The 46329-nt window shown below is 51.7% G+C and carries 43 protein-coding genes, 1 tRNA gene and 4 pseudogenes (1 of these 48 cut by a window edge); 10 read left to right on the top strand and 38 right to left on the bottom strand.

The features are described from left to right. The 3 genes from EH228_RS16500 to EH228_RS16490 form a co-directional block, all read left to right on the top strand. A partial coding sequence (locus EH228_RS16500) for an IS3 family transposase (protein WP_152322692.1) occupies positions 1 to 255 on the top strand: 255 nt, incomplete at its 5' end. A gap of 99 nt (positions 256 to 354) precedes the next feature. After that, positions 355 to 951 carry an ATP-dependent Clp protease proteolytic subunit gene (locus tag EH228_RS16495; protein WP_240116312.1) on the top strand — a complete coding sequence of 199 codons (597 nt, stop codon included), beginning with the start codon at positions 355 to 357 and terminating at the stop codon, positions 949 to 951. A gap of 242 nt (positions 952 to 1193) precedes the next feature. Beyond that, entirely contained in the window at positions 1194 to 1769 is a 576-nt protein-coding gene (locus EH228_RS16490; RefSeq protein ID WP_152322691.1) for an RBBP9/YdeN family alpha/beta hydrolase, read from the top strand. A 216-nt stretch (positions 1770 to 1985) separates the two neighbouring features. Here the strand turns inward: EH228_RS16490 and EH228_RS16480 are convergent, their stop codons facing one another. The 3 genes from EH228_RS16480 to EH228_RS16470 form a co-directional block, all read right to left on the bottom strand. Continuing rightward, positions 1986 to 2603 carry a TetR/AcrR family transcriptional regulator gene (locus tag EH228_RS16480; RefSeq protein ID WP_152322689.1) on the bottom strand — a complete coding sequence of 206 codons (618 nt, stop codon included), beginning with the start codon at positions 2601 to 2603 and terminating at the stop codon, positions 1986 to 1988. A 208-nt stretch (positions 2604 to 2811) separates the two neighbouring features. Further along, on the bottom strand, positions 2812 to 4002 hold the full coding sequence (gene uxuA / locus EH228_RS16475) for a mannonate dehydratase (protein WP_152322688.1): 1191 nt from the start codon (positions 4000 to 4002) through the stop codon (positions 2812 to 2814). Positions 4003 to 4494: 492 nt separating this feature from the next. Further along, on the bottom strand, positions 4495 to 4683 hold the full coding sequence (locus tag EH228_RS16470; protein WP_152322687.1) for a hypothetical protein: 189 nt from the start codon (positions 4681 to 4683) through the stop codon (positions 4495 to 4497). A gap of 221 nt (positions 4684 to 4904) precedes the next feature. On the opposite strand from EH228_RS16470, the gene EH228_RS16465 reads away from it, so the two are divergent. After that, entirely contained in the window at positions 4905 to 5672 is a 768-nt protein-coding gene (locus EH228_RS16465; protein WP_152322686.1) for a hypothetical protein, read from the top strand. 137 nt (positions 5673 to 5809) lie between these two features. Next, entirely contained in the window at positions 5810 to 6445 is a 636-nt protein-coding gene (locus EH228_RS16460; RefSeq protein ID WP_152322685.1) for a TetR/AcrR family transcriptional regulator, read from the top strand. 76 nt (positions 6446 to 6521) lie between these two features. Here EH228_RS16460 and EH228_RS16455 read toward each other — a convergent pair whose 3' ends face one another. The 5 genes from EH228_RS16455 to EH228_RS16435 all read right to left on the bottom strand — a co-directional run bounded on the left by EH228_RS16455 (position 6522) and on the right by EH228_RS16435 (position 12523). Next, a complete protein-coding gene (locus EH228_RS16455) occupies positions 6522 to 6959 on the bottom strand; it encodes a lysozyme (RefSeq protein WP_152322684.1) in 438 nt (145 codons plus the stop codon). Then, positions 6943 to 7278: a phage holin, lambda family gene (locus tag EH228_RS16450; RefSeq protein WP_152322683.1), complete on the bottom strand. Its 336-nt coding sequence runs from the start codon at positions 7276 to 7278 to the stop codon at positions 6943 to 6945. Before EH228_RS16450 ends, EH228_RS16455 begins: the two co-directional genes overlap by 17 nt. An 83-nt stretch (positions 7279 to 7361) precedes the next feature. Further along, a complete protein-coding gene (locus EH228_RS16445) occupies positions 7362 to 8756 on the bottom strand; it encodes a lytic polysaccharide monooxygenase (RefSeq protein ID WP_193323367.1) in 1395 nt (464 codons plus the stop codon). Between the two features lie 27 nt (positions 8757 to 8783). Next, the gene (locus EH228_RS16440; protein ID WP_152322682.1) at positions 8784 to 9968 is read right to left on the bottom strand and encodes a glycosyl hydrolase family 18 protein; all 1185 of its coding nucleotides are present in this window, start codon (positions 9966 to 9968) and stop codon (positions 8784 to 8786) included. A gap of 662 nt (positions 9969 to 10630) precedes the next feature. Next, positions 10631 to 12523, bottom strand: coding sequence for a hypothetical protein (locus tag EH228_RS16435; protein WP_152322681.1), 1893 nt, complete (start codon positions 12521 to 12523; stop codon positions 10631 to 10633). Positions 12524 to 12865: 342 nt separating this feature from the next. Here EH228_RS16435 and EH228_RS16430 point away from each other — a divergent pair, with 342 nt between their 5' ends. Further along, entirely contained in the window at positions 12866 to 13747 is an 882-nt protein-coding gene (locus tag EH228_RS16430; RefSeq protein WP_193323366.1) for a LysR family transcriptional regulator, read from the top strand. A 672-nt stretch (positions 13748 to 14419) separates the two neighbouring features. Here the strand turns inward: EH228_RS16430 and EH228_RS16425 are convergent. From EH228_RS16425 to EH228_RS16340, 18 genes are all read right to left on the bottom strand, one after another. Continuing rightward, complete coding sequence (locus EH228_RS16425) at positions 14420 to 14743, bottom strand: hypothetical protein (protein ID WP_152322679.1); 324 nt, start codon at positions 14741 to 14743, stop codon at positions 14420 to 14422. 25 nt (positions 14744 to 14768) lie between these two features. Further along, positions 14769 to 15275, bottom strand: a complete 507-nt coding sequence (locus tag EH228_RS16420; RefSeq protein WP_152322678.1) for an Lrp/AsnC family transcriptional regulator — start codon at positions 15273 to 15275, stop codon at positions 14769 to 14771. Between the two features lie 141 nt (positions 15276 to 15416). Then, positions 15417 to 16733 (bottom strand): 4-aminobutyrate--2-oxoglutarate transaminase, encoded by a 1317-nt coding sequence (gabT, locus tag EH228_RS16415; RefSeq protein ID WP_152322677.1) that lies wholly within the window; start codon positions 16731 to 16733, stop codon positions 15417 to 15419. A gap of 38 nt (positions 16734 to 16771) precedes the next feature. Further along, positions 16772 to 17698 carry a 2-hydroxyacid dehydrogenase gene (locus tag EH228_RS16410; protein ID WP_152322676.1) on the bottom strand — a complete coding sequence of 309 codons (927 nt, stop codon included), beginning with the start codon at positions 17696 to 17698 and terminating at the stop codon, positions 16772 to 16774. Next, on the bottom strand, positions 17698 to 18540 hold the full coding sequence (locus EH228_RS16405; RefSeq protein ID WP_240116311.1) for a GNAT family N-acetyltransferase: 843 nt from the start codon (positions 18538 to 18540) through the stop codon (positions 17698 to 17700). The genes EH228_RS16410 and EH228_RS16405 overlap by 1 nt, the downstream gene beginning before the upstream one ends. A gap of 32 nt (positions 18541 to 18572) precedes the next feature. Next, entirely contained in the window at positions 18573 to 20237 is a 1665-nt protein-coding gene (locus EH228_RS16400) for an ABC transporter ATP-binding protein (RefSeq protein ID WP_152322675.1), read from the bottom strand. After that, positions 20234 to 21085, bottom strand: a complete 852-nt coding sequence (locus EH228_RS16395; RefSeq protein WP_152322674.1) for an ABC transporter permease — start codon at positions 21083 to 21085, stop codon at positions 20234 to 20236. The genes EH228_RS16400 and EH228_RS16395 overlap by 4 nt, the downstream gene beginning before the upstream one ends. Beyond that, the gene (locus EH228_RS16390) at positions 21085 to 22038 is read right to left on the bottom strand and encodes an ABC transporter permease (protein ID WP_152322673.1); all 954 of its coding nucleotides are present in this window, start codon (positions 22036 to 22038) and stop codon (positions 21085 to 21087) included. Before EH228_RS16390 ends, EH228_RS16395 begins: the two co-directional genes overlap by 1 nt. A 15-nt stretch (positions 22039 to 22053) precedes the next feature. After that, positions 22054 to 23655, bottom strand: a complete 1602-nt coding sequence (locus EH228_RS16385; RefSeq protein ID WP_152322672.1) for an ABC transporter substrate-binding protein — start codon at positions 23653 to 23655, stop codon at positions 22054 to 22056. A 31-nt stretch (positions 23656 to 23686) separates the two neighbouring features. Further along, positions 23687 to 24964: an NAD(P)/FAD-dependent oxidoreductase gene (locus EH228_RS16380; RefSeq protein WP_152322671.1), complete on the bottom strand. Its 1278-nt coding sequence runs from the start codon at positions 24962 to 24964 to the stop codon at positions 23687 to 23689. A 20-nt stretch (positions 24965 to 24984) separates the two neighbouring features. Then, on the bottom strand, positions 24985 to 25653 hold the full coding sequence (locus EH228_RS16375; RefSeq protein ID WP_152322670.1) for a haloacid dehalogenase type II: 669 nt from the start codon (positions 25651 to 25653) through the stop codon (positions 24985 to 24987). Positions 25654 to 25689: 36 nt separating this feature from the next. Beyond that, complete coding sequence (locus tag EH228_RS16370; protein WP_152322669.1) at positions 25690 to 27159, bottom strand: aldehyde dehydrogenase family protein; 1470 nt, start codon at positions 27157 to 27159, stop codon at positions 25690 to 25692. Between the two features lie 395 nt (positions 27160 to 27554). After that, complete coding sequence (locus EH228_RS16365; RefSeq protein ID WP_152322668.1) at positions 27555 to 29015, bottom strand: NAD-dependent succinate-semialdehyde dehydrogenase; 1461 nt, start codon at positions 29013 to 29015, stop codon at positions 27555 to 27557. A gap of 346 nt (positions 29016 to 29361) precedes the next feature. Beyond that, the gene (gene cbl / locus EH228_RS16360; protein ID WP_152322667.1) at positions 29362 to 30318 is read right to left on the bottom strand and encodes an HTH-type transcriptional regulator Cbl; all 957 of its coding nucleotides are present in this window, start codon (positions 30316 to 30318) and stop codon (positions 29362 to 29364) included. 140 nt (positions 30319 to 30458) lie between these two features. Then, a complete protein-coding gene (gene nac, locus EH228_RS16355; RefSeq protein ID WP_152322666.1) occupies positions 30459 to 31376 on the bottom strand; it encodes a nitrogen assimilation transcriptional regulator NAC in 918 nt (305 codons plus the stop codon). Positions 31377 to 31769: 393 nt separating this feature from the next. Next, positions 31770 to 32801: an ABC transporter permease gene (locus tag EH228_RS16350; RefSeq protein WP_152322665.1), complete on the bottom strand. Its 1032-nt coding sequence runs from the start codon at positions 32799 to 32801 to the stop codon at positions 31770 to 31772. Further along, the gene (locus tag EH228_RS16345; protein ID WP_152322664.1) at positions 32798 to 34303 is read right to left on the bottom strand and encodes a sugar ABC transporter ATP-binding protein; all 1506 of its coding nucleotides are present in this window, start codon (positions 34301 to 34303) and stop codon (positions 32798 to 32800) included. The genes EH228_RS16350 and EH228_RS16345 overlap by 4 nt, the downstream gene beginning before the upstream one ends. Positions 34304 to 34325: 22 nt before the next feature. Next, a complete protein-coding gene (locus EH228_RS16340; RefSeq protein WP_152322663.1) occupies positions 34326 to 35249 on the bottom strand; it encodes a sugar ABC transporter substrate-binding protein in 924 nt (307 codons plus the stop codon). A 508-nt stretch (positions 35250 to 35757) separates the two neighbouring features. Between EH228_RS16340 and EH228_RS16335 the strand changes: the two genes are divergently transcribed. The 3 genes and pseudogenes from EH228_RS16335 to EH228_RS16325 all read left to right on the top strand — a co-directional run bounded on the left by EH228_RS16335 (position 35758) and on the right by EH228_RS16325 (position 37391). Next, a tRNA-Asn gene (locus EH228_RS16335) sits at positions 35758 to 35833 on the top strand. Positions 35834 to 36042: 209 nt separating this feature from the next. Next, positions 36043 to 36504: pseudogene (locus tag EH228_RS16330) on the top strand (IS3 family transposase); the annotation flags it as partial. Between the two features lie 155 nt (positions 36505 to 36659). After that, entirely contained in the window at positions 36660 to 37391 is a 732-nt protein-coding gene (locus tag EH228_RS16325) for a helix-turn-helix transcriptional regulator (protein ID WP_152322662.1), read from the top strand. A gap of 231 nt (positions 37392 to 37622) precedes the next feature. On the opposite strand, the pseudogene EH228_RS20585 reads toward EH228_RS16325, so the two are convergent. From EH228_RS20585 to EH228_RS16295, 6 genes and pseudogenes are all read right to left on the bottom strand, one after another. Continuing rightward, positions 37623 to 37772: pseudogene (locus tag EH228_RS20585) on the bottom strand (transposase); the annotation flags it as partial. A gap of 24 nt (positions 37773 to 37796) precedes the next feature. After that, complete coding sequence (locus tag EH228_RS20880; RefSeq protein ID WP_152322660.1) at positions 37797 to 38078, bottom strand: beta-ketoacyl synthase N-terminal-like domain-containing protein; 282 nt, start codon at positions 38076 to 38078, stop codon at positions 37797 to 37799. A gap of 66 nt (positions 38079 to 38144) precedes the next feature. Beyond that, positions 38145 to 38642 (bottom strand): EVE domain-containing protein, encoded by a 498-nt coding sequence (locus EH228_RS16310; protein ID WP_152322659.1) that lies wholly within the window; start codon positions 38640 to 38642, stop codon positions 38145 to 38147. A 58-nt stretch (positions 38643 to 38700) separates the two neighbouring features. After that, positions 38701 to 39138, bottom strand: coding sequence for an SRPBCC family protein (locus EH228_RS16305; RefSeq protein ID WP_152322658.1), 438 nt, complete (start codon positions 39136 to 39138; stop codon positions 38701 to 38703). Continuing rightward, positions 39122 to 39355, bottom strand: coding sequence for a hypothetical protein (locus EH228_RS16300; protein WP_152322657.1), 234 nt, complete (start codon positions 39353 to 39355; stop codon positions 39122 to 39124). The genes EH228_RS16305 and EH228_RS16300 overlap by 17 nt, the downstream gene beginning before the upstream one ends. 486 nt (positions 39356 to 39841) lie before the next feature. Next, positions 39842 to 39949: pseudogene (locus tag EH228_RS16295) on the bottom strand (transposase); the annotation flags it as partial. A gap of 56 nt (positions 39950 to 40005) precedes the next feature. On the opposite strand from EH228_RS16295, the pseudogene EH228_RS16290 reads away from it, so the two are divergent. Then, positions 40006 to 40347 (top strand): annotated as a pseudogene (locus EH228_RS16290) (SDR family NAD(P)-dependent oxidoreductase); the annotation flags it as partial. On the opposite strand, the gene EH228_RS16285 reads toward EH228_RS16290, so the two are convergent. From EH228_RS16285 to fecA, 6 genes are all read right to left on the bottom strand, one after another. Continuing rightward, positions 40313 to 40561, bottom strand: coding sequence for a hypothetical protein (locus tag EH228_RS16285; RefSeq protein WP_193323365.1), 249 nt, complete (start codon positions 40559 to 40561; stop codon positions 40313 to 40315). The pseudogene EH228_RS16290 and the gene EH228_RS16285 sit on opposite strands and share 35 nt — an antisense overlap. Next, positions 40546 to 41313, bottom strand: a complete 768-nt coding sequence (gene fecE, locus EH228_RS16280; protein WP_152322713.1) for a Fe(3+) dicitrate ABC transporter ATP-binding protein FecE — start codon at positions 41311 to 41313, stop codon at positions 40546 to 40548. Before fecE ends, EH228_RS16285 begins: the two co-directional genes overlap by 16 nt. A 2-nt stretch (positions 41314 to 41315) precedes the next feature. Further along, positions 41316 to 42278, bottom strand: coding sequence for a Fe(3+) dicitrate ABC transporter permease subunit FecD (fecD, locus tag EH228_RS16275; protein ID WP_152322654.1), 963 nt, complete (start codon positions 42276 to 42278; stop codon positions 41316 to 41318). Further along, positions 42275 to 43279 carry an iron-dicitrate ABC transporter permease FecC gene (fecC, locus tag EH228_RS16270; RefSeq protein WP_152322712.1) on the bottom strand — a complete coding sequence of 335 codons (1005 nt, stop codon included), beginning with the start codon at positions 43277 to 43279 and terminating at the stop codon, positions 42275 to 42277. The genes fecD and fecC overlap by 4 nt, the downstream gene beginning before the upstream one ends. Further along, the gene (locus EH228_RS16265) at positions 43279 to 44184 is read right to left on the bottom strand and encodes a Fe(3+) dicitrate ABC transporter substrate-binding protein FecB (protein ID WP_152322653.1); all 906 of its coding nucleotides are present in this window, start codon (positions 44182 to 44184) and stop codon (positions 43279 to 43281) included. Before EH228_RS16265 ends, fecC begins: the two co-directional genes overlap by 1 nt. Positions 44185 to 44251: 67 nt before the next feature. Then, positions 44252 to 46329, bottom strand: the 3' portion of a protein-coding gene (gene fecA / locus EH228_RS16260) for a TonB-dependent Fe(3+) dicitrate receptor FecA (protein ID WP_152322652.1). The gene runs 283 nt beyond the window's last position; 2078 of the gene's 2361 nt are visible here — the last part of the coding sequence; its start codon lies beyond the right edge, outside the window; it ends in the stop codon at positions 44252 to 44254.

Genomic DNA, 46329 nt, shown 5'->3' with positions numbered 1-46329 from the left:
CCTATCTTTTATTTTAAGATACATCTACTGTCTGGTGTTTCTCGGGGCCGCCCCACGGTTGCAGAAAGCTTTTTCCAGTTACTGAAACGCGAGCGGATAAAGAAAAAGATCTACGGAACGCGGGAAGAAGCCCGCAGCGATATTTTTGATTACATCGAAATGTTTTATAACAGTAGGCGTCGGCATGGTTCTAGCGATCAGATGTCACCGACAGAATATGAAAACCAGTATTATCAACGGCTCGGAAGTGTCTAGATTATCCGTGGCGATTCACGGTATCTTTAAAATTTACTTTTATTCGACAACCCGCTAGTTTATCTGAACAATGTAATCTCAAATGACAAGGATCCCGTTATGGATATGGCAGAAAACGAAGAGAAAAACGACACTCAGTCGCCACTGAGTGAAAAATATCAGGAACATCTGATCAAATCGCGAAAGATCTTCATTACTGGCGAAATCAATCAAAAAATGGCGGAACTAAAAGTTCTGCAACTGCATGCCCTTGCTCACATCAGTGATGACCCGATTTACGTTTTTATCAGCTCGCCCGGCGGACATGTTGAATCAGGAGACATGATTTATGATGCGATCCGCTTCATAAAACCTAAAGTTTATGTCATCGGTTCTGGTTGGGTTGCCAGCGCGGGGGCATTAATTTTCGTTGCCGCAGATAAAGAAAACCGCTACACCCTGCCTAATACCCGTTTCTTATTACATCAACCATCCGGCGGATATCAGGGACCTGCAACAAATGTAAAAATTTACATGGAAGAAATTCTGACCATGCGTGAACGCCTGAATAAAATCTTCGCTAATGCCACTGGGCAGACGATTGAGAAGATCCGCCAGGATACTGAGCGAGATTTCTGGTTATCGTCACAACAAGCCGTTGAATATGGTCTGGTTAGCAAAGTTATCGTGACAGAAGACGAACTGCCACGTAAATAACACCGGTCAGAATATCCAGGTTAATAACTTCGCATATTGCCGCTTCACTTTACCGAGGTCTGATGGCCAGGAAACGCTGAAACGGCATATATACATTGATCTCCCCATGTGAGTCGTTGACATCCACCTGAAAACCCCCCACACGGATAAATAATTCGCGCCCGTTAAGTACCATCGGTTTTATACTGTCAGATACATTCCCCCAGTACAGCGATAACTAAAAAGTCACCAGGAGAGATTAAATGTCATCAACACGTTTGGTCATCGTTCATGGATTTATGGCAGCACCGACTCACCACTGGTTTCAGTGGCTTAAAAACGAGGCAGAAACCGCCGGTATGCAGGTTTTGATCCCTCCAATGCCGGACTCTGATGCTCCTGACCTCAACAAGTGGCTGAATGCGCTGGAAAACACCGTCGGTCAGAGTGATGAAAATACCTGGTTCATCGGTCACAGTCTGGGATGTATCACCATTCTGCGCTATCTGACAGAAAAGAGTGCCACGTGCAAAGCGGCTGGCATGATTATGGTTTCAGGCTTCAGCGAGCCGGTCGAGGGACTTGCCCTGCTCCATCCTTTCACCCAGGTTGAAATTGCAGCGGAACGCATCATCAACGGGGTCAGGCACAGAGCCGTACTCGCCTCTTTACATGATGACATTGTACCGCCGGAGTATTCTCTACGTCTGAGCCAGCAACTGGATGCTGATTTTTATGCAGTGCCGCATGCGGGACATTTTCTTGGCCGTGATGGCTTCCATGAACTGCCCCGTGTCCTGGCGCTACTGAATGATTTTACTGAGCGTCAGCAACAGTAAACCGGAACGCTGTAGCACGTGCATCGTCACGTTAATGGCCATAAGTCGGTGAACGAGGCAATAACCGTCAATTCATCGGCATGAAAACATCGTTTATAAAACCGGCCATTGGCACTCCAGCCACAGGTGACCTTATCGTCCCCAGCCGCAAGAACCACCATCCATGTCTGCCGTTTCTTGCGGCGAACAACAGTCCCTGTGCTGAACCTGCCCGACTTATTCATGCAACTCATCGCTGTTGCTGACCAGCACCGTACTGATGATGAATTCGACGGCCTTATTGAGCATCTCCCGGTCCGGCTGGATCTTGCCGTAGACCCGCATTCCTTCCAGCATCATGAACAGGCATTCAGCCATCACTTCCGCGTCCCTGTCCTGACGAAATACCCCGCTTTTCTGACCGTGACTCAGAACCGAACTCAGCCAGCCAATGATGTCGCGGAATTTATACTCGACCAGCGCCATAACCTCAGCGTCACCGGGCAACATTTCGCTCGCGGCCGCGATAGAAAAGCACCCTTTTTCACCTGCGGCGCCGGTTGACAAAGTGACACCAAACTCCAGCGTTTCTCTCAGCGCGTTTTCTGGTGCAAGTTCAGCCGCACGCCGACTGCGACGGGCAAATCCCTGGTCCATATAATGTTTAAGCGCTGCCAGAAAAATCGCTTTTTTATCGGGATACAGTTTGTAAATACTGGCGCTGGCCAGTCCTGTCTGCTGCATCAGATCTGCCAGTGAGGTTGCGCGATAACCTTTCTGCCAGAAACAGTGCATCGCTGCATTAAGAAACTCATCAGGTTCAAATTCTCTGGGTCTGCCAGGGCCTCGTTTCATCTGAAGATACTCGCCGTTTACGGTGAATTAATTGTAGATCATATATTCTACAATTAAAAGCCGCCACCACAGCATGGCGTGTTTGAACTGTTCTACTCGTATTATTGCTCGCCAGGTTAAGCGAGCACCGATGGCATATTACGGCCGCGCGATCATCCCCCGTCGATGAGCGGCGACCGCCTGGCAGGGATGCGGTGGAAAGGTCATATCAGGCGCCCGTCGCAAAAAACGCCCGCTGAACCGCCAGTTCCACACCACGGATTTCAGCCAGCCCTTTCAGTCGACCAATCGCTGAGTAGCCTGGATTGGTTTTCTTTTGCAGGTCATCCAGCATCTGATGTCCATGATCCGGACGCATGGGAATAAGATGTTGCTCACCCGCTTGTTTACGGCGTTGTTCTTCCGCCGCTATCGCCTTGATTACGGCATACATATCGACATCGCCGGCGAGATGTTCCGCCTCATGGAAACTGTTCGGGTTAGCCTCACGCTGCGTGGACCGCAAGTGGATAAAATAAATGCGCGAACCAAAGCGTTTAATCATGCCTGGCAAATCATTATCCGCCCGCACACCATACGAGCCCGTACACAGGGTAAAACCGTTGGCCGGACTGTTGACGGTATCGATCATCCACTGCAGATCATCGGCGGTGGAAACTATGCGCGGCAAACCCAGGAGCGGACGCGGCGGATCGTCCGGATGGACCGCCATACGTAAACCCACCGACTCAGCCACCGGGATAACCCGTTTCAGGAAATAAGCAAAGTTTTCCCGCAGACGCGCATTATCAATGCCATGATAGCGTTCAAGCTGTGCGCGGAATTGTTCAAGAGTATATCCCTCCTCCGCGCCAGGCAGCCCGGCAATAATATTGCGGGTCAGGCGTACTTTGTCCGCTTCGCTCATCGCCGCGAAACAGGCATCAGCCTGCGCCAGTTCTTGCTGGCTGTAATCAGCATCAGCACCAGAACGTTGCAGGATATGGCGATCAAAAGCCGCAAATTCGATCTGATCGAAACGCAGTGCTTTCGCACCATTCGGCAGCGGCCAGGCCAGGTCGGTGCGGGTCCAGTCCAGCACGGGCATAAAGTTGTAGCAGACCGTGCGGATACCGCATTCAGCCAGGTTACGCAATGTCTGACAATAGTGGCTTATCCAACGATCCACCTGCCCACTGTGGGTTTTGATTTCTTCGTGGATTGGTACACTTTCTACTACTGACCATGCCAACCCAGCCTGTTCCACTGTGGTTTTTCTTTGCAATATCTCAGCCACACTCCACACTTCCCCATTAGGAATATGATGCAGTGCGGTGACAATGCCGGTTGCGCCAGCCTGCCGCGCATCCGCCAACGTGACAACGTCACTCTCTCCATACCAGCGCCAGGTTTGTTGCATGTTTCTACCTCCAGAGGTCTTGTAAAGTGAAACCGCCTGCCGCTAATGATATTGGGTTAACCCGTTAGCTGAGGGCGAGCTCATTCAGACACCTGCACTAAAATCCCCCATGAATCGCCTGATATCAACGCTCAAAATGCCAAATTGGTTAACCAAATCACAAATACGTCACTGTCCGGCTACCGGTCATGACAAACCGCTTCCCAGGTCAGAGATGGAGAGAACTATATCGAATACAAGGGGATTTATACCCGAATCTGGAGGATGAATATGCCGGCGGTTAACGTATGGCGGCTATTCAGCAAGATAAGTCGGGGTGGCTAAACAGAGCAGTACGGCGTGAAGTTAATGCGTTTCAGACTACGCGTCAGTCACGGGAAACGGTGTTGTCGGACTGTCACCCAGGCGGGGTATCAACCGTATTGAGTGTGAACAGCACGGCAAGTGCACAGCTCATTCCAGTAGCTGTAGCGAATACTGTGGGGATGGCGATTATTTTTCATAATAGTCACGGGAATACAGATAGCTCATTTCAAAACCATAAAGCTGGCTGACCGGTAACAGGGATGCGGCAACCCGCGTAACATCCATCGGTTCGTCCAACGACACCGCCTGAAAAAAACGCCTTTGCAACGCCATCAACAGCTGTTTAGTACCTGCCCGCAGGTTAAAATGTTGCATGTCAGTGTTCTCCTCTCTCAATGATCTGGCACTGATTTAACCGCAGCTGACACGCAGAAGGAAATATCAACTTATGCAAACTTTATCCACTGCTGTGCTAAAGCGGGCTGAGCATTCTGCTGAAAATGCGCTGTTGGCAGATTTCTTCGCTGTAACTTATGCCATACTGAATCATTCTGCCCACGGGCATCGGCCCGTTTTCCTCTCCCGATGATGAGAGAATGCCAATGCGCAACTTCCTCACTCCCGCTGCTGCTTATCTTAACCGCCGCAATGATCTGCTGGCCGAGCGCTCGGTGGTGCAATCGCCAGCGGTCATTAAAACAATTAATAAAGCGTTGCTGGCCAGTGAAATCGCCATAGCGACCTTTTACGATCTGGAGTCACTGCGCACGCTGCAACAGCGAAAGGCCCGGTTGATTGACGGGCATGATGAGCAACGCCAGCAGGAACTCCAACGTTTCGAGCTGCTCAGCCATACCCTTTCGCTATCGGATGCGACTGACGAAACAGCATTTATCGACTATCAACAGTCTTTTAACCGGTTGGCCGCAAGCTATCCGTGGCAACACGCCAATATAGAGTTGGTACAAAACGAACTGTTTACCACCACCTTGAATTTGTGGCTGGAGACGCTGGAAATGCTGTTCTCCGTCAACAACAGACGATATTTGCTGGCTCGCATTGAAAAAATTCTGACCTTCTCGATTGGTAAAATACCGCTACTGGGCGAAGCTCAGGATGTCTGGCAGGCGCTGGTGTCAGTCATGGTTTTCTGTCGGCAGCGTACAAACAACGACGAGGCATATTTTACCTCGCTGGAAAGTTATAGCGAAACGGCTGATCTGTGCAGCCGGGGAATTTTGCTGTTCTGCTTCACGACAGAAGCGCTATTGCGCGGCCAACCCATACCGAATGAAACCCGGCTGAATGAGAAAATTAAAAGCCATTACAACCGTGTGATTGATGGCACTCACCCGTATTTCTAACCCCCTCCTATCGTTTATCCCCCGTTAAAACCTGCCGTAGAAAGCACCGCCCTTCCCCGACCCCAGCGTTTATATGGTAATATTAACAACCTTGTTACCTAAACGACCCACAGCGACTCTGGATTGACTGACCCACTATGTCTGTTACCGCCAAAAGAAAAAATGACCCTGAAGGGTTGAAAAAACGCATTCTCGCTGGCGCCCTTGTCACCTTTGCCGAATTCGGCCTGCAAGGCGCCCGCATGGAGCAGATAGCCGAACACGCCCAAACCACCAAACGCATGGTGGTGTACCATTTCAGCAATAAAGAAAACCTTTATATGGCCGTACTGGAACAGGTTTATCACGCTATCCGCCAACATGAGAGCGGGCTGAATCTCGATGAGATGTCGCCGACCGAAGCCATGGCTCGTCTGGCCGAAGCCAGCTTTGATTACCATATTTCCCACCCCGACTTTATACGTCTGGTGTGCAGCGAGAATCTGATGCGAGGGCGTTATATCAGTCAGTCTTCAAGGATTAAAGCACTGAATCAGAGTGCACTTGAAGTGCTGGACCGCGTCCTGCTACGAGGCAAAGCCAGCGGCGAGTTCGATAAACAGGCCAATACCGTCGATGTACACCGCCTGATCAGCAGTATCTGCACCCACAACGTGGCCAATCGTTATACCTTTCACACACTGTTTGGTGGTGATGAAACGGAACAACAGAGCATCGCCCGTAACCGTCGCCTGGTGGTGGATGCGACACTACGTTATCTGCGGCCGGTCTGACCGTTCCCCCCCGATAAACCGTTAACATTCTTATACTGCGTCTTGCCGTTGCTTCTCTCGCCGTCATTGCCGCCATTCAGGACAGAAACAACTGGCGCTCTCTTTCCCGGCGAGGCAACAAAATATCGGGGTTATTGCCAGCACGTTTCCACATCAGGAACGCCTCTGCCGCTCCCTGATAATCACCCGCATTCAGTTTTTTCTTCACTGTCGAGCGGGCAAAAGCGCCTGCCCCTATATTAAAAATCAGGCTACAAAGCGCATCATATTGATTTTGCGTCAGGGAGACAGTGACATTTTTTTTAATTGCCCGCTCGGCTGTAGCCAGATCCTGTAATAACAGTTGTGTGGATTGTTCGACGGTGATCACCGTATTTTTGGCTATAGGCAATCCATTGACATAGCCAGTATGACCGACGCCAATGGTTGGGATCCCGACCGAATCAAGATAAGCAATAAGTCTTTCACCCTCTTCCCGCTTTATAAAACGGATGCCATTATCGCTGATTTTCATGGTTTCCAGCTCCAAGTCGTTGGGTTAATTTGCTGTCGATTAATTCACGTATTTTTGCCACACCGACAAAACCAATAATCCCACCCATCAGATTCACCGCGGTATCAGGCAACCCCAGGTATTCCAGAGAACCTGAAATAGCCAGGGTAAATATTCCGCAAATAAACGGCTCAGAAACGATTTTCCAAATCGGCTTGCCATCATAAATACCTAAAAAAAAGGCGATGAGCATCGATGACAATGCAGAAAATAACGTAGGTAAATACGCCAGGATCCATGCTGAGCAATGTTCCAGAATGCTGTCTATTGTGGATATCATTGACGGCCTCTGTCAGATTTAGCCGAAGACAAAATGGCCAGTTCCTTCTGGCCAGGGGGGTATCAGTTATTACCGCGACTATTTCAGGCGATTTCGCGCCACAGGGATTCAGCCACACCGGGTGCCCACTCAGGCACATGCGCCGTGTGAACCTGTAAGCAAATCCAGTTTTTACCCTGATAGCTGACTTTTTCGCCAGTGGAATAGTAGGTGCCCAGCGTCCATTGCGGATACTGACCGCCATCGTCGTTATCGTCACCCGCGCCGTTGTCGTCACTGGCAAGCGTGGTCACCGCCAGCACGTTACCTGGCACAGAAAGTTGTTGTTGCGTATCGAAGGCGGCGACGAAATAGCGGTACGCCGTTTCGGCCTGCAAACCGCTATCGTCATACGTCAGTTGTGAAACGGCAGTACGGGCAATTTCATTACCATCACGGTAAACAATGTAACCCGCCAGGGTACCGCTGCTGGTCGATGGCCCCCACATCAGTTTCACCGTATCGGCCGTGACGCCCATACTGTGCAGATGGGTGGGCGCCGTTGGCGGTGTTTCAGGTGTCACCGTGCTACTGGTCGTCACCGAGACCGGCTGACTCAGGGCCGACTCCACACCCGCCGCATTCACCGAACTGACGGCGTAACTGTAAACGGTATTTTCTGCCAGACCGCTATCCGTAAAGGTCAGTGCGGCACTCTGGGAAATCAGGCCGCCATCACGATACAAACGATAAGAGGACGCGGCGATAGCCGGGGCGTTCCATGTCAGGGTGATGCTGTTAACGGTGACCTCGCTGGCGCGCAGCCCCGCAGGCGCAACCGGTACGACCGGTTCATCCGGGTTTTCGCTGCCGACAAAATCCAGGTCAATCACGTGATAAAATGCGTTGCCCGTATCGGCCACTTCCCAGACAGCTAATAACACATGGTAACCAGAACGCTGCGGCAGCATAACCTCATGCTCAGTAGGCTGCGGCGGCCTTAGCGCATCACCATTGCTCCAGAATGGTTGTTCGGTCAATTCAACTTTATAGAATGGTTGATCTTCGAACTGCGCCCGACTCAGCGGTAAATTAGGATCCCAGTCTTCGCGGGTAATAAAGTAATTCCAGCGACGAGTAAGATGAATAGCGGAATAATACCAACTGATTTTTAACAGTTCAGCGGACTTCACGCTGTGTTTTTGCCAGTGGGTGCCCGCCTCATCAAGAAATTCACCATTTCCCTGATTAGCGCTGGCAATTTTTCCATCCGGTGGCGGCGCGGCATTAGTGGTATCCGTCGGTGCGATGGCATCAGACAACCCACCGACCCATGCAGGGAAAAACTTACCGCTTTCGCGCTGGTTAAGCATTCCGGTATCAATTTTACCTTCCTGCCAGGCAATATAAGCACGTGACGCTGGTGAAAAGACATGACCGTGCCGCAGTAATGAATCGGTCTTGCGGGTACTAATAATTTCTGAAGAGAGTTCAGACATAATATTAACTCCTGCTATGGCTTTATTTTATAGAATTTGTTGCCACAAAGAGGTGGCAATATCAGGTGTCCAGTAAATATTTGAATCATGCGGCATCACACACAGCCAACCATGAGAATTCCAACTTACCCGATCGTTATCGTGATAGCGGACACCTGTGGTCCATAATGGATATTCTGGTTCTGGTTCTGGTTCTGGTTCTGGTTCTGGTTCTGGTTCTGGTTCTGGTTCTGGTTCTGGCACCGTGCCCTCTCCGGCAAGATAACCATAGCGGTTAATAAATTCCCAGGCATAAGCTTCTCCGCGATTGTTATAGCCTGCATCCCAGTTCACCGACCATGTCATCAAACCGAGAATATCTAATCCCGCTGCGTCCAATCGCGCCAGTGCGTTATAGACGTCCTGCGGATCGATAACGTAACCGGTCGCCGCCGCATCATTATTGGTCGGCAATCCAATAATGAATTTGTTGTGTGGGATTTTGATAAAACCACGCGTACCGGTGACCAGACTTTCTGTCAGGTAATAAAGAAAATCTTCTTTCTGATCATCATTATTTTGCGCGAGCCAGCCAATGCCTTCGACATAAACGCCGTCTCCCCCCTGATTATAAAATTGCGGCGCAATATAATCATAATAACCTTCCAGACCATCAATATAGGCACCATATTCCCGTCCCTGCGTCAGATAGGGGAATTCTGGCGCCATACTGATAGTGAAATTTTTCCCTACAGGCCGATAATGGTCCTTAACCATTTTTAACGCAGCAGGAAGCACTATTTGATTATCCGCTGCAGTAATTGCGGTTTGTTCAAGATCAATATCCAGACCATCAAAACCATACTGGTCGGTCAGGGCAATAATGCGGTTTGCCAGTGCAATCTCATCGCCGCGGTTCAGTTCAATATGGGCATCAGCACCACCAAGGGAAATCAGGACTTTCCGTCCCTGAGCATGAACCAGATCGATTTGATGACGAAATTCCTCCTCAGTTCCTTTATAAGGTTTGAAGTCAGGAATGGGATCGTTATTGTCTAATACCTTCATAAAGGCAACAGCAATAACGTTATACTGGACGGGAATTTCAGATAACGCCATTTCGGTGAATCGTCCAAGCCTGTAGCCCTGACCAGGCTCCGGCGCCCAATTGTGCCAGAACCCCAGCACGATTTTATTCCCACTTTGTTGCCGTAAGCTATTTTCGCTTAACATAATCACTCCTTTTATTATACAGTTTTTTTCTATGAATAATAAATTCATAAAGGTCAGAATTATTTTCAAAAGAAAATAACACTCTCTATTTAAAACATCAGTGCTATATACCCGTCGCTGGTCAAGTTACAGATGCATTAATCGTGTTAAATTATCTGCATCACTTCCCGTACGATTCAGTCTGACACGCGGTGCCTGTTGAATGAGTGACACGCCATTTAACAGAATCCGGTATTTTTACCCCACGACATGAATCACATCAGGTATATTGGATTCACTTTACCCTTAACAGACAAAGACTCAACCATAATAATTACCAGTTCAAAATCAATTATTAGTAACACATTAAATTTAATAGCAACATAAAAGTTAAATTGAATTATTAAATTCACCATCAGGGTGCTGACACAAAAAAACATCAATAATGGCGAGGATGATAAAAATAAGACGAGGGAAAATAATTTATTTCTATTTTTCAGCAATGAAATAAAAAACCGATTTTTTAGATCGGTTTTTTAATCAATGGGGAATAAAAATAGTTGTCTCTGCATAATCTATGTGGAATGAAGGCAACCCAGCCCGCCGACAATAATATAGATAAACCATGACCAGGGTAAACAAAGACAACCTATTGACAGGCAAGGTGATGCATGAGCCGTCTGTCAGCTATCGAGAGGTTTCAACTCAATACCATAAGCTCGCCCATTCACCATTACCCGCAGACTTTGTGAGGATGTCCCCAATGTCGAGTTGCTAACCAACGGTCCACGCAACAACAGATCATTATTGTTGTTGTAGCCCAAACCGACATTTTCCCGCCCCATCCAGTGCTGGAAGTAAGCTGTTTCTTCTTCCGCATCCAGTGCTGCGGCTTCATCCGTGCTCAACATGATATTTTTTCTTTCGAGACGAAAATGGATCCCCGCCGTAAAACGGTCATAAGAGTTGCTGGTATATACCGCCATACTGTACCCGGTATATTTAGCGATTTTCACATAAACACTGACAATGTTGTTACCCAACGTCTTCACGGCCACCCGCACAACGGGTATCGCTCCCTCACCAGACCAACAGGCGGAAAAAGTACCGTTAATATTTTGGATATTGATCGTCGCTTCCCCTTCCGGCGACCTGGCATCATAATTTGTTTGGGTCCCTATCATCGTCAAATATTGGGCCGTACCGAAGATTTTCACCTGCAGCGAGGTACTCCATACTGGAACTTCCGCATCTACAAGGTGAAACCAGGTCTCCTGGTTGCGGCGGTTATCCATGCGATCCGGCGAAGACAGGTAATCATAACTCAGCGAACCATCAATCCGGACACCATGGTTTTCAAGCCACAACCGCCCCATTTCGTATATTGACAGCCAGCGATCCCCCTCATCGCTCAGATCCAGCCCTTCACCGGCCTGGATGTTGAGCTGGGTAGAAACAATACGCGTGTGATGACATTTAAGCGGATTAGTATTGGTTTCCAGATTGAGCGCATCAAAAATCCACTGGCCATTCGACAAATTACCGGGATACTCCGTGTGCTCAATCCAGCCGTTACGGATCAGGGACTGTCCTGCCCGTTGCAGGTCGATCATATCCTCTTTGCTGCCAGACTGGATGTTGAAGTTAGACAACTCGATTGCCGTAATGTGATCCCAGGTCCCCCATACCTGGTTTGACCAGGTGGCATAAATCACCGTCGCGGCGCAGTTGCTGGCGTACCACTGATCAATTTTACAATCCAGGGTATCCAGCATATCGAGTGAACGCCCGCCCATATTCTCGAAATTCATCCCGGTGACACGAACGAACTGTCCTCCGGGACAAGTGTTTTTAAAGAATCCTTTGTTCTTAGTATTATCCTGACCATCAACATACAGCCCTGCGATCGACACCCGGCGAGCCTTTACAGTGAACATCACCTCGCCATCTTTCTGATCGGAAATGAGCGTGGTACTGGGGTAATAACCGAAATTAACATGCGGTCCTACCAGGCGAAAACGATTAACTTCGTTTGCTGAAATATCGAACTTTGAGATGAAGAATTTACCGGCAGGAAAACGAATACCAATATTGCGAAAGGGTTGATTGCCGGTAGTACTGTCCGTTTGCTGTGACCAGTTCCACATCCGCGTCACTGCTTCCAGACAATCGGTTTGACCATCAGCGATGGCGCCAAACTCGGCAATGGTTAAGTCAGCATGATTAGTAAGATAGCGTTTCCAACGCGCGCCATCTGGCGTGACAATAATAACGCCCTGATCGTCAGGCGATGTTTTATCTTCATAATCGTAGAAGAAGATGCCGCCACCGGATCGCGATCCTGAGTAGTATTCCAGAACCACGGCAATTTCACCGGAGGCATTAGGTTCATAATTTCTTAATTCCTCGATGGTAGCAATAGTGATGAAATTCTCACGTTCACTGCTGCTGCCTTTAGTTAATTCAATAATCACTTTAGCAAAATCAATGCTATTACCATTATCATCAACAACATTCAGATCACCTGACGCTGATGAAAATGCATTCGCTTTCGCTTTGGTATTGTTGCTATTCATTTGATACCTCACTTTGATGGACATTAAAAATTAGCTTCACAGAAAATATTCTGGGGATTACATAACAGTTATTGTTTGAAAAAATAATTAAAATCTATTTTATTTATTGCCTCAAATATTTTGAGGTTCCCTGGTGTTTCCACCATCTGGAAAGCGTAATAACAGTGAGGCACCTTCACAAGATCAAAAATTAGAAGTTGAAAAGCAAAAATTGCTATCTTGATGATTAAAACCATCAATCCGCATGAAGCTTAAGACTTATCCACTCCTGAGTCGGCCATTATGTGTTATGTTTTTCATGAGTAAAATTGCTTTATGACTTACAAATCATCAGGAGGCTCTATGTTTATTTCATCGAATCTGAAATGCTTTATAGTATTAGCCAGGGAAAAATCTCTAAAAAAAGCGTCTGAGATCCTTTTTGTTACCTCCTCTCCAATTTCACGCCGCATAAAAATACTCGAAGATGAACTGGGGTATAAATTATTTTCCAGGAAAGATCATGATTTTACCTTGACTAAAAAAGGGCATGAACTGTATGAGGAAATTATGCCTTATTACACACGAATATCCGAAATGGAAGTCATTTACTCAAAAAAGAGGTCAGGTTTAAATGTCAAAAGAAGTGTTATGATTGGCATGGAAAATTTGAATCCATTCCTGTTTAATAAAATTATCAATAAAAAAAGAAAAACGGCCTGTGTCTCATGGTGTTCGAGCGATGCCAGTCAGTCTCTGGAATCATTATTGGCGAGTGAAATGCAAGCGGTGATCACCTACCGAAATATTGACCATCCAGGTATTGCGAAAATGAATTTTTCCAGTGAATCTGTCTGCTACTTATTGTCCGAGGAAATTGAAAATTATCAGTTGAGTGATATGAAGAACCTGCCAATCATCATTCCCAAAAATGCACTGCATGATGACTATATTAAAATTGCACATACCAGAATATTGACAGTGTGCCCTATGGCCCAGGTTATTATTGTGGATGACATTAGTAACTATCTTTTCCTGATAAGAAGTGGCGAAGCTGTCGGGATAATGACTGAATCAATGGCCTTATTCTATAAAAACAAACATACCATGCCAACTGAGTTAAACTACAGCGTTGACCATTCTTTCCCTGCATTTAAAACCTATATTTATTATCTAAAAGAATGTGAAAATGTCATTAAAGAGAAACTCGAAGATATGCTCCCAGATGAAGTGGATGAAAAATAGACAGAAGAGGATCAATATGCAAATTTTGTGATAAATGTAAACCATGCATAAACATGATACTAAAAAGCACCACTATTTTATCTAAAAGTAAGGACTTTTCGTCGTGCCATCAATTCGATTTAGGCCCAACATTTACTCATTACAATTAATTTAAAATGCTTCTCAGGAACCATTTCTGTCCCTGGCTCGCTATCAATTGGATAAAAAATGATCACTTTCTCTACGTTATTTTATGAAAATAAAAAAATATTTTATTTTTAAACGGAACTATTAAATATTTACTTCATGATACAAAGGTTATCCAGGTCACAAAAAATCAATTAATAACCGGTTCTCATTGACAACAAATGTTAAGCAGAATTGATATAAATTACCGAAGTAAGAGGAGACTTTCCGGTGTAATGAATAAACTAAAGTTATTAACAATGAATCCAAAATTGGAATAAACAACAAGCCAGTGCCATACCAACGATGCTTGTTGAGCGGTTATTGCCGCAAATAAAACGTCCTGCACTAAGACAGGACGTGATGAGGGAGAGTTGACACCCGGCTATTGATTTATCCTGGATAGTCGGTGCTCAGTGAAATCTCTTTCTTGCTTTCAATTTGCAACAACGCAGCATGCCAACCCCCCCCCATGACCCGACGCTAAATGTCTGCCTGGGCGATAGATCACTGGCCTTTCTGTGGTTGTCTCACCCGTTCCATCAGCCGCTGCGGGCTTGCCACCGTCGGCCAACCCGCGCAGCGATAAACCTCGTGAGCGTCATCCGTATTAAGCAACCAGCGCCTGACAGTCGCCAATTCACGATGTCGCGTAATACTGGCCAAAAAAGGTAACGAGCGTAACATCGTCTCCCTGCTCTGTCCCGGCGCCCAGTCACTCTCCACGGAACACTGATAGGATCCTGTCGATATCCAGCAACGCGCGACACGACTCACCCTATCATCGTCACGCACCCAGTGCGCGGAACCGATAATGAAGATGGCATGCAAAATAAACACCTGACCAATGAGGGGATCAGTACTCAACCTGTGGATGACGAGAAATCAGCGAACGCAAGGGCACGCTACTTTTGATAACAGGTGACTTAATTACGATATAACTGAAATACTTATCAATACCAACTTTAGCATCCAGCAACCCTTCAATCACTTCCTGATAATGCTCAATACTGCGGGTGATAAAGCGTAACAGGTAGTCATAGCCACCGGTAATCAGGTGGCATTCCATCAGTTCCTCCACCTCACGGATCGCGCCCTCAAAGCGGATAAAATCTTCACGGCGGTGTCCAGCCAGCGTCACCTCGGTGAACACACTCACTGAGTCAGTGATTTTAGTCAGGTTGATATGCGCCTCGTAACCGGTGATAAAACCGGCCGCTTCCAGACGCTTGACCCGTTGCAGGCAAGGGCTGGGGGAGAGTCCCACGGCATCGGCCAGATTGACATTGCTGATGCGGCCATCTTTCTGCAGCTGGACCAGAATGTTAATGTCGATACGGTCCAGTTTCATTAAGCCGTTCATAATCCCCCTCATTGTTATCAAATTGCCAGCGGATAGCGATGGTATAGCACGCTTTTCGCCAGTGACGCCAGCGTTTTGCTGTGCCTTACCACCGCCATGTATCATCAACAAAAGCATTAATATCAATGAGAAAGAAAATTATCAGCCAAGCCGCCCCGTCGCGCGAGCCAGTGCGATATCAAAAATATGCAGCGCTTCTTCCAGTTGCGAGTCGCTGGTGACCAGTGGCGCGAGGAAACGCACCGTGTTGCGTTGAACGCCACACTTGATCAACAGCAGCCCTTCCTGACAGGCACAGTCGAGTATTTTCTGCGTCAATCCGGCATCCGGCTGTCGGCTTTCCGCGTCGATAATTTCCACCGCCTGCATCAGGCCAATACCGCGAACGTCGCCAATGCAGGCGTATTTTTTAGCCAGTTGCAACAGCCGGTCATGCAATTGCTCGCCAAGCTGGTTGGCACGTTGCAGCAGTTGTCCCTGTTCCAACACATCCAGCACGGCCAGCGACGCGGCACAGGCCAGCGCGTTACCGCCGTAGGTACCGCCCAGGCCGCCAGGCAAAGGCGATTGCATGATCTCCGCTTTACCGACCACCCCGGAGATCGGCAAACCGCCCCCCAGACTTTTCGCTACCGTCACCAGATCCGGTACGATGCCGCTATGCTGGAAAGCGAACATTTTGCCGGTGCGGCCAAAGCCGGTCTGCACTTCATCACAGATAAGTACAATACCGTGGCGTTGAGTTATCTCTCGCAACGCCTGCATAAAACTCGCCGAGGCAGGCAGGAACCCGCCATCTCCCTGCACTGGTTCGATGATTATCGCCGCCACGCGATCCGGCATAATCTGCACCGAAAACAGCGTATCCAGCGCGTGCAAACAGTCCTGTTCCGTGATGTGGCGAAACGCATTCGGAAACGGCAGACGATAAATTTCACCGGGAAACGGTCCAAAATTTTGCTTGTACGGCTGGCTCATGCCGGTCAGGGTGCATCCCAGCAGAGTGCGGCCATGGAACGCGCCGTCGAAAGCAATAATACCGGGGCGATTAGTATAAGAACGGGCGATTTTCACCGCATTTTCGACCGCTTCCGCGCCGCTGGTGAAAAACACGCTCTTGAATTTTTCCCCGGCGCCCACCAACGCGTTCAACCGTTTTGCCAGAGCGATGTAGCCCGGATAGGCGGCGACCTGAAAGCAGGGATGCGACACCTGTTGCAACTGTTGCGTCACCGCGGCAACCACCGCCGGATGGTTGTGCCCAACATTCAGCACCCCGATACCCGCGACAAAGTCCAGATAGCGATTGCCTTCCACATCCCACACTTCCGCGCCTTTCCCCTTCTCGATAACCAGCGGATGCGCGGTCACCACGCCATGCGGCACATGCTCCTCACGGGCATCCAGCCATATTGCGTTATCAGAAAATGCCTGCTGCTCTGCCAGTAAATTGTGCATCTCTCTTCCTCATCGATATGACATGAATAATGACCCACTCAATATCCGCGCTGCCGGTCGACCAGACCTTGCATCGGCTCACCGTTTTCAAAGCGACGGATATTATCCAGCAGCGCCCGCACCGCGCTTTCCGGCTGGGTCTGACTGGCAATGTGCGGCGTCAGCCAGATGGCTGGATGCCGCCAGAAAGGGTGCCCTTCCGGCAACGGTTCCGGTTGTGTAACGTCGATAACCGCCGCGCTCAACTGTTGCTGATTTAACGCTTCCAGCAGATGCTGGTGATTGAGCTGCCTGCCGCGACCAACCTGCACCAACGCCGCGCCTGGCGGTAACTGTGCAAACAGAGAAGCATTGAGAATACCTTCAGTGGCATCAGTCAACGGCAACAGACAGATAAGGATGTCGGTGCGGGCAAGAAAAGCGTTCAACTGCGCTTCGCCAACGTAACTTTGCACACCAGGCAGATTTTTAGCCGTCCGGCTCCAACCCGCGCAGTCATAGCCGAACTGCACCAGCGGTTGTAATACCGCCTCCCCCAACGTCCCCACCCCCATCACTCCGACACGGCACTGAGCGGCGGGTTTAGCGGGCTGTTCCAGCCACTGTTGCTGGCGTTGCTGCTGCAGATAACGCGGCATGCCTCGGTGCAACCCCAACACCGCGAAAGTGACATACTCCACCATGCCCTGGGTCAGTCCGGGTTCAATCATCCGTACCACCGGCAGCTCAGGCGGCAGACTGGCGTAATCAAACTGATCGGCCCCGGCCCCCACCGAAAACAACACTTTCAGGTTGGGAAACCACTGCATGATATTTTCCGGCGGCTGCCACGCGACTAAGTAGTCCACGTCCAGCGGGTTACCGATATCCGGCCACTGACGAAAATTGATCTCCGGCGCCAGCTCCGCCAGCAACCTGGCCCAAAGCTCGCCACGCGACGCGGTGGATTTGTAGACGATATTCATCAGGCCATCGCCTGGGTCATTAACCCGAATGCCAGCATACCGTCAGGCTGCCAGGGCACTCCCCGCATCATGGTAGTGGGCGCATCAACCTCATGCATACCCAACGTATTTAGCCAGTCGCCGAGGCCAGTGTGGCTGTCGCTATCAATTCGCACAAACTGCCCACTCAAGCCACAGAGCAATGCGCTGGCCAGCACTTTGGCCTGCGACAACTCCGCAGCGATAATCGGCCCAATCACCCAGCCATGACCGAAACGGCGCTGACAGGCGAACCCTGTTATCTGCCCCTGTTTCTCCAACAGCAGGAAACGTTCCGCACTGTCAAACAGATTGTCGATCAACGCGGGTCGGTACTGCCCATGAGCCTGCCTGTCCAGCGCAATCAAGGTGTCGCGATCGGCACGACAGGCCGGACGCAAGGTTTCTCCAGTGGATGGCGCTATCGCCGCCACTGGGGTCAGTGCGCGACTCTGATGCTGCTCAATCTGACCGATGGCGACAAACCCCAGCTTCTCATACAACCCTTTGCCCATTTCCGTGGCATGCAGACGCACATTGCATCCTGCCAGTTTTGTCAGCGCGGCCTGCATCAGTTGCCTGCCTACGCCTTTCCCCTGTGCTTCATCGGCGACAATCACCAGGCCAACAGAGGCATATGCCTCCCCCCAACGCCAGTACAGCGTGGTGCCGACGGGGTGACCATCCAACTCCGCTACCAGTCCTTCCCCCAGCGACAGCGCCTGCTGCCAGTCGGCACGACGATGTGGCCACTGCAGATGCTGGGTCAGGCTGACCGCCCAATCAAGATGTTGTTCATTCATAGTGAAAATCTGCACGCTCACCCTCTTCTCCTTTACCGATCCCCGGTAGCCCGTCACAGCGCAATATCGTTAGCTTCATGTTCATCCAGCCAGCCTTGCCGCAATTCCGGCACCGCCCGTTTCAGCCGCTCGTAATAGAGTTCAGTCGACGGCTTATCGTAGTCAGCACGGACCACCTGCGTCACCATCCGCCCTTTTTTCACTACGATAATTTCATCGCAAACCGAACGCACGGCGTGCAGATCGTGACTGATAAATATCACTGACAAGCCCAGCTCGCGGCGCAGATCAGTGATCAAATCCAATACGGCGGCAGCCACCACCGAATCCAGTGCCGAGGTCACTTCATCGCAGAGGATCAAATCGGGTTCTGCCGCCAGCGCCCGCGCCAGGTTCACGCGTTGTTTTTGCCCACCAGACAATGCCCAGGGATGGCGGTTCAATACGCTACGTGGCAACTGCACCAGCTCCAGTAGTTCAGCCAGCCGCTGCTCCTGTGCCGCACCGCGCAGACGATGAAAGCGCTGCAACGGACGGCTGAGAATAGTCGCAATAGTATGCGCCGGGTTAAGGGCGGTATCGGCTGACTGGAAGACATATTGAATACGCCGCAGCTCGTCTTCCGCACGTTGGCGCATGTCGCCATCAATATAGTGGCCGCTGAACAGAATATGCCCACTGGACGGCACATTCAGCCCGGCAATCACATGCGCCAGGGTCGTTTTCCCTGAGCCAGACTCGCCGATAATGCCGATAGCCTGACCGCGAAACAGTTTGAAGTTGATATCATGCAGGATCGGGATTTTCGGCTGTCCCTGCCTGTCCAGCGGGCCGTATCCGGCGAAAATATCGCGGACTTCCAGTAAAGGCTGTTGGCGGTCATCAGGCATTTTCCATGGCGTGGGCCGGGGTTGCAGTTTCGCCGCGTCCAACAGCAGATGGCTGTATTCCGCCTGCGGTGCCCGCAGCAGTTGTTCCGTGGTGCCATATTCGACCATCGCCCCTTTTCGCAGCACCAGAATACGGTCAGCCATCTGCGCCACCACCGCCAGATCGTGGCTGACATAAACCGCCGTCATCCCGCGCTGCCGCACCACCTGGCGGAAGACCTTCAGCACTTCGACCTGGGTTGTCACATCCAGCGCGGTAGTCGGTTCATCAAGGATCACCACCTCCGGATCGCCGATCAACGCCATCGCGGTCATCAGTCGTTGCAACTGACCGCCGGAGACCTGGTGCGGATAACGTTTACCGATACTTTCCGGCTCCGGCAATGCCAGTTGGTGAAACAACTGACGTGCTTTTTCCTCGGCTTCGGCCCGGCTCATCACGCCATGGATAACGACCGGCTCCACCACCTGGTCGATAATCTTCATCGCCGGATTGAATGAGGCGGCGGCGCTCTGGGCGATGTAGGCCACTTTGTTGCCCCGGAACTGGCGCAACTGTTTTGCGCTCAGCGCCGTCACATCAGTCCCGGCGACGTGAATATTCCCGGCAGTAATATGGCAGCCATGGCGGGCATAGCCCATCAGCGCCAGCGCAATGGTGGTTTTACCCGACCCGGACTCACCAATCAGCGCCAGAACTTCACCTTTTTGCACATTAAAACGAATATCGCTCACCAGTGGGATCTCATGACCATCTTCACCATGAGCAACCACGCGCAGATTTTCCACCGCCACTACCGGGCGGGCGCTGTGCGGCGTAATGTTCATGCCACCCCCTTCGCCGGGCTGAGCGGTCGCATGGCTTGCAAGCTGTCGATAAACAGATTCGCGCCGATAGTCAGGCTGGCGATCGCCAGCGCGGGCATCAGTACGGCCGGAGACCCATCAAACAACCCTTGCAGATTTTCACGCACCAACGTGCCCCAATCGGCATAAGGCGGCTGCACCCCCAAACCGAGAAAACTCAGCCCACTGAGTAACAGCACAATATAGACGAAACGCAGGCCGAAATCGGTCAGCATCGGATGCAACATATTCGGCAGAATGTCATGAAAAGCAAGGTAGAAACGGCTTTCGCCCCGTAGCCGGGAAGCGCGGACATAATCCATTGAACGCAGGTTGGAAGCCATCGCCCAGGCTATGCGGTAAGCGCCGGGCCAGTAGGTAAACGTCGCGGTCAGCACCAGCATCGGCAACGAAGAACCAAACACCGCCACGATCATCAGCGCGAGGATTTTGCCAGGTAACACCAGCATCGCGTCATTGATCCGGCCGAGCAGTTCCTCCAGCCAGCGTCCGGCGACGGCCGACAGCAGCGCCAGCAGGGTTCCGGTCAGGCTGGCGAGCAGCGCAGCGCCGAGCGCCAGACCAATCGAATAACGTGCGCCATACAGGATGCGGCTGAACATGTCCCGTCCGAGATAGTCGGTCCCAAACCAGTAGGTTTTGCTGACCCCTCCCATCATCGGGCCGCTGCCGATATCCTCCAGATTATGCGGCGCGAGCGCGCTGCCGAACAGCGCAAGAAAAATCCACAGCAGGGTTATCAGCAGACCCGCTTTACCGCTGCGGGTCAGCGACAGAAAGAAGCGCCAGGGTAGCGTCAATGCGTTCATCAGCCCCTCCACTTAGGATTGAATGCGATGGTGAGGATATCCGCCGCCAGCAGCAGGATCAGATAGCACCCGGCGAACAGCATCACGCAGAGCTGCACCACCGGCAGGTCGCGGTTGCTGACCGCATCGACCAATTGGCTCGCCAGGCCGGGATAGCTGAAAATACTTTCAATGATGATAACCCCGCCAAACAGGTAAGAGAGGCTGAGGGAAATCGCGTTGGCGATCGGACCGACCGCGTTTGGCAACGCGTGTCGTAACATCGCCCGCAACGGCGAAACGCCTTTCAACAGGGTCATTTCCAGGTAAGGGCTGTCCATCTGGTTAATCAGCGCCGACCGGGTCATCCGCGCCATCTGCGCCACCAACACGCAACAGAGCGTCAATACCGGCAGCGCGTAGGTTTTCAGATAGCTGCCGATATCCCCCGTCGGCGTCCCCAGCGACATCGCCGGCACCCAATGCAACTTAACCGCAAAAATAATCACCGCGAGAGTGGCCACCAGAAACTCTGGCACCGCCACCACTGCCATGGTGCCGATCATCAGACCACGATCAAACAGAGAACCGCGTTTCATCGCCGCCGTCAGACCAATCACCAGCGCCAGGGGGACTGACACCAGCGTGGTGACCGCCGCCAGCTCAAAGGTCGCCGGCATCCGTTGCGCCACCAGTTGCGATACCGGCAAATGACTGGCGAACGAGATGCCGAAATTACCGTGCAACATGCCGCCCAGCCAGGCGAAGTAACGCATCAGCAGTGGCTGGTCCAACCCCAGTTGCTGGCGCAGCGCGGCGACCGTTTCCGGTGTGGCGCTTTGTCCCAGGATCATCTGCGCCGCATCACCCGGCAGCAGGCTGGTGACAAAAAACACCACCGCCGAAATAATCAACAAGGTCAGGATGCCAGCGCCGCAGCGCCGGGCAATCAGTAACAGCAGATAGCGGTTCATTGCCGTTCTCCTTAATCAGGAAGCCAGCCAGGCAAACTCATGAAAACGGTAACCCATCATCATGCCTGACGGCCAGGCTTCCACCCCTTTGACTTTATTGCTGTAACCGTCCAGTGAGCTGATGAATGTCGGGATAATGGTGCCGCAGTGGTCATAAATTAATTGCTGTATATCACCATACATCTGCTTGCGTTTGGCTTGATCGCCCTCACCCCGCGCCGCGATGACCAGTTGATCGAACTGTGGATTTTTCCAGCCTGATTCATTGTTTGGCGCATCGGAGAGATAAAACTGAGACAACAACAGATCGAGCGTTGGACGTGGATTGATCGAACCGTAACCAACCGGATCTTTGGTCCAGTGCGTTGACCAGTAGCCGTCATACGGTACGCGGCGAACCTGAAAATTCATCCCGGCAGAACGGCCAAGCTGCTGGAGGAGCTGCCCTCCTTCCACCGCGCCTTCAATATTCTGGGTGGTGATAATTTCCACACTCGCCCCCGTCATGCCCGCTTTTTTAAAATGATATTTGGCTTTTTCTACATCCAGCGGACGCTGCGGAATTTCCTTGTTGTACAGCGGATGCCACGGTGGCACCGGCGTATCGTTGGCCACCTGACCGAAGCCCTGCATCACCGTTTTCACCATGATTTCACGCGGTTGCAGGTATTTCATCCCCAGCACGAAATCTTCATTGCTGCCTGGTTTCATGTCGGTGCGGACAATCAGGTTGGTGTACATGCCGGACTTGCTCTCCAGCACGCCAAACTGACCGGACTGGCGCAAGCGCTTGACATCGCTGGGCGTCAGCGTCGCCACTATATGCAGGTCGCCAGACATCAGCGCATTGACGCGCGCAGCCTGATCGGTGACTCCCAACAGCTCGACTTGATCCAGATGCGGCAGGCCGGATTTCCAGTAATGCGGATTTTTGATGCCGACAGTGCTGACGCCAGGGGTAAAGCTCTGGCAGATATACGGCCCGGTGCCATTCGCCTTACTGAAATCTTTGGTTCCTTCCTGCAGGATCAGAAACGGGCTGGTGGCCAGAACAACCGGCAGATCGAAATTTGCCTGCGTCAGCACCAGTTTTACTTCTGTCGGACTCACGGCGGTGATGCGACTAAACTGCCTGGCCTGTGAGATAGCGGTGGAAGCCACCGCCGGATCTTTATGGCGACTCAACGACCAGACCACATCCTGCGCCGTCAGGGTTTTACCATCGTGGAAAGTAACGCCGGGACGTAGCTTGATAAGCCAGCTAATGCCATCGCTGCTTTCGATCGATTCCGCCAGCGCAGGTTGTGCCGTCAGGTTTTTATCCAGTTCAGTCAGGCCGCTGTAGAACATGAACTGGCGGGTATAGTCGCTGCTGTTATTCCCTTTGGCCGGGTCAAGCGTGTCGGTGGCGGAAGCGTTGGCCATCGCCGCGCGCAGCTTACCGCCTTTAACCGGTGTTTCAGCGGCAAAGCTGAAAGCGGGGGAAATCAGACCGGTGCTGATCATCGCGCCCGCCGACAGCAGCTTCATCATGCCGCGCCGGGAAATAGCCACCTCGTTGATAGCCTGGGTTAAAGATGGGGTAACACGGTTAAATTCTTTGCGAAATTTACTCATCTGCACACCCTCAAAGTCGCACGTTAATTACTCAGGAGAGCCGATCCTTAGCCTTGTAATACAACCCGGCAATCGGCAAAAACCACGGTTTGCCAAAATAGCCAGGAACCGCAGGCCAGCTTGCGCGCTGCCAGGGATTTTCATTGCTTTTCTCGGCCAGCAGATTAGCCATCACCCGTCCCATCCAGACCGACATCTGGGTACCGTGGCCGCTGTAACCCAGCGAGTAGAAAACACCGTCATGTTCTCCGGCGTGCGGCAGGCGATCGGCCGTCATGTCCACCAGTCCGCCCCAGCAATAGTCGATTTTTGCGGTAGCCAGCGTCGGGAACATTTTGCTCAACCCGGCTTGCAGTATTTTTCCGCTGCGTGCGTCGGAGGTCGGATTGCTGACGGCAAAGCGGGCGCGACCACCGAACACCAGCCGATGATCAGCGGTAGTACGAAAGTAATTGCCGATATTCAGGGAGGTGACGCAGGTGCGGTTGTTGGGTATCAACGTCTTGAGTTGCGCTTCCGGCAACGGTTCAGTCACCACGATAAAACTGCCAATCGGGATGATACGCCGCTGGAACCAGTCAAACGGGCCGATATTGGAGCAACCGGTCGCCATCAGCACTTTTTCGGCCAGAATTTCGCCTTTGCCCGTCCCCACGCGATGCTGATAGCCCTTTATCCGCGTCAGGCTGGTGACTGGCGTGTGCTCAAAGATCTTCGCGCCACTGCGGGCCGCCGCCTGCGCCAGGCCAATGCCGAATTTACCCATGTGCATCTGGCCGCCACGCCGTTGGATCAAGCCACCGTGAAAAGCGGCGGAATCCACCTCACGGCGTATCTCATCCGCCCCGAGTAGCTCCACATCACGGTCGACATGGTTGCGCAGTGCCTCCCAGGTCGTCCGTAGTCCGGCAAAGTGCGACGGTTTACTGGCTAGTTTAATTTTGCCGCAACGCAAAAAATCACAGTCGATCTGCTCATCAATAACCAGGCTTTGCACATAGTCCACCGCGTCCGCAAAGGCACGATAGTAACGACAAGCCTGTTCCCGTCCCTGGCTGGCGATCAACGCGGCGAAATTCTGCGCCACCCCAGTATTACAATGCCCACCGTTACGGGCCGAGGCCTGGCTCATCACGCCTGCCGCCTCCAATACCACCACGTTCAGCCCGCTACGAGCCAATGTTAAAGCCGCCGAGATGCCGGTAAACCCACCGCCGATCACCACCACATCCGCGCTGGAGGGCAGATCGCCCTGCGCGGCATGGCTAAACGCTGGCGCCGTGGCCTGCCAGAAAGATTCCAGTTTCATCGCCCTGCTCCTGTGCCGGATTACAGACCTACTACCGCCGGAAGGCCGCCAATGTCTTTCACTTCGGTATAGCCGTAGTAATCCAGACCCGGGCCATGACCGCGATTGACGAAAACTTTGTGCTTGATACCAAGATCGTGCGCAGTCATCAGGTCATAGCGCAAACTGCTGGAGACATGCAGGATCTCTTCCGGCCCGCAGTCGAGCTTGCTGAGCATGACTTCAAAGCCCTTCATTTGCGGCTTGTAAGCGCCGACTTCTTCCGCGGTGATTGTCATATAAATCGGCGCGCCCAGCCGTGGCACATGATGTTTGATCAGCGCGTCAGTCGAGTTAGTCAGCAGCACCAGTGGGAAGGCTTTCGCCACAGTTGCCAGCCCGGCGGGGACATCCGGATGCGGCCCCCAGGTGGCGCAGGCAGCCATAATGGCCGCACAGTCCTGCTCGGTACATTCCACCCGCCATTTGTTGCAGGTACGGTACAGCGCATCCCCCACCACCTGCGGATAAAGTTTGAAAGCGCCCAACACTTCATCCATGCGGTAGCGAGAGAAATCTTCGGTAAACGCCGCCATCTGCTGCGGACTGATGCGATCAGCGAACTGGCTGGCTGCAGCGCCCGCCATATCGAAGTTGATCAGGGTGCCGTAACAGTCGAAGGTAATGTACTTCGGTTTAAACACAGCCATAACGCATCCTCTTCAAATTCAGTCGTGGGTGAAGGGTCAAAAATCGATCAGCACGCTTTTGTAGCGTCGACAGGCTTCAAAAGCCTGTCGGCCTAAATCTTTGCCAATGCCGGAACCATGAAAGCCGCCGGTAGGAATAATAAAGTCGCCCGAGCGGCCATAACGGTTGATCCACACCGTTCCTGCGGCAATTCCCCGCATGGCGCGTAATGCCCGGTCAAGATTTTTGGTATGTACTCCGGCGCACAGGCCGTAGGTAGGATGGCTGGCCAACGCCAGGCCCTGTTCTTCTTCATCGAAGATTTGTATGGTCAGTACCGGGCCAAAAATCTCCTCCTGTAGCGCCGGACTGTCTGGCGAGACGTTCGCAATCAACGTCGGCTGCCAGAAATAACCGTCGCCGGTATCGGCAAAACGTTGGCCCCCGACCAGGATTTCCCCGCCCTGCAAGCTGGCGGCATCCACTATCTGTTGAATTTTTTCTGCCTGACGGCGATCAATCACTGGCGCGTAGCGGCTGTTTTCATCCCAGGTCAGGCCTGGCCGAAAATCCTGACACCGCGTAATCAGTTGGCTGATCAGCGCATCAGCGATACCACGCTGCACAATCAGTCGCGTTCCAGCAACACAAGCCTGCCCGCCATTCGCGGTAAAACCGCGCAGGATACGTTCGGCCACGTCCGTCACCTCGCCCGCATCATCAAACACCAGCTGCGGGCTTTTGCCCCCCAGTTCCAGCGTGACCGGTTTCATACCATGGTAAGCGGCATCACTCATGATGCGCGCGCCAGTCAGCGTCGAGCCGGTAAAAGAGACTTTGCGTACCAACGGATGCGCCACCAGCGCACTGCCGCTGACCGCCCCGCTCCCTTGCACAATATTGAGGATGCCCGCGGGAAGCCCGGCTTCCACCGCCAGTTCCGCCAGGCGGATCGTGGAATAAGGCGTGAGTTCAGAAGGTTTCAGCACCACCGCATTACCGGCCGCCAGCGCCGGGCCGCATTTCCAGGAAGCCATCGATAACGGGAAATTCCACGGAGTAATAGCGCCGATCACGCCATACGGTTCCGGCACTAACATGCCGAGGCTGGCATCACGGGTGGGAAAGACATCACCGCTATATTTGTCAGCACATTCAGCGTAAAAACGGATTGCCGCGGCGGTAAACGGAATTTCATGGTGAACCACGTCAAAAATCGGTCGGGTGGATCCCAGCGCCTCCAGCAACGGAAGCTGACTGTCCGCTTCAATCAAGGTGGCCCAGCGCTGTAACACGGCGCCGCGCTGACGGGGAGAACAACTGGCCCAGCCACTGTCTTTTAGCGCGCGGTCAGCGACACATACCGCGTCATCCACCACCCCGGCGCTGGCTTCTGTCAGCTCACCCGCTACCCGCCCATCAGAGGGGCGTTTGACGGCAAAGCGGTTACCAGGACACTGGCGCCGTTGTCCGGCAATATAGTGTCCATCCGGCAGTGATACTTTATCTGGATCGAAACTTAACATGGTTAAAGCCTTATATTGATCACACCCGGAAAATTAAGTCACCCGATCATCTATTTAGCCTGCTAAGTCATCATTCCCGGCCATTTTTCCTGGAGAATGATTTCGCTGTTATTCATTTAATGCAGAAAACATGCCAGTCAGTGAAAAAATAAAAATGCGTAAAAACGGCGTGAAAAAAATTTTATGCCGTAATCAGCGACTAAATTTCACGGATAAGCCGAATGCATAAGCCAATGATTTACAACATTTAAAAATTGCACCACGGCAGGGCGAATAGTTATTTTTTTGCACCATCCACACCGACAGCGGGTTATTCCATCGGGGGGATAAAATAAAAAAACGCCTGATGCACTTAATGCAAACAGGCGTTTTAAGATGACGTTATGGCTTTATTTTTAGTTCAGACTACCGAAATGAAACGTCTTAATCTCAAGATATTCTTCTATACCTAAATGCGATCCCTCACGGCCTAAACCCGACATCTTAATACCACCGAAAGGTGCCACATCCAGTGAAATGGCGCCGGTATTATAACCCACCATACCAAACTCCAACGCCTCGCCAACTCGCCATGCCCGCCGGAGATCTTCAGTGAAGAAGTAGGCTCCCAGGCCATACGGCGTGTCATTGGCCAGTGCTATCGCCTCTTCTTCCGTATCAAAAATAAACAACGGCGCCACTGGACCGAAGGTTTCTTCATGAGCGATGCGCATGGCCGACGTCACATTGCCCAGCACCGTCGGGAGGACAAACGTTCCCTCCCCATGGTGACGGCCACCGGTCAGAACCCTCGCGCCATGACTGACCGCATCATCAATATGCGCATTCACCTTATTCACCGCCGCCGCATTGATCAACGGGCCAATAGTGCTGCCCGGTGTAAAACCATCCCCCACCTTGAGCTGCGCGACGGCAGCCAGCAGTTTTTCAACAAAGCGAGGATAGATGCCGCGCTGCACGAGGATACGGTTGGCACAGACGCAGGTCTGTCCGGCATTACGAAATTTACTGACCATCACCCCATTAAGCGCGATATCCAGGCTGGCATCGTCAAAAATGATCAGTGGCGCGTTGCCGCCCAATTCCAGACTGAGACGTTTGATGCTGTCCGCGCTCTGTTTCATCAGCAACTGGCCGACACGGGTGGAACCGGTGAAAGAAATTTTCCGCACCGTACGACTGCTGGTCAGCGCTTCACCGATACCCTGCGGCAATCCGGTCAGAATTTGCAGCACTCCCGGAGGGAACCCCGCCCGCTCCGCCAGCACCATCAACGCCAGCGCGGAGAATGGCGTCAACTCGGAAGGTTTTACAATGATTGGGCAACCGGCGGCCAACGCTGGCGCGACTTTGCGGGTGATCATCGCGATGGGGAAGTTCCATGGCGTGATGGCCGCCGCGACGCCGACAGGCTGTTTCATCACCAGAATACGGCGATCATGGCTCGGTGCCGGAAGCATTTCGCCATGAATACGCCGGGCTTCTTCGGCAAACCATTTTACGAAGCTGGCGCCATAGAGCACTTCGCCTTTGGCTTCAGCCAGAGGTTTGCCTTGCTCTGCGGTCATAATAATGGCGAGGTCATCGGCGTTATCGAGGATCAACTGGTGCCATTTTTCGAGCAACTGAGCGCGTTCAATATTCGGCGTTTTACCCCAGCTCTGCCGGACAGCGTCCGCACAGGCGATCGCCTGATGGGTTTCTTGCGCGCCCAGGGCAGGGATCGTCGCCAGAACTTCACCGCTGGCTGGGTTGATGACCGGGAGGGTTTCGCCGTTAGCGGCCGCCTGCCAACTACCATTAAAACAGGCCTGTTGCCTAAACAGTTGCGGGTCATTTAAGCGTTGGGTGAGCATAGTGTCTCCTTGTAGGGGTTATTTTCACTGTAACCTGAGCGCGGCAATCAATGCTGCCGTTATGCCGGGTGGCAGAGAAACCGCCACCCGTGTTTTGCGCATTCAAACGAAATTTTATGCTGTAAGGATGTCCGCAGGATCCTCGCGCAATAGCAGGATCAGCACTTAACCACCACCGCCGTGCAAACAGTCGGCGCCAAAAGCGGGGATGGTTTTTCAATTGCGCGGGTCAATGAAAGCAGAGTGGTGATTCGGTAAAAACAGCCAGCCTTGCCCCTGTATCACCCCACCTGGTCAATGGATGTTACTGGCTGGCTAACACAAGGACGCCATTAAGTCGCCAACATCAGATTTGAAAATCGATCACCGGTTCTTCGATTGCCATCGACAATGCCTGACGTTTGATCTCCTCCAGCGACAGATTGGCATTGCACAACTCAAGGAATTGCCAGACATAATTACGTTGCAGCTGCCCACGCTTCAGCCCCAGCCATACGGTGTTCGATTCAAACAGATGTTTGGCTTCCAGCCGGGTCAGCGTGGAGTGCTCATCCAGTTGGCAGGCCTGATCGGCCAGCACGCCGACCCCCAAACCCAACTCTACATAGGTCTTGACCACATCACTGTCTTGCGCGCTCAGTACGATATCCGGTGTCAGATCCGCGGCGTGAAATGCCCGATCCACCCGCGACCGCCCGGTAATGCCCTGGCGGTAGGTTATCAGCGGATAACGACTTAATGCCGCCAGCGAAACCGGCTGCTCCTGTTCCAGTTCGTGCCCTTTCGGCACCAACAGGGCATGATGCCAGTTGAACCACGGAAATGCCGCCAGCGACGGATTGTTCACCACCTGCTCACTGGCAATCCCGATATCCGCTTCTCCGGTCACCAGCATCGAAACAATCTCCTGCGGCGAGCCCTGATTCAGCTCCAGACGCACATGCGGATAAAGCACACGGAATGCTTTGATAACTTTCGGTAAACTGTAGCGCGCCTGGGTATGCGTGGTGGCAATGGTCAATACACCGCTGGACTCGTTAGTGAACACATCGGCCAGCCGTCGAACTTTACCGGCTTCATCCAGGATGCGTTCAGTGATCGTTAGCAACGCCTTGCCCGGTTCGGTCATTCCCAACAGGCGCTTGCCACGACGGATAAAAATCTCCACCCCGAGCTCATCTTCCAGATCGCGTATATGGCGGCTAACACCAGACTGGGAAGTAAACAGAGTATTAGCTACTTCGGTAAGATTAAAATCACAACGCGCCGCTTCCCGAATAATCTTAAGCTGTTGAAAATTCACAAGCGCTCCCCTCTTTGTTATCGATCAGTTCACATCATGTTAAGGACGCAAATTGATAGCAACAAATAATAAAAAGAGGTGTTATATGCTTTTTAGTGATAAGAAGTGAGGCGCGCTAACGCGCGCCCAACAGAAAGGGGTTAACTCACTAACATCAGTTCGCGGTCTTCCACAACAGGCTTATTCAGCAGCGACAGCAGAATATTTTTTACCGCCTGTGCTGATGGCGACAACGGTAAACGCGCGGAAACATTCAGTGATAAAGGCAGATTCAGCGTCGGGCTGTTGATGCGCGACATCCAGGCATTGGTCGAACTGACCAGCACCCGGGCGGCGGATTCTGGCAACACGGTCACGCCCATTCCGCTGGAAACAGCCGCAGTCAGCGTGGAAATGGATTCGATCTCGCCAATGATGCGGGCGCTTAGACGGCGCAACGAGAAAGCTTCATCGACCCGTTTACGCACCGCACTGTAGTCACGCGGCAGGAACAGATTCATCTGGGCGACATCCGCCAGGTCGATATTCTGGCCCGGGCTGTCAGTGGCGCCAACCAGATAAAGTTCTTCTTTCATTAGCGGTATGCTGGTAATACCCGCCGTCGGCGCACCATCGTAAAGTACTGCCATGTCAAGCTGGCCATTCATCACTTTTTCGTTTAACGAAGACCCGCTGTTTTCATGTAAATAAACCAGTATCTCGGGGAACTGCTCACGTACGGTTTGCAGCAGAGGCATGGTCAGCGATGAAGCGGCAGTCCCAGGAGCCAGCCCAATGGAAACCTGTCCGTTCAGTGACTGCCCCGCATTGATAACCGCTGTCTGTGCCTGCTCACACTGGCGCAGAATAGTACGGGCATGTGCATAGAGGATCTTACCGGCTTCGGTTGGCGTCACCCCACGCTTAGTGCGGATCAGCAACTGCTGATCCAACTCATTCTCCAGGGTTGCGACCTGCTGACTGAGCGCTGGTTGTGCAATATGCAAGACCTCTGCTGCCTGGGTCAGGCTGCCGATGTCGACGATTTTCACGAAATATTTGAGTCGTCTTAAGTTCATTTTGCCTCCGTCACGGATCCCCGAATGCCATTGTCACTGGCGGTAAGAAATAAGTTTTCACTCTGGTACGAAAAGAGAATTGCAAGCGTCGTGCCAGAATCTTCCAGATAACGTTTAACAGGCTCTGCTTATGGCTAACAGGCGGTAAAATAAGAGAATCTGATTATCCTTCAAGGAGTAATCATAATTTTTCATATTTTGCCGCTAACAAGAGGATCAATGACTGCACCGCACTGGTGCAAAAATTGCCATCAGGGTGTGCATGTAAACGCTACCAATGGCGTATTTCGCGGTGTTTCAGCTGGTATAAATAGAGGCGACCAGGTACGCTATCCGACAAAAAGGCCGGTGTTGTGCGGCACCGGCCTTGAGATCGCTTGCAGCAAGATATATTCAACGCTGCTGACGGTTACGATACATATCAATGGAAACCGCGGCGACAATAATGACCCCTTTAATAATATCCTGGATATAGGCGTCAACGCCGACAAAGGTGAAACCACTTTTAATCAGGCCAAGAATTACCGCCCCAATCAGCGTACCGGTAATCCGCCCCACGCCCCCCATCAGACTGCTGCCGCCAATCACTGCGGCGGCAATCGCATCCAGTTCATAGGAGACTCCCATACTGGACTGCCCGCTACTGACACGCGCCGCCAGAACCACGCCGGCCAGTCCTGACAGACCACCGGCGATGGTATAAACCACTACCAGATATTTATTAACATTGATCCCTGAAACCTTCGCCGAGGTCATGTTACCGCCGATAGCGTAAACATATTTGCCATAACGCGTATATTTCAGCGCTATATGGAAAATAACCGCCACCACCAGGAAAATAATCACGGGCATTGCCCCCTGGCCAATCGAGGTGAAGCCATCAGACAGGAAACTGACTGGATTACCCCGTGTGTAGTATTGCGCCAACCCACGAGCCGACACCATCATCCCTAATGTGGCAATAAAGGGAGGAATACCGGTGCGGGTTATCAACACGCCATTGACCACACCACAGATCAGGCCGACGCCAATGCCGGCGACAATCGGCACTATCGCAGGCAGATTAACCAATGAGGGAAACATCGGCGACAGGCTGTCTGAAGTCTGCGCCAGACTGGCCGCCACCACCGCCGTCAACGCAATAACCGATCCGGAGGACAAATCAATCCCCGTGGTGATTATGACCTGAGTCACTCCGACGGCAATGATGCCGATAATCGCGACCTGCAGAATAATCAGTACCAACCGGTTAGGATTCAGCAGAAAGGATTGATCGCGTACATACCAGCCGAAGACTTCAAAAATCAGCGCAATACCAACCATCACCATAAAGATACCGGTGTCTTTCGGCAGCTTACTGTTTAAATTACCGAGTAATGATGTCGACTGAACCGCGGGTTGCGTCGTCATTTTTGCGTCACTCATACCTTAACCTCACGCCCTTCGTCGGATGCCAGGGACAAAATGGTTTCTTGATCAGCCTCGTCTTTAGTGAGGATGCCAGTGATACGACCGCGGTGCATCACCATTATCCGGTCACTCATACCCAGAATTTCGGGCAATTCTGAGGAGACCATAATGATGGCGACGCCACGGTTCGCCAGTTCGCTTATCAGCCGATAGATCTCTGCCTTAGCGCCAACATCGATACCGCGTGTCGGCTCATCGAGGATCAGTACTTTCGGTTGCGCCAACAACCAACGGGCAATTAACACCTTCTGTTGGTTACCGCCGCTGAGGTTATTAATAATCTGGTCCATGGTGGGGGTTTTAATATTCAGACGGCGGATTTGCTCCATGCAATCTTTCGCCATCTGCACATGGCTGACGAACCCCGCCTTACTGCTGTACTCCGGCATGTTGACAATGCTCATGTTCTCCATCACTGACAACACCAGAAACAACCCGGATTTCTTCCGATCCTCGGTCAGGAACGCCAGTCCTTTCTCAATGGCCGTCGACGGTGCATCAATGGTGGTGGGGACGCCGTCAATCAGAATTTCACCGCCGTCGATGCGGCTCATCCCGAACAGGCTTTCCATCACCTCACTGCGACCTGCCCCAACCAGCCCGGCCACGCCAAGAATTTCGCCACGGCGGACACTAAAGCTGATGTCGTGGAATACATCCTTACGCCGCACATTACGCACGGTCAGCACATCTTCACCGATGTCATTGTTGAATTTCGGGAACAGTTGGGTCAGTTCACGCCCGACCATCTGAGCGATCAGCGACTGACGCGTGTAATGGCTGGTTTTATCGCTCCCCACCCAACTACCGTCACGAAACACACTGACTTCATCAGTAATGCTAAAGATCTCATCCATTTTGTGGCTGATATAAATGATGGCTTTCCCCTGCGTTCTGAGGTCACGGATGATGGCAAACAGATGAGAGACCTCCGTTTCAGTCAGCGTCGAGGTCGGTTCATCCATGATAACCACGTCAGCGTTCCAGGATACCGCCCTGGCAATCTCGACCATCTGCTGAGCAGCGATGCTCAGTTCACCGACCCGTTGTCCCGGCGACAGGCGAATATTGAGCTTACTCAGCAGATCGTTGGTCTGTTTGTTCAGCCTGGCATGGTCAACAAAGCCGAATTTCATCGGCTCACGCCCCAACCAGATGTTCTCGGCCACCGTCATAGACGGTACCAGGTTGAGTTCCTGATGGATCATCGAGATACCTGAACGCAGCGCGTCCATCGTATCCTGAAACTGTACCAGCTCCCCTTTAACGCGGATCGTGCCCTGATCGGGGCGATAAATCCCGATCAGGCATTTCATTAAAGTGGATTTACCCGCGCCATTTTCACCCATCAGCGCATGGACGGTTCCGGCCCTGACGCGTAACGAGACGTTACTCAGCGCCTTCACTCCCGGAAAAAACTTGCTGATGCCTTCGGCTTCAAGCGCATATGCGGCCATTCTTCACCTCCGTACATCCGGGTTATTTGTGGTTCATGTTGGTGAACTGCGCCATATTATCTTTGGTTATCAGTTGGAACGGGATATCAATCATCTTCTGCACCGGCTCCCCTTTAGCCAGCTTCACCGCCGTCTGTACGGCGCCTTTGCCCTGCCCCTGACCATCCTGGAAGACGGTAGCGACCATCTTGCCGTTTTTGATCATCGGTAACGCATCCGGTGTCCCATCGACGCCCGCCACCAGCACATGAACCTGATTTTTACCCAGTGCCTGTAGCGCGCCGATCGCCATTTCATCATTGTTGGCAGCAATTGCCTGGATATCATCTCCAGCGGTTAGCCAGTTGCTGACCACATCAACTGCATCATTACGGGTAAATTTTGCGGTTTGTTCCTGAATCACTTTCAGACCTGGGTATTTAGCCACCACCGCTTTTACCCCAGCGGTACGTTTGCGGGTGGATTCATTAGCAAGGTCACCCAGCAGAATGGCGACATGGCCTTTGTAATTCATCTCTTTCGCCAACGCCTCCATCTGTAGCCGTCCGGCCAGCACAGAATCGGACCCGACATAAGCCATTTTGTCGGGTAACTGTCCTTCTGGTTGACGATTAACAAATACCAGTGGTACGCCGGCTTTGCTGGCCTGGTCGATAATAGGTTTCACCGCGTTGGTATCAACCGGGTTGACGATGATGGCATCAACGCCCTGACCGATAAAATTCTGTACCTGCTGGAGTTGCTGCGAGACATCGCCTTTTGCATCCTCGATCTGCCCTTTGACCTGTTCTTTGTCCATTTCTGTTTGCATCGCATTGCGGACGATAGTGAGAAAATTGTCATCAAACAGCGCCATAGAGATACCGACCTGTACATCTTTCGCCAGTACTGAGACGGGCAACATACACACTAACAACGACACTAAAATCGTTTTTTTTACGTTCATGACAGAACCCTTTTTATCGTGAGTATGCGCAGGCTGGCTGGGACAACGAATGAAAAATATCTTTTACATTCACTCAACTTCACCAACGACTTGATTAAAACATCGGAGGAGTCACACTTAAGATAAAATCAGCATTACTGCTAAAAAAATTATTATTTTTTAATTAAAATCAATATTTTATATTTAAATCTCTATTTTAGATTTACCTTCTTTCCCTGGGATAAAAACAGGTAAGTTTATTTATTTCAAAATAAAGTTTTTTGAAATTTTTAATATAAAATCACCGAAACGCCTGTTTTAAAATATTCAAACAACAAAAATTTGACACACCTCTAACATCAGTCATCGATTCCCTGCAAAGTGGGATCTAACGCAAGAGATTGCCTGTTGAGCACCTGGATGGAAAATCCAGCGGATCGCTGGTTTTACCAGCAAACGCACCGAAAAATGACATTACGCCTTTGACATTAAGCAGGCTCATCGCTAACATGCGCCCCACTAAACCGATTCCTCTGTAGTTCAGTCGGTAGAACGGCGGACTGTTAATCCGTATGTCACTGGTTCGAGTCCAGTCAGAGGAGCCATATTAATGGAAGCAGACGTTCACTGACGTCTGCCTTCTGCATTTCTATCAGTTGGTTATCCCTTCTTCCACGTTCACCCTCGTTTACTAAAAACCACTCGAAGCCATACCCATTTGCTGGTCAAGCTGGTTCGATTTTCTTTTTACCAGCAATCGCTGAAAGGTGCACGTCCGGTTCGGAGAGGAGAGGCAGGGAAATAAGCCCTGCCTCTTACTCTACTACGTACAGATGAAGGCTGGTTGTACCTGGCAGTGGTCATTGACCTGTGGTCCCGTGCCGTTATCGGCTGGTCGATGTCATCACGAATGACGGCACAACGGGTCTGTGATGCCTTGCAGATGGCACACTGGCGGCGTAAACGCCCGGAAAAGGTCATTGTTCACACCGACCGGGGAAGTCAGTACTGCTCACTGGATTATCAGGCGTTACTGCAACGGTATAATCTGCATGGCAGCATGAGTGCAAAAGGGTGCTGCTATGATAATGCCTGTGTGGAAAGCTTCTTTCATTCACTGAAGGTGGAATGCATCCACGGAGAACGCTTTGCCAGCCGTGAAATGATGCGAACGACAGTATTTAATTATATCGAGTGCGATGACAATCGCTGGCGTCGTCACAGTGCGTGTGACGGTCTCAGTCCGGAACAGTTTGAAAACCAGAACCTCGCTTAGGGCTGTGTCCATTGTTCGCGGGTAAGATCAAACAGCTATTTAGATTATCCATGGCGATTCAAAACTTTGTTTACATACTGATTTTATAAGATGATTATTTATAGATATTGATTGGCTAGTTTTTTTATGGAAAGTTGTCAATAAAGAGGGATTTTATGCATACTATCTTTGCTCAATTTGAGGCATTCGCGAATGCCTCATCCAAAGATGAGGTCATGTTACAAGTTGATCAGGCAGTAAAGTCGCTGGGATTTGAGCGGTTTTTATATGCCATTTTCCCCAAGCCTGGCGTGATAAACTCAGGCATCTTTCTACACAGCACTTACCCAGAAGAGTGGCGTAAGTACTATGATAGTCAGAACTTACGCTCGAATGATCCAACAGTCACCCACTGTTTTAAATCAATGAGCCCCTTTGTTTGGCAACACCAATCATTTCAAACTATAGAGCAAAAGAGGCTCTATGAAGAAGCGTCTTCTTTCGGTTTGCGTGCTGGCGTTACTCTACCAATTCATGGCCTCTCGGGTGAGGTGGGGATGCTGACCTGTGTACGTGATGACTTGCCAGGACAGAATTTCTTGCAAGATATTAAACATAATCTGAGTAGTCTTTCCTTGCTACGTGATGTTGTCTGTGATGCCATGAGTGCTTATATCACTATGGAGGCCGTACTTGATGAAGCAGCACCACAATTAACAGTGCGTGAATTAGACTGTTTACGTTGGATGGTCGCTGGGAAAACGACGAGGGAGATTAGTCGGATCTTGAATATTAGTGAAGCCGGTGTTAATTTCCATATTTCTAATTTGCGAAATAAATTTGGGGTAAATCGCCGGAATGATGTTGTCATCAAGGCGATTCGAACAGGAATTATTACTCTACCTTAGATGATAATTCACTGTGGTTTATTCAATTATGGTTCAGGTACAGATGGAAAATATAATATTAATCTGTATCTGATCAATAATAAACTCTACTCTAAATAGCTGTTCGGAATAGTAGATCACTTTGAGGGAACTCAGCCCGGATTATGCAATCTGATCAATCGACAAACCAACCAAAATCACCCACCGGACTGAGCGATGCCGATCATCACCCCCATACCAGCGAACTGACCTGCTCCCCTCTGCTTTTGCCTGATTACGCCAGTTATACAGAGTAGCTTCGGATATTCCTTCCATCTGTGCAACCGCCGCGACAGTCATGTTGTAAGGCGGCAGCAGTTTTGCCAAAACAGAGGCTTGTCGTTCAGGGGAAATACGTTTCATTTGTCACTCCGTCGCCCTCAGGTTTTATTTTAAGAGAGGGTGACAACTATCCTGACACTGAGGGCATGTTGGCCGCCGCCAGCGCAAATTGCAGGTAACGGCTACCACTCTGAATTTGTCGCTCAGAAACGGTGAGAAATCATCTACCTGGCCAATAGAAGCACTCTTAAAACCAAAACGTTTTCCCCATTCATAAGATTTGATTCCAGAAATCCCTTGAAGAGGGTTGCTCCAAAATTTTTCAATACCGGTCCCATTAGGTGCTATAACCCCAAGGCCCGTAATGACGACTTTTTTTGTCTGCATAGTGCGTCCAATATTAATGTTTTATAGAGAAAATAACTCAGTAGCGTTCATCACCAAATAACGCTGTCATTCGCTTTGTTCGGTAAATAAATCCAGATTTTGGCCCACTGACATAGAATGAACCGGCGTAAGAACAGTTTGTGCACTATTTGGCAACATAGTTGTAGCTAGCAACAAAAAATCGTCGGGCGTAATTTCAAAGTGACCAAAGCGGAATTTATATCCCCAGTTACTGTTCCCTGCGGTGAAGCTAAGTTGATCAAGTAAAGGGTGGATAGGAGCATCAACACAAGGCTGATAAGCAACATCACGTCGGTAGGGCACAAATGAGGGGGACATCTGAAATTGGTAGGTTTCCTCTCCAACAACAGTAGCAATAGCGGTAAAGCTCTGGCACTTCTCTTTCCCCTTAAATTGCAGAACGGGAGAATAAAAAACGATGCCATCCCCCACTGCCATTCTGGCCAATGGCGCGCGCTTTCCGTGGCATACCTGACAGAAACCGCCCTGTTCACCGAATTTAATATGTTCTCGGGAGACAACGCCACACCAATATTTTGTCATCGTAACTCTCCTCTTTGAGATTAATCGGCCCGATTTTTTAACCAAGCCGATTACTTATTTACTTCTCAGTTGCCAGGGAAATAATATTGTTTACCGACTCAGGCAAACCACCCTGCATATGCGGCCAAATCTCTTTACCAAAGAAGCCAGACGCGTCCGGCGCAATCTCCGCATGAACCTCATGTGTGACAGTGATTTTCTGCCCAAGTTGTTCAATACGATGAATATTACGCAGCACTCCAAAAGGTAGTACGGCCTCATCGGAGAACTCTTTACCCGGCGTTACTGTTTTTAATGTCACAGGAATAGGTTCACCACCTTGCGGGGTCAGAGAAAACGTGTTTCCTGCTGAGAACTGGGTGAGAAGTTCTGAATGTTTGATACCTGCATCCCATTTTTTCCAATTATTAATGTCGGCCCAAAGAGCCCAAACATCTTCTACTGAAGCGTGAGTTGTTGCTTGATACGAGGCGACAAATTTAACATTCTGAGACATAGTCTATTTCCTTTACATCATTAACTTCAAATAAAGAGGAGACATCATTTTTATCTCCCAACCAATATGAACGCTCGCGCGCGCCAACTTCCACCATAACCCCATTCAGTGACCAGTTTTTCTTATTTAGAGAATCTGTGTCTCCCCAAAATGCAGGGTTAAAGAATTCCAGAATGACGTTTGCATGCCAGATCAAACCCAGCTTGGTAAGCTGCATACAATCATCTGTTAACTCAACCAATCTTTTACGTTCTAATCGTCTAACCTCTTCAGAAAAATCGTCAAGGAAGTCCGTACCAAATTTTGATCTTGACCCACCATCTCCAGACAGCTTTTGTATCTATGGTTCACTTATTGCCAGACCAACAAATCAATGATGCCATTAAAACAGAACCAGGCCTAAGGAGAAACTAGCAAAGTTGATAGGTAACCGATAGGCTGTATCTAACAATAAGGATGTTCATCCTTTACATGTCAATTTTAACTCGGATTTGCCTGGCTTTTCATACTCACCAACGAGAGCCGGCATTTAAAGCAAACATTAAATTACAATAACTTATTGAAAATAAGTTCCTGGATTTTATTCTATCTCATCTATATTGGCCTGGAACCATTGCATTATTTATCTACAGCGATAGAGGTTTTATAAGCGCATTAAAATGTAATTTGACCTGATACCCCCGGTAATCCCCCCATTTTTAGCGGAGGTAATAATGCCATGCTCGCGGCACAGCCCGGTCACCGGTGTTCCGGCCTCGGCTTGCTTCAGGATGGACATGATCTGGCTGTCAGTAAAACGTGATTTTTTCATAGAGCTCTCCCCGGTTCAGATTACGAGAAAATTCTACTTATAAACACACCGGTTTTTCGGGGGGGATTACCGCGTCAACATCTGCCCTGGAAGGCGCAGCAATGGCAAGTTTGTACTCGGCGACCAAAGGGGCACTGATTTCACTTGTTCGCTGCTGGACTTCAGCGCTGGGTCCGCGCAATATTCGAGTTAATGCGCTGGTACCCGGCCCTATTGATACGAATTTTCGGGATTTCATGAGTGAAAGTTTTCGTCAGGAGTTCGAAGCAGGTGTGGTAAACCGGTTATCATCAGGCCGGATGGGGACTGCCGAAGAGGCAGCTGCTGTCGGTCTATTCCTGTTATCAGATGATGCCTCTTTCGTCACCGGTAGCCAGTATTTTGTTGATGGCGGATGAATGAAACACTAATTTCTCTGGCCATCATCCCCACGCCAAGTCCCTGTCGCGAACCGACGTTCCAGGCCAGTACCTGTTTTGGTATTGCATGCAGACCAAAGCCAGTGTTGACGGGCTCTGTTTCCGACAACAAAAAGCACCAGGATTGTTGCTGTAATTGCAAACAGGCAGCCGCCTGGAAACCAGAGCAACGAAAAACTATTTCACTATGCACATCGGCCTTCCTGACACCGGATCCGGATGAATTTGCGCGGCAATATCGAAAACCTGTGCCAGCAGCGCAGGTGTCATCACCTGTTCCGGCGTACCTTGCGCAACGATTTTTCCCGCGGCCATCATCACCAGATAATCGCAATAACGGCTGGCCTGGTTAAGGTCATGCAGTACCGCGACCACCGTTTTACCCTGCTGATTCTGGCGGCGTAGCAACGCCATTAACTCAACCTGGTGGCTGATATCGAGGTAGGTTGTCGGCTCGTCAAGCAGGAGCAGCGGCGTATCCTGTGCCAGCACCATCGCCAGAAATACCCGCTGACGCTGGCCGCCGGAAAGCTCGCTGACTAATGTCTCCGCCAGACGGCCAATATTGGTTTCGTGCATCGCGCGCGCGACGGCCGTGCGGTCATCCTCCCCCAACCGGCCCCATAAACTCAGCCACGGGCTGCGGCCATATCCGACCAGTTCCCGCACGCGGATCCCTTCCGGCGCAATGTGCTGTTGTGGCAACAACGCCAGTTTGCGGGCAAGCGCACGGCTCTGTAGCCGGGAAAGATCTTCATTCCCCAGCCGCAAAACACCAGATTTGGGCGTCAACAGGCGGGAAAAGCATTTCAGCAAGGTTGATTTCCCACAGCCGTTCGGCCCGATAAGGGCGGTAATTTTACCGGGTGGCAGGGTCACTGAGAGCCCGTTCAGAATGGATTTATGACCGTAACCGGCATACAGGTTTTCTGCACTAAGTTGCATCATCAGCGGGTTCTCATGAGTAACCAGAAGAAATACGGCGCGCCAGTCACCGCGGTTAATACGCCTGCCGGCAGTTCCAGCGGCGGGTGCAGGGTTCGCGCCAGTACATCGGACAGCAACAGGATCAGCGCGCCGACCAGCAGAGACGCGGGGATCAGCACACGATGCCTGCCGCCGACCAGTTTACGGGCCAGATGCGGTGCCACCAGGCCGATAAACCCAATGGGTCCGCAGACAGCAACACTGATGGCTGCCAGCGCGACAGCCAGCAATAACACCAGACGCTGCACACGGGATACGCGGATCCCCAGCGTCGATGCGCTGTCTTCGCCCAGCGCCAGAACATCCAGATCCCGGCAAAACCACAGGCTCAGTGGCAGCAAAATCAACAACCAGGGCGCGGCCACGTCCACAAAATTCCACCCCCTGCCCCACAGGCTGCCAGTCAGCCACAGCAATGCGCTGTTGATTTCCATTGGACGCGACAACATCAGGTAATCGGTCAGACTGGCGTAAAAGGCGGTCAGCGCGACGCCCATTAATGCCAGACGCAGCGGCGCGGAACGTCCGGACATCAGACGCAGCAGCACAAATGCCGCGATACCGCCCGCAAACGCCAGCGGGGGCAGCCACAAAACCGATAGTGCGGGGAACAACATCAGCGCGCCTACCGATGCCAGCCCGGCGGCATGATTGACGCCCAGAATATCCGGTGACGCCAGCGGATTACGGATAATGCCCTGCACCAGTACCCCGGAAAGCGCCAGCGCGGCACCGACCAGTACCGCCAGCAGAGTGCGCGGTAATCGGTATTCGAACAACGTAAAATGGTTGTCATCCGTGGGTGCCAGCGCCAGAGACATTTGCGCAAATGTCAGCGTATGGGTGCCATAACGCAGGGACATCAGGAAAGTCAGCAACAACAGGCTGATGAGAACGGTAAAGACCGTAAACTGTCGGGTCATGTGCGCGTCCTCACCAGCCAGACAAAGAACGGTGCGCCAATCAACGCCAGCACCGTTCCTGCCGGTAATTCTCCCGGCCACGCCAGAAAACGTGCCAGTAAATCCGCCAACAGCATCAGCGTTGCACCAAACATCATGCTCACCGGCAACATGCGGCGTAAATCGTAGCCAATCCAGTAACGGGAGATATGCGGCACCAGCAACCCGATAAACGCCAACGGCCCGGCGACGCTGACGCAGGCGCCGACCAGTAATAACACCATCACATTGATGACCAGCCGCAGACGCGGCAGATTCACCCCCAGCGTCTGCGCGCTTTCATCGCTGACCTGCAACAAATTCAGGCGACGGGCGAGTAACCAGGCCCAGGGCGCGATGATCGCGGTGAAGGGGAACAGATGCCAAAACTCTGGCCAGCGGGCGTGTGCCACACCTCCGGCCAGCCAGTTGAGAATGCCGTACGCGTGATCTTCTGAAAGAATCAATGTCGCTTTAGCCAAAGCCGCACACAGCGCCGACACGGCTACGCCCGCAAGGATCAAACGACTGCGGTCGCCCGCCATCCGCCATCCGCCTCCCATCAGCATCACTATGCCCCAACTGATGCCGCCGCCGAGAGCAGCGACGAACGCAATACTGAAACCAGAGAGTAGCGGTGGACTGAGCGCACTGACCACCACCATCGCCAACGAGGCACCGGCGTTAATGCCGAACAGCGAGGGAGACGCCAGCGGATTGCGGGTCAGCGTTTGTAACAATCCTCCCGCCAGCGCCAGGCTGGCGCCGAGCAGCATGGCCACCAGACTACGCGGTAGTCGCAGGTTCAGCACCAGCGACTGCGCCAGAGACGCGGGTGGCCCCGGAAGCAGCGCGTGCAGGGATTCCATCGCGCCGATCGGCACGGCAGAACGGCAAAAAAGCGTCAGCCAAAAGCTGACAGCCAGGATGAGCAAGGGCAGCACCCAGCGCCACCCCGTGCCGATCAGTCGTATCACTGCCATCATGGTGTCGCGGCAAGTGCCTGATGATGCAAAATCTGCACCACGTCGCGGGCGATATGTTCAGCGGCAAACACCCCGCGCATTCTCGCCCAGACATTGCTGTCGACTGCGGCGACCTGATTTTTCTGTGCAGCTTTCATCATCTGCCACAGCGGGTCCTGCTGCCACTGGCGTACGATACTTTCCTGACGATAATGCGCGACAATCAGCCAGTCCGGATTGATCGCCAGCAATTGCTCAAAACTGATATTCGCCAGCGCCTGCTGGTTCACCGGTTCTGGCACGATCAGCCCGAGCGACGTCAACACACTGCCGGTGTAAGAATCACGCGTGTGCAAATTAAATTGTTGCTCACGGGACGTGCCGAACACCACATGAGTGCCTTTGGGCAACTGGCTGGCGAACGCCTGCATTCGCTGGCGATGCTCTGCCAGACGTTGTTGCATCAGTGCCTCTTTCCCCAGTAGTTTGCCGATAATCGCCGCCGATGCCAGATCATCGCTGTAGGTTTCATTACGGGATTTCAACATCAGCGTCGGCGCAATACCTTGCAGTGCTGCGTAAATGCCACGGTGACGGCTGCTGTCGGCAATAATCAAGTCAGGCTTCAGCGCGGCAATCGCCTCAAGGCTCGGTTGAGAACGGGTGCCAACCGACTGCCATGCGCTGATGCGCTTGCGCACTTCCGGCAAAATACGTTCAACGTCATTATCATCGGCTACGCCAACCGGGCTGACATCCACCACGGCTAACGCATCCACAAAAGACAGTTCCAGTACCACGATGCGTGCTGGCGCGTTATTCAGCGTAAAACTGCCCTGCTGATCGGTCACCGTCACGGCCTGGGTGCTGCCCAGCGAAAAACATAAACCGATAAAAAGTACAAAGCGGGAAAATAAAGACATAAAACCTCTGTGCAATATAAAGGAAAAAATGGGGTTCATCCCTCCAGGCCCGGTCAGTGTCATATCATCAGAAACGCAATGAGCCCTGCATATAAAGCGTGCGCGGCTGTCCGGCATAAATGCCTTTGTTGTTATCGTCATACGAACGGGTGAAGTACTCATGATCGAAGATATTCTTCACGCCGAAGGCCAGATTCAGGTTCGCCATGTCTGCGCCGAACTGATAACCCGCGCGTGCGCCCCACAGCATGAAGCCGGGAATGCGGCCAGTGCTGCCATCGGCACTTTCCTGCACTGTGTTGGCGTTGTCAGAAAACTGGCTGGACTGGAATTCGCTGTTGATGCTGAAGAACCAGTTGCCCGGCGTGTAATCCACCCCCAGCGTACCTTTGTTTTTGGGTGAAAACGGCACCTGATTACCGTGCGTGTCTCCGGACTCGCGGATAACCGCGTTAACATAGGTGTAGCTGGCATAGACGGAGACGTTTTCCAGCTTCGGCGACAGGTCGGACAGGTCGTAACTGATCTGACTTTCCACCCCGGTGTGACGGGTCTTGCCGCGCGCGGTCACGCTGTCAGTGGTTTGATCGGAATCGTACTGGTTATTAAAGTTGATCAGGAACAGACCGACTTCGGCTTTCACCACGCTGTTATCAAAGCGCGAACCCAATTCCCAGGTCCGGGCTTTTTCCGGTTTGATGCTGCCGCTGTCTACCGCTTTACCAATCTGGCTGTACTGCACCGTGCCGAAGGAACCTTCGGTATTAGCGTAAATGTTCCAGGCGTCGTTCAGGTGATAAACCGCATTCAACGCAGGCAGCGGCGCGTTATAGCTGATGTCCTGTTTAGTGCCTTTGATGTAGTCATTCTGATACGACTGAATATGTTCATAACGCATACCCGGCGTGATGGTCCAGTCACCGACATCAATGCGGTCATCAACATAAAATGCGTTGGCCTGCGTGCCGGACTGCGTATCACGATCATACGGGCTGTCACGGGTCGGCAACACCCCTGACTGGGTCTGGCTGTAGTAACGTAGTTCATGGGTGGATTCACTGACGTAACGGTAACCAACGCCGACTTCATGCGCGGTATGCCCAAGGGTGAAGCTCTGGCTGTAGCGCGGTTCGATGCCACGGACCCAGTACTCACGCGGGGAAAGTGTCAGTTTTTTACCCTGTTCGAGATAACCGCTGCGCAGCGTGTAGGTGTAAAAACTTTGAATGTTGAATTTGTGCTGCTGATCCGGCTGGTACTGATAACCAAAACTGGCCAACTGACGGCGTCCCCAGAATTCGTCGTAAGGGCGCGTTGACTGAAAACGGTTGGCATTATAATCGGCACGGGATAAGCCCCCTGGCATTTCCGCACGGCCTTCGTAATATTGCAGCAAACTGTTGAAGGTATGGACATCATTCGGTGCGTAGCGGGTCTTCAGCATCACGTCATCAATTTTAGTGGAGCTGTGTTCGCGCCAGTCGCTGCCGCGCGTACCGGAATAAAGCAGCGCCCCGCCGAAACCGTTATCCGCGGTGCCACCGATCATCAGATTACCGCTGCCTTTAGGATCGTTTTGACTGGACGTCGGACTGAGCAGACCTTCCATTCCAGCTTCAATACCAAAATCTTTCGGAATAGCGCGGGTTACAAAGTTCACCACGCCGCCGACGCTTTGCGGCCCGTAACGCACCGCGCCGCCGCCACGCACCACATCCACCGCGTCCATATTGCCGAGTGATACTGGTGCCAGAGAAAGCTGTGGCTGCCCGTATGGCGCAAAAGGCACGGGAATGCCGTCCATCAGCACGGTTGAGCGACTGGCGAGACGCGGGTTCAGCCCACGGATACCAAAGTTCATCGCCATATCATGGCTACCGGTACCGTTGTTTTCCGGCGCGTTGACGCCCGGAATACGGTTCATCACTTCACGCACGGTCGTCGCACCGGTCTTCACAAAATCGTCACGGCGGATGACGTCACGCGCCCCGCCGTGCTCAAAAACATCATTTTCACGCGCGTCGGCCAGCCAGTCACCCACCACCGTCAGGGATTCTGGTGTCTGAACCGGCGCAGGGATAACGACCAGCGTAAACGCATGGTTGCCCAGTGATTTAGCCTCTAAACCGCTGTTTGCCAGTAATG

Source organism: Erwinia endophytica (assembly GCF_009295515.1).
Taxonomy (GTDB): domain Bacteria; phylum Pseudomonadota; class Gammaproteobacteria; order Enterobacterales; family Enterobacteriaceae; genus Erwinia; species Erwinia endophytica.
The sequence above is the reverse complement of the archived record's forward strand: the minus strand, read 5'-3'. Positions and strand labels throughout refer to the sequence as shown.

What these genes read in the sequence shown, in the direction of transcription:
- EH228_RS16495 (WP_240116312.1), top strand. Translation starts at nt 355, where the DNA reads ATGGATATGGCAGAAAACGAAGAGAAAAACGACACTCAGTCGCCACTG.
- EH228_RS16490 (WP_152322691.1), top strand. Translation starts at nt 1,194, where the DNA reads ATGTCATCAACACGTTTGGTCATCGTTCATGGATTTATGGCAGCACCG.
- EH228_RS16480 (WP_152322689.1), bottom strand. Translation starts at nt 2,603, where the DNA reads ATGAAACGAGGCCCTGGCAGACCCAGAGAATTTGAACCTGATGAGTTT.
- uxuA (WP_152322688.1), bottom strand. Translation starts at nt 4,002, where the DNA reads ATGCAACAAACCTGGCGCTGGTATGGAGAGAGTGACGTTGTCACGTTG.
- EH228_RS16470 (WP_152322687.1), bottom strand. Translation starts at nt 4,683, where the DNA reads ATGCAACATTTTAACCTGCGGGCAGGTACTAAACAGCTGTTGATGGCG.
- EH228_RS16465 (WP_152322686.1), top strand. Translation starts at nt 4,905, where the DNA reads ATGCCAATGCGCAACTTCCTCACTCCCGCTGCTGCTTATCTTAACCGC.
- EH228_RS16460 (WP_152322685.1), top strand. Translation starts at nt 5,810, where the DNA reads ATGTCTGTTACCGCCAAAAGAAAAAATGACCCTGAAGGGTTGAAAAAA.
- EH228_RS16455 (WP_152322684.1), bottom strand. Translation starts at nt 6,959, where the DNA reads ATGAAAATCAGCGATAATGGCATCCGTTTTATAAAGCGGGAAGAGGGT.
- EH228_RS16450 (WP_152322683.1), bottom strand. Translation starts at nt 7,278, where the DNA reads ATGATATCCACAATAGACAGCATTCTGGAACATTGCTCAGCATGGATC.
- EH228_RS16445 (WP_193323367.1), bottom strand. Translation starts at nt 8,756, where the DNA reads ATGTCTGAACTCTCTTCAGAAATTATTAGTACCCGCAAGACCGATTCA.
- EH228_RS16440 (WP_152322682.1), bottom strand. Translation starts at nt 9,968, where the DNA reads ATGTTAAGCGAAAATAGCTTACGGCAACAAAGTGGGAATAAAATCGTG.
- EH228_RS16435 (WP_152322681.1), bottom strand. Translation starts at nt 12,523, where the DNA reads ATGAATAGCAACAATACCAAAGCGAAAGCGAATGCATTTTCATCAGCG.
- EH228_RS16430 (WP_193323366.1), top strand. Translation starts at nt 12,866, where the DNA reads ATGTTTATTTCATCGAATCTGAAATGCTTTATAGTATTAGCCAGGGAA.
- EH228_RS16420 (WP_152322678.1), bottom strand. Translation starts at nt 15,275, where the DNA reads ATGAACGGCTTAATGAAACTGGACCGTATCGACATTAACATTCTGGTC.
- gabT (WP_152322677.1), bottom strand. Translation starts at nt 16,733, where the DNA reads ATGCACAATTTACTGGCAGAGCAGCAGGCATTTTCTGATAACGCAATA.
- EH228_RS16410 (WP_152322676.1), bottom strand. Translation starts at nt 17,698, where the DNA reads ATGAATATCGTCTACAAATCCACCGCGTCGCGTGGCGAGCTTTGGGCC.
- EH228_RS16400 (WP_152322675.1), bottom strand. Translation starts at nt 20,237, where the DNA reads ATGAACATTACGCCGCACAGCGCCCGCCCGGTAGTGGCGGTGGAAAAT.
- EH228_RS16395 (WP_152322674.1), bottom strand. Translation starts at nt 21,085, where the DNA reads ATGAACGCATTGACGCTACCCTGGCGCTTCTTTCTGTCGCTGACCCGC.
- EH228_RS16390 (WP_152322673.1), bottom strand. Translation starts at nt 22,038, where the DNA reads ATGAACCGCTATCTGCTGTTACTGATTGCCCGGCGCTGCGGCGCTGGC.
- EH228_RS16385 (WP_152322672.1), bottom strand. Translation starts at nt 23,655, where the DNA reads ATGAGTAAATTTCGCAAAGAATTTAACCGTGTTACCCCATCTTTAACC.
- EH228_RS16380 (WP_152322671.1), bottom strand. Translation starts at nt 24,964, where the DNA reads ATGAAACTGGAATCTTTCTGGCAGGCCACGGCGCCAGCGTTTAGCCAT.
- EH228_RS16375 (WP_152322670.1), bottom strand. Translation starts at nt 25,653, where the DNA reads ATGGCTGTGTTTAAACCGAAGTACATTACCTTCGACTGTTACGGCACC.
- EH228_RS16370 (WP_152322669.1), bottom strand. Translation starts at nt 27,159, where the DNA reads ATGTTAAGTTTCGATCCAGATAAAGTATCACTGCCGGATGGACACTAT.
- EH228_RS16365 (WP_152322668.1), bottom strand. Translation starts at nt 29,015, where the DNA reads ATGCTCACCCAACGCTTAAATGACCCGCAACTGTTTAGGCAACAGGCC.
- nac (WP_152322666.1), bottom strand. Translation starts at nt 31,376, where the DNA reads ATGAACTTAAGACGACTCAAATATTTCGTGAAAATCGTCGACATCGGC.
- EH228_RS16350 (WP_152322665.1), bottom strand. Translation starts at nt 32,801, where the DNA reads ATGAGTGACGCAAAAATGACGACGCAACCCGCGGTTCAGTCGACATCA.
- EH228_RS16345 (WP_152322664.1), bottom strand. Translation starts at nt 34,303, where the DNA reads ATGGCCGCATATGCGCTTGAAGCCGAAGGCATCAGCAAGTTTTTTCCG.
- EH228_RS16340 (WP_152322663.1), bottom strand. Translation starts at nt 35,249, where the DNA reads ATGAACGTAAAAAAAACGATTTTAGTGTCGTTGTTAGTGTGTATGTTG.
- EH228_RS16325 (WP_152322662.1), top strand. Translation starts at nt 36,660, where the DNA reads ATGCATACTATCTTTGCTCAATTTGAGGCATTCGCGAATGCCTCATCC.
- EH228_RS20880 (WP_152322660.1), bottom strand. Translation starts at nt 38,078, where the DNA reads ATGCAGACAAAAAAAGTCGTCATTACGGGCCTTGGGGTTATAGCACCT.
- EH228_RS16310 (WP_152322659.1), bottom strand. Translation starts at nt 38,642, where the DNA reads ATGACAAAATATTGGTGTGGCGTTGTCTCCCGAGAACATATTAAATTC.
- EH228_RS16305 (WP_152322658.1), bottom strand. Translation starts at nt 39,138, where the DNA reads ATGTCTCAGAATGTTAAATTTGTCGCCTCGTATCAAGCAACAACTCAC.
- EH228_RS16300 (WP_152322657.1), bottom strand. Translation starts at nt 39,355, where the DNA reads ATGCAGCTTACCAAGCTGGGTTTGATCTGGCATGCAAACGTCATTCTG.
- fecE (WP_152322713.1), bottom strand. Translation starts at nt 41,313, where the DNA reads ATGCAACTTAGTGCAGAAAACCTGTATGCCGGTTACGGTCATAAATCC.
- fecD (WP_152322654.1), bottom strand. Translation starts at nt 42,278, where the DNA reads ATGACCCGACAGTTTACGGTCTTTACCGTTCTCATCAGCCTGTTGTTG.
- fecC (WP_152322712.1), bottom strand. Translation starts at nt 43,279, where the DNA reads ATGGCAGTGATACGACTGATCGGCACGGGGTGGCGCTGGGTGCTGCCC.
- EH228_RS16265 (WP_152322653.1), bottom strand. Translation starts at nt 44,184, where the DNA reads ATGTCTTTATTTTCCCGCTTTGTACTTTTTATCGGTTTATGTTTTTCG.